At 62.5% G+C, this 53,289-nt stretch carries 58 protein-coding genes (1 of these 58 running past the window's edge); 31 read left to right on the top strand and 27 right to left on the bottom strand.

The annotated features are described in order from the left end of the window. The 3 genes from AB3X39_RS11300 to AB3X39_RS11290 form a co-directional block, all read left to right on the top strand. Positions 1-749, top strand: the 3' portion of a protein-coding gene (locus AB3X39_RS11300; protein WP_369417485.1) for an esterase/lipase family protein. It extends 241 nt beyond the left edge of the window; the window shows 749 of its 990 coding nt (coding positions 242-990); the start codon falls outside the window, past its left edge; the stop codon is at positions 747-749. Positions 750-911: 162 nt separating this feature from the next. Then, positions 912-1,364 carry an SRPBCC family protein gene (locus tag AB3X39_RS11295; protein ID WP_369417484.1) on the top strand — a complete coding sequence of 151 codons (453 nt, stop codon included), beginning with the start codon at positions 912-914 and terminating at the stop codon, positions 1,362-1,364. 73 nt (positions 1,365-1,437) lie between these two features. Continuing rightward, positions 1,438-1,647 (top strand): DUF2788 domain-containing protein, encoded by a 210-nt coding sequence (locus AB3X39_RS11290; RefSeq protein WP_369417483.1) that lies wholly within the window; start codon positions 1,438-1,440, stop codon positions 1,645-1,647. Between the two features lie 9 nt (positions 1,648-1,656). On the opposite strand, the gene AB3X39_RS11285 is transcribed toward AB3X39_RS11290, so the two are convergent. The 9 genes from AB3X39_RS11285 to AB3X39_RS11245 all read right to left on the bottom strand — a co-directional run bounded on the left by AB3X39_RS11285 (position 1,657) and on the right by AB3X39_RS11245 (position 8,530). Then, positions 1,657-1,941 carry a YbeD family protein gene (locus AB3X39_RS11285; RefSeq protein WP_369417482.1) on the bottom strand — a complete coding sequence of 95 codons (285 nt, stop codon included), beginning with the start codon at positions 1,939-1,941 and terminating at the stop codon, positions 1,657-1,659. Next, positions 1,938-2,864: an aminotransferase class IV gene (locus AB3X39_RS11280; RefSeq protein ID WP_369417481.1), complete on the bottom strand. Its 927-nt coding sequence runs from the start codon at positions 2,862-2,864 to the stop codon at positions 1,938-1,940. Before AB3X39_RS11280 ends, AB3X39_RS11285 begins: the two co-directional genes overlap by 4 nt. Before the next feature lie 35 nt (positions 2,865-2,899). After that, entirely contained in the window at positions 2,900-4,060 is a 1,161-nt protein-coding gene (locus AB3X39_RS11275; RefSeq protein ID WP_369417480.1) for a D-alanyl-D-alanine carboxypeptidase family protein, read from the bottom strand. Further along, entirely contained in the window at positions 4,057-4,740 is a 684-nt protein-coding gene (locus AB3X39_RS11270; protein ID WP_369417479.1) for an alpha/beta hydrolase, read from the bottom strand. Before AB3X39_RS11270 ends, AB3X39_RS11275 begins: the two co-directional genes overlap by 4 nt. 22 nt (positions 4,741-4,762) lie before the next feature. Next, positions 4,763-5,095: a (2Fe-2S) ferredoxin domain-containing protein gene (locus AB3X39_RS11265; RefSeq protein ID WP_369417478.1), complete on the bottom strand. Its 333-nt coding sequence runs from the start codon at positions 5,093-5,095 to the stop codon at positions 4,763-4,765. Next, positions 5,092-6,231 carry a VanZ family protein gene (locus AB3X39_RS11260; protein ID WP_369417477.1) on the bottom strand — a complete coding sequence of 380 codons (1,140 nt, stop codon included), beginning with the start codon at positions 6,229-6,231 and terminating at the stop codon, positions 5,092-5,094. Before AB3X39_RS11260 ends, AB3X39_RS11265 begins: the two co-directional genes overlap by 4 nt. A 43-nt stretch (positions 6,232-6,274) precedes the next feature. After that, positions 6,275-6,721, bottom strand: coding sequence for a CopD family protein (locus AB3X39_RS11255; protein WP_369417476.1), 447 nt, complete (start codon positions 6,719-6,721; stop codon positions 6,275-6,277). A gap of 31 nt (positions 6,722-6,752) precedes the next feature. After that, complete coding sequence (locus tag AB3X39_RS11250) at positions 6,753-7,049, bottom strand: hypothetical protein (RefSeq protein WP_369417475.1); 297 nt, start codon at positions 7,047-7,049, stop codon at positions 6,753-6,755. Positions 7,050-7,123: 74 nt separating this feature from the next. Then, the gene (locus AB3X39_RS11245; protein ID WP_369417474.1) at positions 7,124-8,530 is read right to left on the bottom strand and encodes a serine/threonine protein kinase; all 1,407 of its coding nucleotides are present in this window, start codon (positions 8,528-8,530) and stop codon (positions 7,124-7,126) included. Here AB3X39_RS11245 and argS point away from each other — a divergent pair. Genes argS through AB3X39_RS11215 form a run of 6 tightly spaced genes read left to right on the top strand, consistent with a single transcriptional unit; the run spans position 8,529 to position 14,601 of the window. Further along, positions 8,529-10,214, top strand: a complete 1,686-nt coding sequence (argS, locus tag AB3X39_RS11240; protein ID WP_369417473.1) for an arginine--tRNA ligase — start codon at positions 8,529-8,531, stop codon at positions 10,212-10,214. The two genes, AB3X39_RS11245 and argS, sit on opposite strands and share 2 nt — an antisense overlap. Positions 10,215-10,253: 39 nt before the next feature. Further along, positions 10,254-10,853, top strand: coding sequence for an SPOR domain-containing protein (locus AB3X39_RS11235; RefSeq protein ID WP_369417472.1), 600 nt, complete (start codon positions 10,254-10,256; stop codon positions 10,851-10,853). A 48-nt stretch (positions 10,854-10,901) separates the two neighbouring features. Then, a complete protein-coding gene (locus AB3X39_RS11230) occupies positions 10,902-11,576 on the top strand; it encodes a thiol:disulfide interchange protein DsbA/DsbL (RefSeq protein ID WP_369417471.1) in 675 nt (224 codons plus the stop codon). Positions 11,577-11,581: 5 nt separating this feature from the next. Further along, complete coding sequence (gene lptA / locus AB3X39_RS11225; RefSeq protein WP_369417470.1) at positions 11,582-12,214, top strand: lipopolysaccharide transport periplasmic protein LptA; 633 nt, start codon at positions 11,582-11,584, stop codon at positions 12,212-12,214. Next, the gene (gene lptB, locus AB3X39_RS11220; protein WP_369417469.1) at positions 12,211-12,984 is read left to right on the top strand and encodes an LPS export ABC transporter ATP-binding protein; all 774 of its coding nucleotides are present in this window, start codon (positions 12,211-12,213) and stop codon (positions 12,982-12,984) included. Before lptA ends, lptB begins: the two co-directional genes overlap by 4 nt. 18 nt (positions 12,985-13,002) lie before the next feature. Then, a complete protein-coding gene (locus AB3X39_RS11215) occupies positions 13,003-14,601 on the top strand; it encodes an RNA polymerase factor sigma-54 (protein WP_369417468.1) in 1,599 nt (532 codons plus the stop codon). A 459-nt stretch (positions 14,602-15,060) separates the two neighbouring features. Here AB3X39_RS11215 and AB3X39_RS11210 read toward each other — a convergent pair whose 3' ends face one another. From AB3X39_RS11210 to AB3X39_RS11200, 3 genes are all read right to left on the bottom strand, one after another. Beyond that, complete coding sequence (locus AB3X39_RS11210; protein ID WP_369417467.1) at positions 15,061-15,636, bottom strand: hypothetical protein; 576 nt, start codon at positions 15,634-15,636, stop codon at positions 15,061-15,063. 98 nt (positions 15,637-15,734) lie between these two features. Further along, on the bottom strand, positions 15,735-16,031 hold the full coding sequence (locus tag AB3X39_RS11205) for a hypothetical protein (RefSeq protein ID WP_369417466.1): 297 nt from the start codon (positions 16,029-16,031) through the stop codon (positions 15,735-15,737). 137 nt (positions 16,032-16,168) lie between these two features. Next, positions 16,169-17,080, bottom strand: a complete 912-nt coding sequence (locus AB3X39_RS11200; protein ID WP_369417465.1) for a hydroxymethylglutaryl-CoA lyase — start codon at positions 17,078-17,080, stop codon at positions 16,169-16,171. Positions 17,081-17,216: 136 nt separating this feature from the next. Between AB3X39_RS11200 and AB3X39_RS11195 the strand changes: the two genes are divergently transcribed. After that, the gene (locus AB3X39_RS11195; protein ID WP_369417464.1) at positions 17,217-17,516 is read left to right on the top strand and encodes a hypothetical protein; all 300 of its coding nucleotides are present in this window, start codon (positions 17,217-17,219) and stop codon (positions 17,514-17,516) included. Here the strand turns inward: AB3X39_RS11195 and AB3X39_RS11190 are convergent. The 3 genes from AB3X39_RS11190 to AB3X39_RS11180 are packed head-to-tail and all read right to left on the bottom strand — an operon-like array spanning position 17,471 to position 21,920. Then, entirely contained in the window at positions 17,471-19,477 is a 2,007-nt protein-coding gene (locus tag AB3X39_RS11190) for an acetyl/propionyl/methylcrotonyl-CoA carboxylase subunit alpha (RefSeq protein ID WP_369417463.1), read from the bottom strand. The two genes, AB3X39_RS11195 and AB3X39_RS11190, sit on opposite strands and share 46 nt — an antisense overlap. Next, positions 19,459-20,271 (bottom strand): enoyl-CoA hydratase/isomerase family protein, encoded by an 813-nt coding sequence (locus AB3X39_RS11185; RefSeq protein ID WP_369417462.1) that lies wholly within the window; start codon positions 20,269-20,271, stop codon positions 19,459-19,461. Before AB3X39_RS11185 ends, AB3X39_RS11190 begins: the two co-directional genes overlap by 19 nt. 26 nt (positions 20,272-20,297) lie before the next feature. Then, positions 20,298-21,920: a carboxyl transferase domain-containing protein gene (locus tag AB3X39_RS11180; protein WP_369417461.1), complete on the bottom strand. Its 1,623-nt coding sequence runs from the start codon at positions 21,918-21,920 to the stop codon at positions 20,298-20,300. A gap of 97 nt (positions 21,921-22,017) precedes the next feature. On the opposite strand from AB3X39_RS11180, the gene AB3X39_RS11175 reads away from it, so the two are divergent. Next, on the top strand, positions 22,018-22,743 hold the full coding sequence (locus tag AB3X39_RS11175) for a hypothetical protein (RefSeq protein WP_369417460.1): 726 nt from the start codon (positions 22,018-22,020) through the stop codon (positions 22,741-22,743). On the opposite strand, the gene AB3X39_RS11170 is transcribed toward AB3X39_RS11175, so the two are convergent. The 3 genes from AB3X39_RS11170 to AB3X39_RS11160 are packed head-to-tail and all read right to left on the bottom strand — an operon-like array spanning position 22,725 to position 25,035. Beyond that, a complete protein-coding gene (locus AB3X39_RS11170; protein WP_369417459.1) occupies positions 22,725-23,498 on the bottom strand; it encodes an MBL fold metallo-hydrolase in 774 nt (257 codons plus the stop codon). The genes AB3X39_RS11175 and AB3X39_RS11170 overlap by 19 nt on opposite strands. Before the next feature lie 18 nt (positions 23,499-23,516). Beyond that, a complete protein-coding gene (locus AB3X39_RS11165) occupies positions 23,517-24,203 on the bottom strand; it encodes an FHA domain-containing protein (protein ID WP_369417458.1) in 687 nt (228 codons plus the stop codon). 49 nt (positions 24,204-24,252) lie between these two features. Continuing rightward, positions 24,253-25,035, bottom strand: a complete 783-nt coding sequence (locus tag AB3X39_RS11160) for a Stp1/IreP family PP2C-type Ser/Thr phosphatase (RefSeq protein WP_369417457.1) — start codon at positions 25,033-25,035, stop codon at positions 24,253-24,255. A 288-nt stretch (positions 25,036-25,323) separates the two neighbouring features. Between AB3X39_RS11160 and AB3X39_RS11155 the strand changes: the two genes are divergently transcribed. Then, on the top strand, positions 25,324-25,743 hold the full coding sequence (locus AB3X39_RS11155; protein WP_369417522.1) for an SWIB/MDM2 domain-containing protein: 420 nt from the start codon (positions 25,324-25,326) through the stop codon (positions 25,741-25,743). Between the two features lie 68 nt (positions 25,744-25,811). Here the strand turns inward: AB3X39_RS11155 and argC are convergent, their stop codons facing one another. Continuing rightward, positions 25,812-26,759 carry an N-acetyl-gamma-glutamyl-phosphate reductase gene (gene argC, locus AB3X39_RS11150; protein WP_369417521.1) on the bottom strand — a complete coding sequence of 316 codons (948 nt, stop codon included), beginning with the start codon at positions 26,757-26,759 and terminating at the stop codon, positions 25,812-25,814. A gap of 74 nt (positions 26,760-26,833) precedes the next feature. On the opposite strand from argC, the gene AB3X39_RS11145 reads away from it, so the two are divergent. The 3 genes from AB3X39_RS11145 (at position 26,834) to AB3X39_RS11135 (ending at position 28,693) form a co-directional block, all read left to right on the top strand. Further along, on the top strand, positions 26,834-27,748 hold the full coding sequence (locus tag AB3X39_RS11145; RefSeq protein WP_369417456.1) for a ParB/RepB/Spo0J family partition protein: 915 nt from the start codon (positions 26,834-26,836) through the stop codon (positions 27,746-27,748). Next, complete coding sequence (locus tag AB3X39_RS11140; RefSeq protein ID WP_369417455.1) at positions 27,745-28,422, top strand: Crp/Fnr family transcriptional regulator; 678 nt, start codon at positions 27,745-27,747, stop codon at positions 28,420-28,422. Before AB3X39_RS11145 ends, AB3X39_RS11140 begins: the two co-directional genes overlap by 4 nt. Positions 28,423-28,504: 82 nt before the next feature. Further along, positions 28,505-28,693 carry a YgaP family membrane protein gene (locus tag AB3X39_RS11135; RefSeq protein ID WP_369417454.1) on the top strand — a complete coding sequence of 63 codons (189 nt, stop codon included), beginning with the start codon at positions 28,505-28,507 and terminating at the stop codon, positions 28,691-28,693. 23 nt (positions 28,694-28,716) lie between these two features. Here the strand turns inward: AB3X39_RS11135 and AB3X39_RS11130 are convergent, their stop codons facing one another. The 6 genes from AB3X39_RS11130 to AB3X39_RS11105 are packed head-to-tail and all read right to left on the bottom strand — an operon-like array spanning position 28,717 to position 34,723. Further along, a complete protein-coding gene (locus AB3X39_RS11130) occupies positions 28,717-29,460 on the bottom strand; it encodes a M48 family metallopeptidase (protein WP_369417453.1) in 744 nt (247 codons plus the stop codon). After that, entirely contained in the window at positions 29,438-30,217 is a 780-nt protein-coding gene (locus tag AB3X39_RS11125; protein ID WP_369417452.1) for a lysophospholipid acyltransferase family protein, read from the bottom strand. The genes AB3X39_RS11130 and AB3X39_RS11125 overlap by 23 nt, the downstream gene beginning before the upstream one ends. Positions 30,218-30,232: 15 nt before the next feature. Continuing rightward, positions 30,233-30,805: a D-glycero-beta-D-manno-heptose 1,7-bisphosphate 7-phosphatase gene (gmhB, locus tag AB3X39_RS11120; protein WP_369417451.1), complete on the bottom strand. Its 573-nt coding sequence runs from the start codon at positions 30,803-30,805 to the stop codon at positions 30,233-30,235. Positions 30,806-30,829: 24 nt separating this feature from the next. Continuing rightward, a complete protein-coding gene (gene glyS, locus AB3X39_RS11115) occupies positions 30,830-32,983 on the bottom strand; it encodes a glycine--tRNA ligase subunit beta (RefSeq protein ID WP_369417450.1) in 2,154 nt (717 codons plus the stop codon). A 3-nt stretch (positions 32,984-32,986) separates the two neighbouring features. Beyond that, the gene (gene glyQ, locus AB3X39_RS11110) at positions 32,987-33,955 is read right to left on the bottom strand and encodes a glycine--tRNA ligase subunit alpha (RefSeq protein ID WP_369417449.1); all 969 of its coding nucleotides are present in this window, start codon (positions 33,953-33,955) and stop codon (positions 32,987-32,989) included. Between the two features lie 57 nt (positions 33,956-34,012). After that, positions 34,013-34,723, bottom strand: coding sequence for a nucleotidyltransferase family protein (locus AB3X39_RS11105; protein ID WP_369417448.1), 711 nt, complete (start codon positions 34,721-34,723; stop codon positions 34,013-34,015). 124 nt (positions 34,724-34,847) lie between these two features. Here AB3X39_RS11105 and gap point away from each other — a divergent pair, with 124 nt between their 5' ends. The 7 genes from gap to AB3X39_RS11070 all read left to right on the top strand — a co-directional run bounded on the left by gap (position 34,848) and on the right by AB3X39_RS11070 (position 42,713). Continuing rightward, positions 34,848-35,849, top strand: a complete 1,002-nt coding sequence (gene gap, locus AB3X39_RS11100) for a type I glyceraldehyde-3-phosphate dehydrogenase (protein ID WP_369417447.1) — start codon at positions 34,848-34,850, stop codon at positions 35,847-35,849. A gap of 112 nt (positions 35,850-35,961) precedes the next feature. Next, positions 35,962-36,846 (top strand): diaminopimelate epimerase, encoded by an 885-nt coding sequence (dapF, locus tag AB3X39_RS11095; RefSeq protein WP_369417446.1) that lies wholly within the window; start codon positions 35,962-35,964, stop codon positions 36,844-36,846. A 3-nt stretch (positions 36,847-36,849) separates the two neighbouring features. After that, positions 36,850-37,824 (top strand): tyrosine recombinase XerC, encoded by a 975-nt coding sequence (locus AB3X39_RS11090; RefSeq protein WP_369417445.1) that lies wholly within the window; start codon positions 36,850-36,852, stop codon positions 37,822-37,824. 61 nt (positions 37,825-37,885) lie between these two features. Next, positions 37,886-39,067 (top strand): class I SAM-dependent rRNA methyltransferase, encoded by a 1,182-nt coding sequence (locus tag AB3X39_RS11085; protein WP_369417444.1) that lies wholly within the window; start codon positions 37,886-37,888, stop codon positions 39,065-39,067. Positions 39,068-39,225: 158 nt separating this feature from the next. After that, positions 39,226-41,178: a tRNA uridine-5-carboxymethylaminomethyl(34) synthesis enzyme MnmG gene (gene mnmG, locus AB3X39_RS11080; RefSeq protein ID WP_369417443.1), complete on the top strand. Its 1,953-nt coding sequence runs from the start codon at positions 39,226-39,228 to the stop codon at positions 41,176-41,178. Further along, a complete protein-coding gene (gene rsmG / locus AB3X39_RS11075) occupies positions 41,175-41,840 on the top strand; it encodes a 16S rRNA (guanine(527)-N(7))-methyltransferase RsmG (protein ID WP_369417442.1) in 666 nt (221 codons plus the stop codon). Before mnmG ends, rsmG begins: the two co-directional genes overlap by 4 nt. 15 nt (positions 41,841-41,855) lie before the next feature. Further along, positions 41,856-42,713, top strand: coding sequence for a ParA family protein (locus AB3X39_RS11070; protein WP_369417441.1), 858 nt, complete (start codon positions 41,856-41,858; stop codon positions 42,711-42,713). On the opposite strand, the gene AB3X39_RS11065 is transcribed toward AB3X39_RS11070, so the two are convergent. Next, on the bottom strand, positions 42,680-43,807 hold the full coding sequence (locus AB3X39_RS11065) for an MBL fold metallo-hydrolase (protein ID WP_369417440.1): 1,128 nt from the start codon (positions 43,805-43,807) through the stop codon (positions 42,680-42,682). The two genes, AB3X39_RS11070 and AB3X39_RS11065, sit on opposite strands and share 34 nt — an antisense overlap. Before the next feature lie 39 nt (positions 43,808-43,846). Here AB3X39_RS11065 and AB3X39_RS11060 point away from each other — a divergent pair, with 39 nt between their 5' ends. The 9 genes from AB3X39_RS11060 to AB3X39_RS11020 all read left to right on the top strand — a co-directional run bounded on the left by AB3X39_RS11060 (position 43,847) and on the right by AB3X39_RS11020 (position 52,782). Further along, on the top strand, positions 43,847-44,266 hold the full coding sequence (locus tag AB3X39_RS11060) for a MerR family transcriptional regulator (protein ID WP_369417439.1): 420 nt from the start codon (positions 43,847-43,849) through the stop codon (positions 44,264-44,266). A gap of 3 nt (positions 44,267-44,269) precedes the next feature. Continuing rightward, entirely contained in the window at positions 44,270-45,475 is a 1,206-nt protein-coding gene (locus AB3X39_RS11055; RefSeq protein WP_369417438.1) for an isovaleryl-CoA dehydrogenase, read from the top strand. Between the two features lie 89 nt (positions 45,476-45,564). Beyond that, complete coding sequence (gene can / locus AB3X39_RS11050) at positions 45,565-46,254, top strand: carbonate dehydratase (RefSeq protein ID WP_473964899.1); 690 nt, start codon at positions 45,565-45,567, stop codon at positions 46,252-46,254. Continuing rightward, positions 46,254-48,020, top strand: coding sequence for a bifunctional isocitrate dehydrogenase kinase/phosphatase (gene aceK, locus AB3X39_RS11045; protein WP_369417436.1), 1,767 nt, complete (start codon positions 46,254-46,256; stop codon positions 48,018-48,020). Before can ends, aceK begins: the two co-directional genes overlap by 1 nt. Then, complete coding sequence (locus tag AB3X39_RS11040; protein WP_369417435.1) at positions 48,013-49,212, top strand: acetyl-CoA C-acyltransferase; 1,200 nt, start codon at positions 48,013-48,015, stop codon at positions 49,210-49,212. The genes aceK and AB3X39_RS11040 overlap by 8 nt, the downstream gene beginning before the upstream one ends. Then, the gene (gene hisC / locus AB3X39_RS11035) at positions 49,209-50,312 is read left to right on the top strand and encodes a histidinol-phosphate transaminase (protein ID WP_369417434.1); all 1,104 of its coding nucleotides are present in this window, start codon (positions 49,209-49,211) and stop codon (positions 50,310-50,312) included. Before AB3X39_RS11040 ends, hisC begins: the two co-directional genes overlap by 4 nt. Then, the gene (locus tag AB3X39_RS11030; protein WP_369417433.1) at positions 50,312-51,028 is read left to right on the top strand and encodes an SDR family oxidoreductase; all 717 of its coding nucleotides are present in this window, start codon (positions 50,312-50,314) and stop codon (positions 51,026-51,028) included. The genes hisC and AB3X39_RS11030 overlap by 1 nt, the downstream gene beginning before the upstream one ends. A 39-nt stretch (positions 51,029-51,067) precedes the next feature. After that, a complete protein-coding gene (locus AB3X39_RS11025) occupies positions 51,068-52,210 on the top strand; it encodes an acyl-CoA dehydrogenase family protein (RefSeq protein WP_369417432.1) in 1,143 nt (380 codons plus the stop codon). Continuing rightward, positions 52,210-52,782: a hypothetical protein gene (locus AB3X39_RS11020; protein ID WP_369417431.1), complete on the top strand. Its 573-nt coding sequence runs from the start codon at positions 52,210-52,212 to the stop codon at positions 52,780-52,782. Before AB3X39_RS11025 ends, AB3X39_RS11020 begins: the two co-directional genes overlap by 1 nt. A 6-nt stretch (positions 52,783-52,788) precedes the next feature. Here AB3X39_RS11020 and AB3X39_RS11015 read toward each other — a convergent pair. Continuing rightward, a partial coding sequence (locus AB3X39_RS11015) for a DUF2278 family protein (protein WP_369417430.1) occupies positions 52,789-53,289 on the bottom strand: 501 nt, incomplete at its 5' end.

The following is a 53,289-nucleotide window of genomic DNA, read 5'->3' as shown; positions in this document are numbered from 1 at the left end:
TGGCATGGACGTGGTGGCATCTCTGGTGGACGGAAGTGCGTTGGGTCTTGCGCCTGTTTGGGTGGCGATTGCCTTTCCAAGAAGCGGCGCAATCGGATGCGCGCAGCTACCCCGGATTGCGTGGGGTGCTTTTTATTCACGGCTATGGCGGTAATCGAGGGTTCTGGGCCGAGTGGCAGGAAGCCTTGCACCGACGCGGGCACGCCAGCTTGAGCGTGAGCTTGGATGCCGTGAATGGCTCCATCGAGGCGTATGCCCCGCAGATTGAATTGGCTGTCGAGGCGTTGGAGGCCAGCACCGGGCTGTCGCCGTTGGTGGTCACCCATGGCATGGGCGGTGTGGCGGTGCGCGCTTGGTGGCGGTGGCAGCGCCGTCAAGGGATGTCTGCCGTCTTGGCGACCGAACGGGTCCATGCCGTGGTCACGATAGCCTGTCCCCATCAAGGGTCGGCGCTGACCGCTTGGGGATGGAAGGCCCGTCAGTTGGTCCTAGGCAGTGACTGGCTGAGGGAGCTGGCGGCTCAAGAAACCGCCGGTTGGCGCAGTCGTTTTGTCTGCATTCGCAGCGATGCCGATATCACCTTGATGCCGCCATCGTTGGCGATCTTGCCCGATGCGCGGGTGTTATCGCTGTCGGGGTGTGGCCATTGGCAACTCGCTTTTGAGCGCCCGGTGCGTCGCGAGGTTCTGCGGCTGCTCCAAGAGAATTTGCCCGTGTGTGTGTCGTCTTTCTCAACGGCACCGAAGTAGCAAGGATCACTTCAAGAGCGCTTGCAACCTCGCATGGGTGGTGAAGCGCGATCCACCCGATTCGGGTGTCCGTAGGACATGGCCTCTTGCCATGACGATCCGGCTCGTTTAGATTGTAACTAGTTACCAATTTGTTACTTTTGCGATCCTGGAGTCACGCTCATGCGTTGGTTATTCAATGTGTTGAAAGCCATGGCGGTTTGTCTTGGCCTCTTGGTGGGCGTGGCTTTTTTCTTGCCAAGCCATGGGCATGTTGAGCGAAGTCTTGACCTCTTTGTGCCGATTCAACGGGTTTGGGGGCTGATCGCTGATCCCCAGCAATGGAGCACGTGGTCGCCGTGGTCGCTCAAAGATCCCGCCATGAAATTGCGCTTTGAGGGGGCGGAGTCACGTCGCTTGCTGACCTACACCTTGACCTTGGTCGAGCTGGGTGTGCCGGCCCATGGTGCATTCACATTGGACACCACGCCTGTGGGGACCCGTGTGACGTGGAGTCTGGATGCTGACTTCGGCATGAACCCGGTGGGCCGCTGGTTGGGCCTTGGGTTGGAGCACACGGTCGGTGCGGATTTAGAGCGCGGTTTGGGGCGTCTGGCGCGGATCAGCAAGGACTGAGCGGGTTAGGCTCGATATCCTGCTGGCACACAGGGCCTTATCATCGCACCCTCCATCTTTCCGGAACCCCGCCATGTTTGGTTTCACTGAAGAGCAGATCACCAATTTCGGCATGACCTTTGGGGTCGGTGCCTTCATCATCTACATGCTCTTCATCGTGGGTCAATTGGCCTACGAATCGAAAGCCGGCAAGTTTGGAACATTCATCCTCTTTGTGGTGCTGGCCTTTGGGATGGTGGGTTTCATCGCCAAGAGCGTGATCACGTGGTGGTGGGGCCTTTAAGCCTAAGCCTTAAAGCACGTACTTCACCATCGGGTGGCTGGTCAAGGCGCGGTAGAGCGCGTCCAGTTGCTCCCGGCTGGTGGCGTGCACCGTGAGGGTCAGCCCCAGATAGGTGCCCTTGCTGCTGGGGCGTTGTGCGATGGATGCTGGGTTGAACGCTGGGTCAAACTGCTGCGCCACCGCGCCGATGCTTGCCACAAAACCGGGGTCATGGGGTCCCATCACCTTGATGGGAAAGTCGCAGGGGTATTCGATCGGCGATGGCTCGGGTGGAAGGCTGTTCGGGCTCGTCATGGTGCAAGGTTGAGAGATTGTTCGATGCGGGCTTGCTGATAGGCTTGGGCGAGGCGGGCATACACCGGCCCCGGCCGACCGCGCCCCGTGCCGTGGCCGACCGCCTCACCGTCGAGACGGGTGACCGCCAGCAACTCAAAGCTTGGCTGGCTCAGCAGGATTTCACTCGCACTGCGCAGTTCCGTGGCGGTGATGGGGCGGGCGTGGCAAGCGATACCGACGTTCTCGGCCCATTCACGCAGCAACTCGACCGGAGCATCGCCGGAGCGATGGCCTGATGTTGGACCGCCGAGGAGGGCATCTTCCAACACGATCCAGACGTCTGAGATGGCGCCACCCGTCACATCCACCCGACCGTGGCCGTGGTCACGCAACAGAATGGTTTCAAAGGCACTTTGGTCTTGGGCCAACTGATGGGCCATGAAGTGACCCAGAAGCGAGGTCGAGCCGATGTCGTCGCGTTCCCAGCGGAAATCCGGCGCCGTGATGCACCCCACGCCGTGGTGACGCATCTCCGCGCTCGGGGCTGAGATGGGCTCACTCATCAAAAAAACATGGGGGCTGAGGCCCTCTACCAAGCGGGGGTGCAGGTCATGGGCTTGGAGGGCCTGACCCCGCGTGACGTGAATGTGCAGGCGCTGTTCATGCTCAGCCACACGGTTGGCCAGTTCACGCAGCAGCGCCAGCCAGCCGGCGCGGTCCAGCGGATTGGGGATGCGAGCCACCGCCAAGGCGTGTTCCAGCCGGGCCATGTGTTCGTCAAAGCGGAACAGCCGCAGGGCATGAACCGCCAAGGCTTCATGGATGCCGTCACCAAAAAGGAAACCTCGGTCAAGCACCGACACCTGTGTTGTTCCCAAACTCTGCCAAGCGCCGTTGAGGTAGCAGGGGCGGTCGTTCAGGGCAACTGGGGGGGTAGACATGATGGTTTCCTCGTCGGGACCGGAGTGATGGGGGTTTATTTCAGGAATAACCGCAGGCTATCCCATAAACGGCCCACCACGCCAGCCACCGGCACCGCTTCAACCACGGTGATCGGCACTTCGGCGGTCGGCTGACCGGGGACGCTGATTTTCAGCACACCGACGCGCTGACCCACTTCCAGCGGCGCCATGAGCGGATCGGTGCGGGTGAGTTCGGTCTTGATCTGCTTGCCCGTGCCTCGGGGCACCAAGGCGTAGATGGGGGTGAGCGAGCCCAGCAGGGCGGTGGGTTTGGCGCCCTTCCAGACCGGGGCGGTGCTGATGGTCTGGCGCGCGTCAAACAACTTGATCATGTCGAAGTTGGCGTAGCCCCAGTTGAGCAGCTTCTGGCTTTCGGTGGCGCGGGCTTCCTTGGAAGCGGCGCCCAACACGACCGAGATCAGGCGCCGGGCGCCGCCAGTGGCTTGGTCGCGCTTGGCGCTGGCGATCAGGCAGTAGCCGGCTGCGTCGGTGTAGCCGGTTTTCAGACCGTCCACGCTCGGGTCCCGCCAGAGCAGCAGGTTGCGGTTTTCTTGGCGGATCTTGTTGTAGGTGAACTCTTTTTGCCGGTAGTAACCGACCCGTTCGGGGAAATCGGTCAGCAGCCGGGCGGCGATGATGGCCAGCTCGCGCGCGGTGCTGACATGGCCCGCTGCCGGCAAGCCTTCGGGGTTTTTGAACTGGGTGTTCTTCAGACCAAAGGCTTGGGCTTGGCGGTTCATGCGCTCGACGAAGGCTTCGACCGAGCCGCCAACCGCTTCGGCCAGCAAGACGGTGGCGTCGTTGCCACTCTGGATGATCATGCCCCGGATCAAGTCTTCGACGGCAACCCGTGTGCCCACTTGGATGAACATGCGCGAGGACTCGGTCATGCCCGTTTTCCAAGCCCGTTCCGAGACCATCAGCTCTTGTTGCAGGGTCAGTTGATGCTGTTCAAGCGCCTGAAACACCAAGTAGGCCGTCATCAGCTTGGTGAGCGAGGCCGGCTCGACGGTGGTGTCAGCGTCTCGACTGGCCAAGACCTGACCGGCCGTCACGTCGAGCAGCACGTAGGCCCGGGCAGCGATTTCGGGCGCTTGGAGCGTTTGAGCCTGAGCGAGGACGGGACCCAGAAGACTCAGCAAGAGACTCAGGCCAAGAAGCAGTAGACGATTCATCGGGAGGAGGGGGGCGAAGCAAGCGGGGGGGCTTGGAGGTGGGCTTGGGAGGGGGCGTGCGGGGCGTGCCAACTGCGCACGATCAGGTCGCGCAGGGGGGTCAATTGACCATGGAAGAAGTGACCCACGCCGGGCATCACCACCACCGGCAGCTGCTGGGGGCGCGCCCAGTTGAGCGTGGCGCTGAGCGGCACGACCTCGTCGGTTTCACCGTGGATCACCAAGGTGTTGGCCGGGACGTTGGCGGGCGTGGCGCGTTGGGTCGAGGGGCCGACGAGGATCAGGCGCTCAGCCCGGTCATCGCCGCTGAGCTTTTCAGCGGCCAAGGTGGTGACGTAGGCGCCGAAGGAAAAGCCGGCCAAGACCAGCGGCAGGTTCGGTGCGCGGTGGGCGGCGATCACGGCCAGCATGTCCTCGCATTCGCCCAAGCCGTCGGCGTGGCTGCCCTCGGTGGCGCCCACGCCCCGGAAGTTGAAGCGCACGCAGCTGTAGCCGAGTTGCAGCAGCGCCCGCGCCATGGTCTGCACCACCTTGTTGTCCATCGTGCCGCCGAACAGCGGATGCGGATGGGCGATCACGGCCAGGCCGCGCGGTGCCGTGCTGGCGACGGGGATGTCCAAGGCGCACTCGATCATCCCGACCGGACCGGTGCACAGCAGGCGCTGGGTTTGAGCGTTCATGGTGGAGGGCGGTTGCGGTCGCTCAATGTCCGACGTCATCCGGCAGACGCAGGCGCTCGACGATTTGGCCCTTTTGGAGGTGGCTGTCGATGATCTCGTCGATATCGTGGTTGTCCACAAAGGTGTACCAGACCGCCTCCGGGTAGACCACGGCCACGGGTGCGCCGGCGCAGCGGTCCAAGCAGCCAGCCTTGTTGACCCGGACTTGCCCCGGCCCGGCCAAGCCTTCGGTCTTGACGCGCATCTTGCAGTGCTCAAAGCCCGCAGCAGCACTTTGATCGGCGCAGCACGCCTGACCGTTGTCGCGCTGATTGAGGCAAAAGAAGATGTGGCGCTGGTAGTACGAAGTGTTCATGGCGGGATTGTAGAAAGGTCCTTGGGGCCGCTGGTGGGCGGCTCCTTGCCGAGCGTGAGTCGAACCAAGAGAAAGATCAGCGCCGCAAAGGGCCAACCCCAGCCCAACCATTCGGCCATGCCATGAAAACGAATGAACTTGCCTTGTTCCCAGCCTTGCAGACTGAGGGCGAAATAAGGGTCGTTTGGGATCTGGTTCACCAGATCAATCAGGGTGGTCAGCGCGATCAAGCCGATGGCGGCGATCAAGCGTCGGGGCAGCCAAGCCAGACCCGCACCGAGGAGCAAGCCCAGACCCAAACCATAAGGGACGGGCGGCGTGATCCACGCCATGGCATGGTCGGGTCCGAAGTTGAGGGCGGTCGAGAGGGTGGTGCTGATCAGCCCTGCACCGACGATGGCGGCCATCAAGACCAACCGCCGATGGGGGTTACGGCTCATCTCGAAGGCGACCCAGCAAGGGGCCAAGGTGCCCAAGGCAATGGCAAACATTTCGCTGCCTTGGCTCAGGGTATCGCTGGGGATGGTCTGTGGAACCCAGTCGGCCCAAGGGGTGTTGGCCAGCAAGTCGATGAGCGCTTCGCTCAAGTGACTCAGACCTTGGCCCATGCCCAAGGGCAGGGGCGGTGGGAAGAGCAAGGCCATCGGCCAAGACAGCAGCAAGGCGATGCCCACGGTGCCGTGTGGCAGCAGCCAGGTGTCGCGCAAGATTTGCCAGCGCAGCAGCCAGCCGCTGCGGTTGAGCAGCAAGGCGATGCCGACCCCGAGGCCCGTGCCCAAGCTGTTCATGGCCAAGTCAAGGCGCGAGGGCACCCGCATGGGCAAGAAGTTTTGGGTCCACTCCATCAGCAGCGAGAGCAGGCAGCCGGCCAGCAGTGCTTTGAAAGCCGCCCAGCGACCGCGCTCGCCAGCGCGCAAGCGCCCGACCGTCATCAACAGGCCCAGCGGAGCGTAGGCCGCGAAGTTGCTCCAGAGATCGAAGCGTGATGAATGCGGCTTGGGCAACCACAGCAGGCTGAGCCAATCGGAGGTCGAGGAACGCCAGCCGCTGAAGGGGTGCAAGCTGGCGTAGACGATCAGGCCGATCCATATCCACGCCACCGGCCAAGCTGAGGAGCGGTAGTGGGGGGTTGCCATGACCGCAGGCGCTGAGGTTGATCCGACGCTGATCAGACGTTGATCAGAACGGCTTGACAACCACCATGACCACGATCGCCGCAAACAGCAAGACCGAGCCTTCGTTGTAGACCCGGAACCAGCGGTGCGAGCGTTGATGGGTCTGGCGTTTGAAATGCCCCAGCAGGCGCTGGTTATGCACGTGATAGCCGACCACCAGGGCCACCAGTGTCAGCTTGGCGTGCAGCCAGCCGTGCGGCCCATCCCCCCCGCGCAGTGACCAGAGGTCGTAACCCAGCCAAAGCCCCAAGCCGCTCAGCAAGGCGATCACCATCAACCCGTGCGAGAAGCGTTGCAGCTTGCCCGCCATCAGCAGTAGGCGTTCGCGCTCAGCGTGGCTGTCGGGCTCCACCATCGCCAAGTTGACGAACAGCCGGGGCAGATAGAACAGACCGGCAAACCAGCTGGCGATGAAAACGATGTGCAGGGCTTTGAGCCAGAGATAGGGCATGGGTGTTGCGCGTTGGCGTTACTTGCTAGCGTTACTTGCTGGCGCTGGCGACGCACTTCTTGACGAAGCTGTTCTTGGCGGCACCCTTGAGCTTCTTTTCGCTCGCTTGCGTCTCACAACCACTCTTGGCCGCCGTAGCGCTGGCTGCGCCAGCGCTGTGCGCCGGGCCCTTGGCGTCTTTTTCACACTTTTTCAGAAAACTGGTTTTGGCAGCACCCACCAGTTTGCGGTTGGTGGCTTCAGCATCGCACGTCGGGTTGAACGCTTGAGCAGCGGTACCGATGAGGCTGAGTGAGGCGACGAAGGCGAGGGTCCAAGAACGGCGCATGAGAGCACTCCAGTAAGGGCGGTTGACCAAAGAACGTTGAGCCCGCGCAGTGTCGCACAGGCCCTTTCATGGGTTCAATGACCCAGAATTCGGCGCGGGTGATCCAGCGCTTCATGCGCGGCGTGCAAGCGGCGCACCAGCACCTTGATGAAGGCCTGATCGAACAGGGGTTTGCAGCTGGCGCTGAGTTGGGCCAGCGAATCGGGCGTGAACGACATGGTGGTGGCGGTTTCAGTGACGATCACATCGACGCTGCGCACGCGCATTTCCGGATTCGGTGCCAAGTAGGCCATTTCACCCACCGTGGTGCCAGCGCCCAGGTGGGCGACGCGCTGACCTTCGCGGTAGATCTCGACCGCACCGCTGGCAATGATGTGGAAGGTCGGATCGGTTTCGCCTTTGCGCGACAGGGCGGTACCGCTCCGAAAGCGCTGCCAGTGGGCGCGGCGCACCACTTCCCACAGCGCCACATCGTCGAAGCCGTTGAAGAACTCCAGCTTGCGCAGCAGGTGGAAACGCTCAGAGTCGAGCACGTCGCTGGCTGAGGCCGGATTGTCGCCCAAACTGCGGCCCCGCACCAGCGCCGAGAGCGCTTCGGCAAATTGATCCCAATCGGCGTAGCGATCGGCGCTTTTCTTGGCCAGCGCACGGTGGATGACGGTGTCGAACGCTTCGGTGATATCGGGGCGCACGCCCATCAGGCTCGGAACGGGGTCATGGCAGACCTGATGCATCAGGCTGGCTTGGCTGTTGCTGAGAAAAGGCGGGCGACCGGTGATCAGGTGAAAGAGCACCGCCCCCAAGCCGTACATGTCGGCGCGGCAATCCAAGTCATCACCGTCGAGTTGCTCGGGCGACATGTAGGCCAGCGAGCCGACCCGGAACACTTGCGTGGCGTCGGAGCGCAGGTTCAAGACGCTGCCGAAATCGCTGATGCGCACGTCTTCAACACGCTGACCGTGCGCCACCACCAAGATGTTGGCCGGTTTGATGTCGCGGTGGATCAGCCCTTGGCGGAAGCAGTAGTTCAGCGCCATGGCGCACTTGAAGCCGATTTCAACGATCTGATCCAGCGGCAGCCACTGATCGGGGCGGCAGTAGGTTTTAAGCGTGGTGCCGGGGACGTAATCCATCACCAGATACGGGCCCTCAGGATCGGCCACCGCGTCGTGGATGCGCACCACGTTGGGATGATGGAGTCGCCCCGCCAAAGCGGCTTCGGCGGCGAAGAAGTGCTCGAAGACGTTGTCGGCGGTGCTGCCGCCTTGCATGTGCGCTCGCATGCGTTTGATGGCCACGTCCTCGTTTTTGAACGGGTCGTGGCAGAGGAACACCTCGCTCGTGGCACCTTCGCCCAAGCGTTGCAGGACTTGATATTTGCCAATGCGCTCAGGCAAGGCCGTGGAGCTGGCTGAGGAGCGGGGGGTGGGCGAGGTCGGCATGATCAGCGCTGTTGTACCCGACCCGTAGAATCCCGGCATGATTCAAGCCAAAAAAGAACTGCTTGCCGCGCTGGGTGAGGCGCTGGTTGAACTGGTCCCCGGTTCCACGCTTGCCCCCGCTTTCGAAAACCCCAAACAAGCCGCTCATGGCGACTTGGCCTGTACCGCCGCCATGCAGCTGGCGCGGCCGCTCAAGCGCAATCCGCGCGAGCTGGCGCAGCAGCTCATCGCCGCCTTGTCGGCCAAGCCCGCTTGTGAGCGTTGGGTCGATGCGATGGAGATCGCCGGCCCCGGTTTCATCAACCTGCGTCTCAAGCCTGCCGCCCGCCAAGGCGTGGTCGCTTCGGTGCTGGGCGAGGGTGACGCCTTTGGCCGCGCCCCGGTCCAAGACAGCGGTGTGATGGTCGAATTTGTCTCGGCCAACCCGACCGGCCCGCTGCACGTGGGCCACGGCCGCCAAGCGGCGCTGGGAGATGCGCTGTGCAACGTCTTCGAGACCCAAGGTCTGCGGGTGTTGCGTGAGTTCTATTACAACGACGCCGGGGTGCAGATCCAGACCTTGGCGCTTTCGACCAAGGCGCGCATCGATGGCCTCAAGCCCGGTGATGCGGGCTGGCCGGAGTCGGCCTACAACGGCGACTACATCGCCGACATCGCGGCCGACTACCTTGCTGGCAAGACGGTCGAGGCCGATGACCGCACCTTCACCGCTTCGGGTGATCCGCAGGATCTGGACAACATCCGCGAATTTGCGGTGGCCTATCTGCGCCACGAGCAGGATCTGGACCTCAAGGCCTTCGGGGTGCGCTTCGACAACTACTACCTGGAGTCGAGCCTCTACACCAGCGGGCGTGTGGCGGCGGCGGTGCAGCGCCTGAGCGACGCTGGCAAGACCTTCGAGCACGAGGGCGCGCTGTGGCTGCGTACCACAGACTACGGTGACGACAAAGACCGCGTGATGCGCAAGTCCGACGGCGGTTTCACCTACTTCGTGCCCGATGTGGCCTATCACATCACCAAGTGGGAACGGGGCTACGCCCGCGCCATCAACATCCAAGGCACCGATCACCACGGCACCATCGCCCGGGTGCGGGCCGGTTTGCAGGCTGCGGGCTTGGGCATTCCGGCCGGTTTTCCGGATTACATCCTGCACACCATGGTGCGGGTGATGCGTGGCGGCGAGGAGGTCAAGATCTCCAAGCGCGCCGGCTCTTACGTGACCTTGCGTGACTTGATCGAGTGGACCAGCAAGGATGCGGTGCGTTTCTTCCTGATCAGCCGCAAGGCCGACACCGAATACACCTTCGATGTCGATCTGGCGCTGCAAAAGAACGACGAAAACCCGGTGTTCTACGTCCAGTACGCCCACGCGCGCATCTGCTCGGTGTTGGATCAATGGAGCCAGACCCGGGGCGGCGATCAAGCGTCTTTGGCCCAAGCGGACTTGAGCCTGCTGGTGGCCCCGAGCGAAGCCACCTTGATGAACAAGCTGGCCGATTACCCCGAGATGCTGGGACGGGCGGCGGCCGATCTGGCGCCGCACGACGTGGCTTTCTACTTGCGCGAGCTGGCCGGGTTGTTCCACGGCTATTACGCTGCCGAGCGCTTCTTGGTCGATGACGCCGCCTTGAGCCGCGCCCGCATGGCCTTGTTGGCCGCGACCGCGCAGGTGTTGCGGTCGGCCTTGGCCCTGCTTGGGGTCAGTGCACCACGCAAGATGTGAACCCACAAAGCAATGTGAACCCACACAAGGATCGACACCATGACGGAGACAGGGAAAGCGGGTCGCGGCAGTTTCATGCTCGGATTGGGCTTGGGCATCTTGCTCGGTCTGGCCGTGGCTTTGGTGCTGGCCATCACCATCAACAAGGCCCCGGTGCCTTTCATGGACAAGGTGCCGCAGCGCACGGCGGAGCAAGACGCGGCGGAAGCCGAGAAGAACCGCCATTGGGATCCGAACACGCCCCTCTATGGCAAGGGGCTGTCGGCTGCCAGCGCGGTGGCAGCGAGCGCCAGTGCCACGGCGGAGGCGGCTTCGGTGGCCACGTCGGCTGCGGCCAGCGCCGTCGGTGGCTGGGTTCTTAAGGCCGCCAGTGCGGTGTCAGCCCACGCGGGGCCCGATCCGTTTCAGTACTACATCCAAGTGGGGGCGTATGCCCGCAGCGAAGACGCTGAGCAGCAGCGCGCCAAGCTGGCCATGTCGGGGCTCACGGCCCGTGTGACCGAGCGGGAACAGACCGGTCGCACGGTCTACCGGGTGCGCGTCGGGCCTTTTGAGGCCCGTGACGACGCTGAATCGGTGCGCGGCCAAGCTGTGGATGCCGGTTATCGGGATGCCACCTTGGTGCCCGTGCCGCGTTAAGGCACGGTCCCCAGCCGTGCCATGCAAAGAGCAAAGGAATTTTTCAACATGGATCGTCGCAATTTCATCGCAAAGAGCACCCAAGGGGTGATGGGCACATGGCTGGCGTCGAAGGGTGTCGCCGCTTTCGCTCAAGGCAACTTCCAAGAAGGCAAGCATTACCAGCGTCTGTCACCGGCGCTGCCGGTGACGGTGCCCAAGGGCAAGATCGAAGTGATCGAGTTCTTCTGGTACGGCTGCCCGCATTGCCACGCTTTTGAGCCGACCTTGGCGGACTGGGTGCGCAAGTTGCCGGCGGATGTGGTTTTCCGCCGCGTTCATGTGGCCTTCCGCCCGGCGTTTGAGCCGCTGCAAAAGCTTTATTTGTCGCTCGAAGCGTTGAACAAAGTGGACGCGGTGCATCGCAAGGTCTTCCAAGCGATCCACCAAAACGGCGCGCGTTTGGAGCGCCCCGAAGCCATCATCGACTTTGTCGTCGCCCAAGGCTTGGACCGCAAGGAATTCACCGACACCTACAACTCCTTCGGTGTGCAAGCCAAGGTGCGCCAAGGCAAGCAGCTCTCCGAGGCCTACAAGATCGACGGCGTGCCCTCGATCGGTATCCACGGTCAGTACCTGACCTCGCCGTCGATGGCGGGCGCAGGCTTGCCGGAAACCGACGGCCAAGTGCGGGTGCTGACGCTGGCCGATCAGCTCATCGACAAGGTCCGCAAGGGCGGTTGATCGACATGATGATCACGATGAGCCGCTGGCTCTTGGGGCCGCGTGTCGGCCTTTGGGTGGGGATGCTGGCCTTGTGGGCGGGCTCGGCCATGGCGGCGGACAAAACCGCTGCGCTGTTGCCGCCCGCCGCGACCGCTTCTCAACCCGCGCTGATGTTTTCGGCCGATGCGCTGCGCATCGACGATAAACGCAAGGTGCGTGTCCTGAGCGGTCGGGTCGAAATCATCCGGGGCGGGATGCAGATCCACGCGGGCGAGGTCGAGTTGCGCACCACGCCTCAAGGCGAACAGGTGCTGGCGCTGGGCCAAGACGGCACGCCAGCGCGTTTTGAGCAAAAGCGCGAAGGCCGCGAAAGCCTTGAGGGCGACGAGCGCGTTGAGGGCCAAGCCCTGCGGGTGGAGTACGACGCCAAGAGTGGCACCGTCAAGCTCTCGGGCCAAGCGGTGCTGCGCCGCTGGCGCGGCACGGTGCTGGCTGACGAGATGGCCGGTCACACCATCGCCTATGACCACGAGCGCGAAGTGTGGGAAGTGCTGGGTGCTGCGCCTGCGGGCGGGGTCAAGGGCCGGGTGCGCGGGCTGGTCTCACCCGCGCCCTCAAGCGCCCCGGCTTCTGCGCCCCAAGGAGAGCGGCGTTGAGCGGCGGTGTCGATCCGGTCATCGACCGCAGCAGCCGCTTGGTGGTGGACGGCCTGCAAAAGCGCTACGGCGCGCGCCAAGTGGTGAAGAACGTCCATCTGGCGGTGGGCAGCGGTGAAGTGATTGGCTTGCTTGGCCCCAACGGCGCGGGCAAGACCACCAGCTTTTACATGATCGTCGGCTTGGTGCGCGCCGATGCCGGCCGAATTGAGCTGGACGGTCGCTCGGTCGAGCGTTTGCCGATCCATCAGCGTGCGCGGCTCGGTTTGTCGTATCTGCCGCAGGAGGCCTCGATCTTTCGCCGTCTGTCGGTGCAAGACAACATCCGCGCGGTGCTGGAGTTGCAGTACGGCCCGAGCGGCAAGCCCTTGAGCACGGCGCAGGTCAACGAGCGCTTGGATGGCTTGCTGGCCGATTTGTCGATTGAGCGTTTGCGCCACAGTCCGGCCTTGGCCCTGTCGGGCGGTGAGCGCCGGCGGGTGGAAATCGCCCGTGCCTTGGCCACGCAACCGCGTTTTATCTTGCTGGACGAGCCGTTTGCCGGTGTGGACCCGATCGCTGTGATCGAGATCCAGCGCAACATCGCTTTCCTGCGGGCGCGTGGCATCGGGGTGCTCATCACCGACCACAACGTCCGCGAAACCCTGGGTATTTGTGATCGCGCTTACATCATCAGTGAAGGCAGCGTGCTGGCTGAAGGCACGCCCGCAGAGATTGTTGAAAACACCGAAGTTCGCAAGGTCTACCTCGGTGAGCATTTCCGCATGTAAGCGCGGCAAGGTGCGGCGATGAGAGCATCCCTCCAGGTTCGCCTGTCACAACACTTGGCGCTGACACCGCAGCTTCAGCAGTCGATCCGGCTGCTGCAACTCTCGACCCTGGAGTTGCAGCAAGAGGTCGAGCAGATGCTCGAACAGAACCCGTTCCTCGATGTCGAAGAGGATCATGCGCTGCCGTCCCTAGAGGCTTCGGCCCTGCCCGAGCGGGTGGACCCGCGTGACAACGCCCAAGAGCGCGCGCGTGATGAAGGGGCCGAAGCGGACACACCGCCTCTTGATCAGCTCGACCAAGGTGTGACGGCGCGCGATGACTGGGAAAACGGCACCGAGCAAGACGATTTCGACGGCATCGCCGATTTGCCCAGCCTGCGCCAAGCCGGTTCTGGCACCGATGAAGACGCCGACGACTGGCGCGAACGCACGGCGGCGAGCGCCTCGCTGGCCGACCATTTGCGCGTGCAGGTGGCGGATCTGCGGCTTTCGGCCGAAGAGGCTTTTTTGGTCGAAGCGCTGATCGAGTCGCTCAGCGACGACGGCTATCTGGCCGACCCGCTCGACGAGATCCACGCCCGGCTTTGGGAAGGCTTGCTGCTGCAAGACGCGACGGCCGCTTTGTCGTTTGAAGACGCCCAAGCGCTGCGCGAAGACCTGATGGATCAGCTGCGCTGCGCCTTGCATTGGTTGCAGAGCTTGGAGCCCACGGGGGTTGGGGCGCGTGACTTGAGCGAATGCTTGCAGCTGCAACTGCGCCAGCACGTGCCCAGCCCTGAGCGCGACTTGGCGCTGCAAATTTGCGCCGCACATCTCGACTTGCTGGCCCGGCGCGATGTGACCCGCCTGCTGGCGCTGACCGGGGCAGACGCCGGGGCCCTGCGGCTGGCCCAGCAACTGATCAAGTCCCTGGAGCCCAAGCCCGGCCGCCCCTTTTCGACCGCCGAGGCCAACATCATCGTGCCCGATGTGATCGTGCAAAAAGCCGGTCGCGGCTGGCGCGTGATGCTCAATCCGGACGTGATGCCGCGTTTGCGCATCAACGAGATGTACGCCCAAGCCCTGCGCCAACAGCGCGGTCAGCAGCGCAGCAACGTCGCAGCGGGTGGGACGGCCGCTGGGGACGACTCCGGCAACGTGCTTGCCACGCGGCTGCAAGAGGCGCGCTGGTTCGTCAAAAACATCATCCAGCGCTTCGACACCATCGAGCGCGTCTCACGCGCCATCGTCGAGCGCCAAAAAGCGTTTTTCAGCCACGGCGAGATCGCCATGAAGCCGCTGGTGCTGCGTGAGATCGCCGACGAGCTGGGTCTGCACGAATCGACCATTTCGCGCGTGACCACCGCCAAGTACATGACCACGCCCTACGGCACCTTTGAGCTCAAGTACTTCTTCGGCTCCTCCCTCAACACCGAAACCGGCGGCAATGCCTCCAGCACCGCCGTGCGCGCGCTGATCAAACAACTCGTCTCGGCAGAGAGCCCCCACAAACCTCTCTCCGACAGCCACCTCTCCGACATGCTCGCCGAACAAGGCATCCAAGTCGCCCGCCGCACCGTCGCCAAATACCGCGAATCCCTGCGCATTCCCCCAGCCAATTTGCGCAAGGCGATGTGAGGCTATTCAACGAAAAGCTCCACCTCGATTTGAGCAACTGGCCATGCTTTCAGCTTAGATAAGACCAGCTCGCACAACACCTCAAGTTCAGATGTATCTCGAACTTGAGGCCTGAAGAGGAAACGGAGAATGCTGGACGGTTAAATGCATTCGAAATTGGCCCTGTTTCGGTCTATCTGTGAAGACATCTATCCCCCCAGCTTCACCCCCGGTTTCTCGAACCATGCAAACCAATCTCAGTATTCTTGATGAGATTGAAGACCGTCCTGTATCTCAATCGGCTTTACGAATCCGAAGGGACTTTTCTTCATCAAAGAACAGCATCAAATTCTGGGATGAATAAGCGATGGCCCATCTAAAAATAAATCGTCGATAATAAATTTTTATATGAATGTATATGTATGAATAACAGTCTTTTTATTTATACTTGTGCCATAAAACATTGGATGGACCAATAATTCACCAGTAAAGGCCAGATTTGTCGATGTCGTCGAATTCAATAGCATCAGACATGCCTGAAGACAATGTTTCATGAAATTGTTTGTCTGATTGAATAAGCAGCATAGATATACCAATAAATTCCTTGGTTTGCTCGCTGTAAATCCTAAGCTTTTCTAGATCCTTTCTGCATCCATTAAGCTTGTATTGCGCCTTCTCGCCGATTTGCATGTATTTCAATTCAATTGCAGCGCATACTGGAAGCTCCCAAAATCTATCATTTCTCCAGCCACGTTCCTCCCAAGTTTTTGCATCGTAGCCATCAATGTCGTCTCGATCTATGAAAGCGATATCGAATCGTGCGGAGCCTGGGTATTCACACTTGACCGGCGATGTCGATATTATCCCGTCTGTAGGGTAGTATTTTGTGTTGTGATAGCCTCCGTGCAAAGCTATTTGATCTGTTTTTAGATTTGAGTACGCTATTGAGAATAGAATGGCTTGCAAGTCCGCTTCGTACAAGAAATTGTATGGATTGTCTTGGAATTCAGTAATAAAGTTATTTATGCTTTTCCTGATCTTTTTAAGATACTTCATGATTTTATCTTCTGCTAAACATAAATATTGGTACATCCGCCAGATGTGGTCCGTGTTGAGCCGCAGGTTTGGTGCACATAAATACTCTGTGTCGGATCTCACTTTAGAGAGTAGTTGCCGTTTGCGTAATAGTCTGTGACTAAACCTAATTTGTCCGCCGTTACTATGCTTTGATAATCTGAGTTCTGCCACACATAGATTTTTCCATTCGCACTTGGGAGTTGCTCGACTCTTGTTGGTTTGCCCCACATTGAATATAAATTGTCAATGTTTTTGCCCAGAACAATTGCTCTGACCTTAGTGTTTATTTCAGTGTTGCTCATCGGAATGGCTGTGCAGCCAGAAACGACAAGTATCAACGAGACTATTTTCCAGATGTAGAGCTTTTGTTTCATCTTGACCCTTTTCTCGCCTGTGCGGTCTATCGCGCTGGTGATGCTCCCTTGGGAGGCATCGTAAGTTTTTCAAAGTGCTTTGAAAAGATCCCGACTCCAACTTTTGGGGGATGGGTGTGGCATCCCCCTTTTGGGGGTTATGACTTGGTTTGTTGGGCGGCCATCGCTCGGGCCACGCGGGAGCCGGTGGGGCGGTGGAGGAGGGTGGAGATGAAGGTGCCGGCGTCGATGAGGGCGGGGAGGTCGATGCCGGTGGAGATGCCGAGGCCGTGGAGGAGGTAGACCACGTCTTCGGTGGCGACGTTGCCGGTGGCGCCTTGGGCGTAGGGGCAGCCGCCGAGGCCGGCGACGCTGGTGTCGAAGATGTGGATGCCGAGCTGGAGGCTGGCGTAGACGTTGGCCAGCGCTTGGCCGTAGGTGTCGTGGAAATGGCCGCTGACCTCATCGAGGGGGAAGTGGCGCAAGGCGCGCTCCAAAGCGTGTTGCACCTTGAGCGGTGTGCCCACGCCGATGGTGTCGGCTACGCCCAAGTGATCGACGCCCAGATCCTTCATGGCGTGCGCCACGCGTTCCACCGCATCGGGCGAGACCTCGCCCTCATAGGGGCAGCCCAGCGCGCATGAAATCACCCCCCGTACCCGCAGGCCGGCGGCATGCGCGGCTTGGGTCACGGGGCGGAAGCGTTCGATGCTTTCGGCCACCGAGCAGTTGATGTTTTTGCGGCTGAAGCTCTCGCTGGCGGCGGCAAACACCACCACCTCATCCACCTTGGCCGCCAAGGCGGCTTCAAAGCCTTGCCTATTGGGGGTGAGGGCGCTGTAGCGCACGCCGGCTCGCCGTTGCAGCCCGGCCATCACGGCGGCGTTGTCGCTCATCTGCGGCACCCAGCGCGGGCTGACAAAACTGGTGACTTCGATGGCGTCGAGCCCGGCGTTTTGCAGCCGATGCACCAGCTCAATCTTGTGCTCGGCCGCGACCATCTGGGCCTCGTTTTGCAGACCGTCGCGCGGTCCGACATCGACCAGTGTGACCTTGGAAGGCAGGGACATCGGGTATTCCTTAGGGGTAAATGTGACGACGAACACGCCTGTCACACATGGCTTGCGAATTGCGTGATTTTGGGACTGGCGCTATGGCGTATCTCAGACAACCATAGCGACCGCTACCGTTCATGAGTGCGCTGCTATGCCTGAATCCATCCGCCTGAGTCTTGCTTGCCGTATCCGCGACCTGCTGTTGCAGGAAGTGGGGGAAGCCATCGACGTGCCCCTGATGCTGGGCCCGCATGAGTACGCGCTGGCGGTGCTCAGCCTGTGCCGCAGCGCGCGCAACCCGGAGCTGCGGCGTCTGGGCGATCAATTTCGCCAAGCCTCGGCCGACCACATCAAGGCACAGCGGGTGACGATCAGCAGCCCGCGTGTCCACGGCTCGCGCTCCTTTCAAAGCCTGTTCAGCTCGATCAACGCCTCGCCCTCGGCGACCTGATCGCCCACGCTGTAGCGCAGGGCTTGCACCGTGCCGGCCTTGGGGGCTGTCAGGGTGTGCTCGATCTTCATGGCTTCCATCACCGCCACGGCTTGACCCGCAGCGACGACATCGCCCACCTTGACCAGCAGTGCAATCACCTTGCCCGGCATCGGCGCTTGCAAGCCGCCGCCATGGGCCTGAGTTGGGCTTTGGGTGGCGTTTTTTATCGCGTCTTGCAAGGGATCAATCCAGCGCACCAGCGCTTGGCCAGCGTCGGTGTGGATCGAGAGCAGCGTGCCCGTGCGGTCTTCAAAACGATAGACCGCGCCTTTGAAGCGTGACGCATCAACGCTCAGCAGCTGAGCGCCCAGCGCCAACTGCATCGGCCGACCCGCTTGCTGGAGCAGGCTGAAACGCTGGCGCTCGCCGGCGTGTTCGATCTCAAACAAGCGCTGCGCTGCGCCGTGCATGCGCCAGCCGTCGCGGGCCGACCAAGGGTCGCTTGATCCTTGGTGATGGATCTGACTTTGCGCGGCTTCCTCGGCCAAGCTGTGCGCCACCACCGCTTGGGCCACCGTGGCCAGCGCCAAGGGCGGGGCGTCAAACAGGGCGGCGCGTTCGTGCTCGATCAAGCCGGTGTCGAGTTCAGCGGAGGCAAAGCGCTTGCAGTTCACCACCCGGCGCAGAAAAGCCGCGTTGCTCGGCAGGCCCACCACATGGGTTTGGGCCAAGGCCGCGTCGAGCCGCACCAAGGCTTGGTCGCGGTCCTCGCCCCAGACGATGATCTTGGCGATCATCGAATCGAAGTGCGGCGAGATCGCGTCACCTTCTTTCACGCCGGTATCGACCCGCACCGCGCCGCGCTCAAAGGCGACGTGCTCGGGCCAGCGCAGCACCGCCAAGGTGCCGATGGCGGGCAAAAAGCCGGTGTCGGGGTTCTCGGCGCAAAGCCGGGCTTCGATGGCGTGGCCGTGGCAACGCAGCGCTTCTTGCGCCAGCGGCAGGGCTTCACCGCTGGCGATGCGCAACTGCCACTCGACCAGATCCAGCCCGGTGATGGCTTCGGTCACGGGATGCTCGACTTGCAGCCGGGTGTTCATCTCCATGAAGTAAAAGCGCGGCGGCGCAGCGCCTTGGCCGGGCTCGACGATGAACTCGACCGTGCCGGCCCCCACATAGCTCACAGCGCGGGCGGCTTGGATGGCGGCTTGCGCCATGGCTTGGCGCACGGTCTCGGGCAGGCCGGGGGCCGGGGCTTCTTCCAGCACCTTTTGGTGGCGGCGCTGCACCGAGCAATCGCGCTCAAACAGATGCACAAACTGGCCGTGGCGGTCGCCAAAGATCTGGATCTCGACGTGGCGCGGGCGCTGCACGTAGCGCTCGATCAGCACGGCGGCATCGCCAAAGCTGGCTTGGGCCTCGCGCTGGCACGAAGCGAGGGCGGCCTCAAAGGCTGCGGCCTCGGTGACGATGCGCATGCCCTTGCCGCCGCCGCCCGCGCTGGCCTTGATCAGCACCGGGTAGCCGATGCGCTCGGCCTCCAGCGCCAGCCGTGCCGGGTCTTGGTCCTCGCCGTGATAGCCCGGCACCAGCGGCACACCGGCGTCTTGCATCAAGCGTTTGGCGGCCGATTTGAGCCCCATGGCGCGGATGGCGCTGGCGGGCGGGCCGATGAAGACCAGGCCGGCGTCTTGGCACGCTTGGGCGAACTCGGGGTTCTCGCTCAAAAAGCCGTAGCCGGGGTGGATGGCCTCGGCCCCGCTGGCTTGGGCGGCGGCGAGGATCAGCTCGGGGCGCAGGTAGCTGTCGCGCGCACTTTGGCCGCCGAGGGCGATGGCTTCGTCGCAGGCCGCCACGTGTTGACTGTGCGCATCGCTGTCGGCGTACACCGCCACGCTGCGCACGCCCAAACGGCGCGCGGTGGCGGCGATGCGGCAGGCGATTTCGCCACGATTGGCGATCAGGATTTTCTTGAACATGGGTCCGTGGTCCAGGCAGGGGGGCGTTTGTCCAGAAAGGCGCGCAGACCTTCGCGGCCTTCGGCGCTGGCGCGGATGTCGGCGATGCGCCGGGCGGTGTCGGCGCGCAGCTCGGGGCTGAGCGGTGCTTGGGCGACGTCACGCACCAGTTGCTTGCAAGCCCGCACCGCCGCCGGGCCGTTGGCTCGCAGGCCCTCGATCAGCGCCTGCACGTGGGTGTCGAGTTGCTCGGGCGCCACCACCTCGTGCATCAGCCCGCAGCGGGCCGCTTGGGCGGCGCTGAAGCGCTCGGCGGTGATCATGTAGCGCTGCGCGGCGCTCTGGCCCATGGCGCGCACCACGTAGGGCGCGATGGTGGCCGGCAGCAGGCCGAGCCGCGCTTCGGAGAGGCAAAACTGCGCGCCTTCCGCCGCCACGCGCACATCACACACGGCGGCCAGCCCCAAGCCGCCGGCAAAGCAGTCGCCGTGGATGCGACCAATGATCGGCACGGGGCAGGACCAGATCGTCCAGAGCATCGCGGCCAGTGCTTGGGCGTCGCGGTGGTTTGCGTCCCAGCCTTGGGTGGCCATGTCGCGCATCCAGCCCAGATCGGCCCCGGCGCAAAAGACCTTGCCGCGTCCGCCCAGCACGATCACGCGCAGCTCGGGCTCGGTGGCCAATTGGGCAAAGCAGCGATCAAGCGCATGGATCAGCTCGGCGTTGAAGGCGTTGCGCGTGTCGGGACGGTTCAGCCAGACGCGGGCCACGGGCCCCTCGCGTTCCAGCGCCAGCATCGGGGGGAGGGTGTTCATGTGCTTTTTGACGGCGGGTTGAAGAGTCACATGCGAAAGATGCCGAAGCGGGTCGGTGGGATCGGGGCGTTCAAGCTGACGGATAGGCCCAAGCCCAGCACGCGGCGGGTGTCGGCTGGGTCGATGACGCCGTCGTCCCAGAGCCGGGCGCTGGCGTAATAGGGGTGCCCTTGGCGCTCGTATTGCTCAAGGATCGGTGCTTTGAAGGCGGCTTCTTCCTCGCTGCTCCAAGGGCTGCCCTTGGCTTCCAGCCCATCGCGCTTGACGGTGGCCAGCACGCTGGCGGCTTGCTCGCCACCCATCACCGAGATGCGCGCGTTGGGCCACATCCAGATGAAGCGTGGCGAGAAGGCCCGACCGCACATGCCGTAGTTGCCAGCGCCAAAACTGCCGCCGATGATGACGGTGAACTTGGGCACCTCAGCGCAAGCCACGGCGGTGACCATCTTGGCCCCGGCGCGGGCGATGCCTTCGTTTTCGACCTTGCGCCCGACCATGAAGCCGGTGATGTTCTGCAAAAAGACCAGCGGAATGCGGCGCTGGCAGCACAGCTCGATGAAGTGCGCGCCTTTGTCGGCACTTTCGGCGAACAAGATGCCGTTGTTGGCCACGATCCCCACGGGCAGGCCTTCGATGTGGGCAAAGCCGGTCACGAGGGTGGTGCCGTAGCGCGCCTTGAATTCGTCAAAGGCGCTGTCATCGACGATGCGGGCGATGACTTCGCGCACATCAAAGGGCTTGCGTGTCATCACGCCGTGGGCGTCGAGCGGGATGATGCCGTGCAGCTCAAGCGGATCAAAACGCGGCGGGCGGGCGGGCTGGCAAGCCAGCTCATGCGTTTTGCGCCGGTTCAGGTGGCGGATGGCTTGGCGGGCCAAGGCCAAGGCGTGGGCGTCGTTGTCGGCCAGATGGTCGGCCACGCCCGACAGGCGCGTGTGTACATCGCCGCCGCCCAGGTCTTCGGCGCTGACTTCCTCGCCGGTGGCGGCTTTCACCAGCGGCGGGCCGCCGAGGAAAATGGTGCCTTGCTCGCGCACGATGATGGTCTCGTCGCTCATCGCCGGCACATAGGCTCCGCCAGCGGTACATGAACCCATCACCACCGCGATCTGCGCGATGCCCTCGGCCGACATGCGCGCTTGGTTGTAAAAAATCCGGCCAAAGTGATCGCGGTCGGGGAAGACCTCGTCTTGGTTGGGCAGGTTGGCCCCGCCCGAATCGACCAGATAAATGCAGGGCAGGTGGTTTTGCTGCGCCACTTCTTGGGCCCGCAGATGCTTTTTGACCGTCAGCGGGTAATAGGTGCCGCCCTTGACAGTGGCGTCGTTGCAGATGATCAGGCACTCGACACCGGCCACCCGGCCGATGCCGGTGATCAGTCCGGCGCAAGGCGCTTCGTCCTTGTACAGCCCCAAAGCAGCCAGGGGGCTCAACTCCAGAAAGGGGCTGCCGGGGTCGAGCAAGGCTTCGATGCGTTGTCGGGGCAGCCACTTGCCGCGCCCGAGGTGTTTGGCCCGGGCCACCTCGCCACCGCCTTGATGGATGCGCTCAAGGTGCGTTTGCAAGTCAGCCACAAGGGTGCGCATCACGGCGGCGTTGGCTTGGACGTCGGCGGCGCGCGGGTTGAGTTGGGAGGCGAGGATCGACATAAGATCATTATGTCTTGACGTTTACGTCAACGTCACTCGTAGAAACCTCATCCCCCGATGGACGACCCTCAGGCCAGTGTTACACCTTGATGGCACCATGCCGACCATGCTTTTTCATGATCTCTTGACTGTGGCGCTGAGCGGTCACGGACTGGCCGCGATGGCCGTGACCGGTGTGGCGCTGGCCTTTCGTCCGTGGGCGACTTTGCGTCAAACCGAGGCCCTGCAACACCCGTGGTTGGCGGTGCTGGTGGTGCTGCCGTGGTTTTGGGCGACCCAAAAAATCGTGCCCTTTTTTGGCCCACAGATGCAGCTCTCTGGCGCTTGCTTGATGGTGCTGATGTTCGGCTGGCCGCTGGCGATGCTGACTTTGTGGCCGGTGGCCTTTTTGGGCGGCTGGCTGGCGGGGGTGAGCATGGATCGGACCACCGAGTTGCTGCTCTGGAACGGCATGATGCCGGGCACGTTGGCCCTGCTGATCGGTTTGGCGACCCGGCGCTTTTTGCCGCATCACCTGTTTGTCTACATCTTGGGCCGGGGGTTTCTCACCACCGCTTTGGCCTTGGGGATCTCAGGGTCGGTCTGGCTGTGGATGGGACCGGCCACAGCCGCTCAAGCCAGCGTGGCGCCGTCCAATCTCTCAGAGCTGCTGATCGGCCGCTGGTTGATTTCGTGGGCCGAAGCCTTTGCCACCGGAGGCATGACAGCGATTTTTGTCGCCTTCCATCCGGAGTGGATGGTGACGTACTCCGATCAACGCTACTTGCCCAAGCAGGAACGGGCGAAGGCTCCATCCAGTCGTTCTCAGAACGAGAAGCGCTGACCGGTTTGCAGAGCTTGGATGGTGTGAGGCACCTGCAACTGCTCAATCTGACCCATCACGGCGGCCCGCTCACCCGGCTTCATGTGGGTGATGGCAATCGCGGTCGGCTGGTCGAGTTGGATGATTTCGTCGCGCAGGCGGCAAGGTGAAAGATGCTGGCTGATCTTGGCCAGCGCGAGCTCTTCGTCGCTGAAGGCGGTCTCGATCACCAACTGCGCCAGCTTGCGGCCCTTCAGGGTGGCCCACAGGTCGGGGTTGGGGCCGGTATCGCCGGTGTAGACCCACCAGCCGCTGGGCGTCGCCACCGCGTAGCCCACCGCAGGCACGGTATGCCGCGCTGGCAGCACTTCGATGCGCTGTCCACCGATGTCCAAGGCCTGACCGACATCCACCTCCACCAATTCGATGATCGGTTGATGGCTGGGCAGGCGGGTGAAGTCGGGCCACAACACGCCGTTGAAAAGGTGCTTGCGCAAAGCGTCCAAGGTGGCCACGAGGCCATACACCCGGATCGGCTGGTAAGGGCGGCGTTCGAGGCGTTCGCGCATCACGCTATCGGCCAAGAGCGGGATGCCGAGCACGTGGTCGAGGTGCGAGTGCGACAACAGGATGTGGTCGATTTGCGCCAGATCTTCCAGCGGCAAATCACCGACACCGGTGCCGGCGTCGATCAAGACATTCTTTTCGATCAGAAAAGCTGTTGTTCGGCTGCCGGCGGCAATCGATCCCGAGCAGCCGAGAACATGCAGATTCATCAGATTTGCAACATGAAATCAGGGTTGCACGAACTGCATCTGTGATCCTGCCAGCTCGATCACATCACCATCTTTCAGGTGCACAGGGTCCGACATCACGGGCATGCCGTTCACTGTGGGGCGATGTGCGCCCTCCACATGCGAAAACACATAGCCGCCGGGTCGTTTGGTGATCGAAGCCACTTGCATGCCGGGTCGTCCCACGGTCGTCACCACCTTGGTCAGCACGACTTCCCGGCCAGCCGCAGCGCCGGACAGCACCTTGATCACGGCTTGGAGGGGGGGGCCGGCGTTGGCATTGGTCGGATAACTGGGCGGTACACCTGTTGCCATGGGGGGCGTCTGCCGTACGATCGGCCCCGGTCCTAGCGGGACTTGACCCTGTTTCAGGATCATGGTCTGTTCGTAATCGGTGCTGTCTTCGACCACGTACTTGATCTTGTACTTGCCGATCTCGACCGTATCGTTGTGCTGCAGCAATTGTTTTTTGATGGCACGACCGTTGATGTACGTGCCATTGGTGCTGTTTTGGTCCTCGATATAGACACCGGGGCCGTCCATCTGGAGCACGGCGTGCTCACCGCTGACGGCCAAGTTGTCGATCACGATGTCGTTGTACGGACGTCGTCCGAGGGTCGTCCGGTCCTTCATGAGCTGGACTTCCTTGATGACGACCCCGTCCAGCGAAACGACGAGTTTTGGCATGCGTGGCCTCTGAATCAATGCGTGAAAACAGTACGAGTCGGCGGAGCGGTCAGTGACGGAAGGGCCACCAAGAACGGGTACCAGCCCCACCCCCCCGCACCGTGACGAGGATCACAGCAATATTATCCCGTCCACCGGCTGAATTGGCTGCGGATACCAAGGCATCACCTGTTTCTGCAATCGTGTGATGAGCATGAAGCACTTGGGAGATCTCGTCATCGCTCAGCATATCCGACAGACCGTCCGAGCACAGTAGATAGATGTCACCTGGCATGACGCCATGTGTGTGAGTTTCCAGCAGAACGACGTCTTCAACACCCACCGCGCGTGTCACCAAGTTCTTGTGCGTGCTCTTGGCCGCTTGTTCGGGTGTCAGCAAGCCGGCGTCAATTTGTTCTTGCAGCAAAGAGTGATCACGGGTGATTTGCGTCAAACGCCCCCCCCGCCAGCGATAGGTGCGCGAGTCCCCGACATGACCGACCAGCAAACGGCTGCCTCGGAACACCGCGACCACCAAGGTGGTGCCCATCCCCGCATATTGGGGGTTGGCGTTGGCGGCATTGAAGATCGAACGGTTGGCGTTATCGACGCAGATATCCATCGCACGACGAACATCGTTCTCGCTCACCATCGCTGGCGCTTCGCCCAGCCAGCGTCCAAGTTCAGAACGGATGAAGGTGGTGGCCATGTTGCTGGCCACTTCACCCGCGTTGTAGCCGCCCATGCCATCGGCAAGGACGGCCAAGGCCACGGACTCGTCAACGACGACAGAGTCTTCGTTGTTCGAGCGGGCGAGACCGCGATCGGTCACGGCATAAAACTCGAAACTCATGGAGTGCAAGGGTAAGGTGGTGGCAAGCCAAGGACGGGGCCGATTTTGCCCTTAAGTCGGGAGAGTGCCAATGAATCAGCGCAAGAAGGTGGGTTCTGGGCGCGTAATCCTGCACCCTTGAGGTGCTTGTTTCATCTTTGTGGGGATCGGTTCAAGGAGCGCATGCTTTTCATCCCTTGGTGCAAGCAGTAACATTCGTGCGCACGGTGTTTCCGAAGCGTCGCGGGCGGGTCTGCTCAGTGGCCAACGGTGCCGTTTCAATGAATGCTTTTGATGGAGATAAATGACATGGCAACTGCAAAGAAGGCCGCCGCAACGAAGGCACCGGCGAAAAGCGCTGCAACCCCGGAGGTCGCGGTCAAGAAGTCGGTGACCAAGGTCGCAGCGGCACCGGCTGCAACCGAGGTTGCCGCTGTCAAAAAGGTCGCGACCAAGGCGGCCAAGGCCGCAGCACCGGTGACCAAGCCGGCCGCAGGCTTTATGAAGCCATTGACACCATCCAAGGCTCTCGCAGCCGTGGTGGGCGCCAAGCCGTTGCCCCGCACCGAAGTGACCAAGAAGGTTTGGGTCTACATCAAGAAGCACAAGCTTCAGGATGAAGCCAACAAGCGCATGATCAACGCCGACGCCAAGTTGAAGGAAATCTTCAAGGTTGATCAGGTGTCGATGTTCGAAATGACCAAGCTGATCAGCGCGCACCTGAGCTGATACAGCGGCATCGCGCAGGTTGTGTGATGCCCTGCGCTTTGAACAAACGGGCCCACTGGGCCCGTTTTTCATGCCTGAAGGGCCAAGGTCTCGTCGAGACCCAAGTGGATGTTCATCGCTTGGATAGCGGCGCCGCTGGCGCCCTTGCCCAAGTTGTCGATGCGAGCCATCAGCACGGCCTGGGTCGCGTTGGCAAAAACACACACATCTGCGCGGTTGGTTTCGTTGCAGGCTTGGATGTCAAAAAAGCCGTTGTCCAGCGCCTCCATGCCATTGAGCGGCAGTACGCGCACAAAGCGTTCGCCTTGGTAGCGTGCGGCCAGAGCTGCATGCAGATGCTCGGCGGTCACGCCTGCGCCCAAGCTGCTCAGATGCAGCGGCACGCTCACCGCCAGCCCTTGGTAGAAGTTGCCGACCACCGGCATGAACACTGGGGCGATGTTCAGGCCCGTATGGGCCCCCATCTCCGGGATGTGTTTGTGGCTCAGACCCAACGCATAGGGACGCGGTGAGGCCAGCTTGGCATCTGCGCCGCTGCGGTATTGCTCGATCATCGATTTGCCGCCGCCTGAATAGCCGGTGATCGATGTGGCGGTGATCGCTGCATCGGCAGGGATCAAGCCGGCGTCGATCAAGGGACGCAGCAGCACGATGAAGGCTGTGGCATGACACCCTGGATTGGCGATGCGTTTGCCCGCCCGGATCGCATCGCGCTGCGTGGGGGCGAGTTCCGGCAAGCCGTAGACCCAGCCCGGTTGAGTCCGGTGGGCGGTGCTGGCGTCGATGATGCAGGTGGCCGGATTGGTGACCAAGCTGACCGCTTCCTTGGCCGCAGCATCGGGCAGGCAGAGGAAGGCGACATCGGCCGCGTTCAGCAGTCGCGCACGCTCGGTGCTGTCTTTGCGTTTCTCGGGATCAATGCGCAGCAGCTCCAAGTCCGTGCGAGCCGACAACAGCTCGTGAATACGCAGGCCGGTGGTGCCTTCTTGACCATCGACGTAAACCACACGTTTCATGTCCATCCTTTTCATCCTCGGCCGACAGCCGGCCCCAGGGCGATCAAGCATAAGCGATCGGTGACAATGCGGCCATGGTGACAAAGATGCCCAAAGGACTTGGTCGCGGCCTAGAAGCGTTGCTCGGGCCGCAGGTGGCGGATGCGGTGGTGAGTCGCGGCCGCGACGACACGCCCACGACGCTGAACGTGGCTCAGCTGCAACCGGGACGCTATCAACCGCGTACCCGCATGGATGAAGGCGCGCTGTTCGAATTGGCCGAGAGCATCCGCACCCAAGGTGTGATGCAGCCAATTCTGGTGCGGCCCATCGAGGCGCCGGCCGGGGGGGCGCCCGGCTACGAGGTGATTGCGGGCGAGCGGCGCTTGCGGGCGTCGCGCTTGGCGGGGCTGGAAAGCGTGCCGGTGTTGGTGCGCAAGGTGCCCGATCAGGTCGCCGCTGTGATGGCGCTGATCGAGAACATCCAGCGCGAAGACCTGAACCCGCTCGAAGAGGCGCAGGGCGTGCAGCGCCTGATCGAGGAATTCCGTCTGACGCACGAAGACGCTGCGCAGGCCATTGGCCGCTCGCGCAGTGCCACGACCAATTTGCTGCGTCTGCTGAACTTGGTGCCAGCGGTGCGACAGATGCTGGCCGCGGGCGATCTGGACATGGGTCATGCGCGGGCGCTGTTGCCGCTCGAAGGCGCGGCTCAGATTGCTTGCGCGCATGAAATCCTCGCAAGGCAACTCTCGGTGCGCGAAGCCGAGCGCTTGGTGGCGCGCACGCTCGAAGGCAAAGCCGGGCCGGTGGCCAAGGCGGCCCCGCCCACCAAATCGCGCGATTTGCTACGCATCGAAGAACAACTCGCCGACCGCTTCACCGCGTCGGTGGATATCCGCGTGAAAAAGGCCACCCGACGCGGCCAGCCGGGCGAGATCGCCATCGCTTTTGGCTCGATGGATGAGCTCAACAGCTTGCTGGACAAACTCGGTTTGAGCGAGTCGTGACTCCCACTTTCATCGATCCTGCCGCCTTGGCTGCGCTCTATCCAATCTTGGTGGACGCGCCGCCACCGGGTTGGTTGGACGATGTGCAGCGCGCGATCATCGACGTGCCCGCAGGGACGGTGCTCTTTGACGAAGGCCGGGCTTGTGCCGGTTTTCCGATGGTGCTGAGCGGTGCGGTGCGGGTGGCGCGGGGGGCGCCGCAGGGGCGGGCGATTGAGCTTTACCGGGTCTCACCGGGTGAAATTTGCATCGTCTCGGCCTCGTGCCTTTATGGCGATGCACCGCTGTCAGCCCACGGTGTGGCGGTGGAGGCGACGCGCTTGCTGCTGCTGCCGGGGCCGGTGTTCATGCGCTGGTGCGCGCACGAGCCTTTTCGGCACTATGTTTTTGCTGTCTTTGCCAGTCGCATGGCCGATCTGATCGCCTTGGCTGAAGCCGTGGCTTTTCAGCGCCTCGATCAACGACTTGCCGCCGCTTTGCTTGGGCGCGGCGGCACGCTCAGCTTGACGCATCAGCAGCTGGCCGATGAGTTGGGCACGGTGCGCGAGATGGTGACGCGCTTGCTCAAGCGCTTCGAGCAGTCGGGCTGGGTGGCCTTGGGGCGTGAGCGCATTGAGCTGCTTGATCCCATCGCCTTGCGCCATCTTGCCGCTGGTGCTCCACCGGCTATGTGATCCCAGTCACAGAGTGTTGATGCCAAGACGCGCACACTGCGCTCCTGCCGGCGCGGGGCCGGATTTTTGGAGAACTGCTGTGATGACAAAAATCAATGTAGGCACGATCGACCGTGTCGTGCGCATTTTGGTGGGCTTGGCCCTGATCGGTTTGGCCACAACCGGCCATATCGGCGTTTGGGGTTGGATCGGTGTGGTGCCGTTGGTGACGGCCTTCTTGAAGATCTGCCCGCTGTACTCGGTGCTTGGCATCAAGACGTGTTCTAACTGAGTCCACCGAGGGGGCTGTACGGGCTATGCGCCCCACTCGGGGACGGTGTGGCGTTTGAGCTCAGCACGGCGGCGGCTGGTGTCCGGTAACACCGCTTCAACATGTCGCCAAAAAGCCGGGCTGTGGTTCATCTCGTGCAGATGGGCCAGTTCGTGCACCACCACGTAGTCGATCAAGTGGATGGGTAGGTGCAACAAGCGCCAGTTCAGACGCACCGTCTGGAGCGCACCGCGTTTGCTCGCGCTGCCCCAGCGGGTGCGCGCTGAGGTGAGGTGCAGTTGCGGCAGTGCGTGCAGCGCCAGTCGTGGCGCATAAAGGGCGATGCGCTCAGCAAAGAGGCGCAGCGCGGCCTGCTTCCACCAGCGGTGAACGGCAGCCCGTAGGTGATCGGCGTCCTGCGCCTTGAGTCGCAAATGCAAGCTCGGTGAGGCCTGTGAGGTCTCCGGCAGGACGTCGATCAGTTCGGGCCGAGGGCCTTTCCCCGTCACATCCAGCTGCAAACTGTCGCCCAAATAAGGCAGCACGGTGCCGTGTTGCCACGTGATGGGGGCTGGGTGGGGTGCTTGGTTGCGATGCTCTTGCTCAGCCAAGCGTTGCAAGATCCAGTCAGCTTTCTGGCGCAGCGCGGCTTCGATGTCGCTCAGCGCCACCCAAGCCGGGGCGCGCACGGCAAGGCCCTCTTTGCGAATCACCAGCCCGATGCTGCGCCGCTGGACGCGGTGCAGCTGGTAGCTCAGGGTGTGCTCACCGAGCCGGATTTGCGGCATCGGTTTCCGGGGGGACGCTGGGGTAAGCCTCGGGATCAAGCCGACGCATTTCGCCCTCGATCCAGCTTTCCACCTCTTGCATCAGGGCATCCGGCCGACGGCCGGTCGGATCGATGGGCGCGCCGATCGAGATATCGACCACCCCGGGGCGCAGCAAAAAGCTTCGGCGGGGCCAGCAACGGGCCGAGGTGACGGCGATGGGCACGATGGGGGTACCCGCCGAGATCGCCAAGCGCGCTGCGCCGCTGTGATAGTCGCCCTTGCCGCCGCGCTCAGCGCGGGTGCCTTCGGGGAACATGATCATCCAGTTGCCTTGGGCCATGAACTGCTTGCCCTGCTCGGAGACTTTGCGCCACGCCTCGGTGCGGCGGCCCCGGTCGATGTGCACCATGTCAAGCCGCGCCATCGACCAGCCGAAGAAGGGGATGTAGATCAGCTCGCGCTTGAACACATAGGACAGCGGGTGCGGCATCAGCGCCGGGAAGGCAAAGGTTTCCCACGTCGATTGATGCTTGGGGGCCAGGACCACCGCTTTTTGGGCGTCGGCGGCGGTGGGTAAATGCGCCATGCCTTGAATGCGCCAGCGCACGCCGCAGATCCAGCGCGCACCTTGGGTGGCGAGCCACAACCAGCCAGCGCACATCCAGTACAGCCGGGTGCCGCGCAGAAAGATCGAGGCGATCAGCACCGCCGTGGCGTAGGGCACCACGGTGATGACCAGCCAGAGCACGAAGAAAAAAGAGCGCAGATAAATCATCAAAAAGCTTTCAGCTCAGGGGCTGCTGTTGAGGATGACGTGGGCGAAAGCTGCCAGATCGGCGTGGATCTTGACGCCCTTGATCTGCTCGCGCAGCGCTTGTTGCTTGTCGGCACTCATGCGCGCTGCTTTGCCGGTGAGCACCAAGTGCGGCAGGCAACCGGCAGCGGTGGCTGCTTGCAGATCGCGCAGCGAGTCACCCACCGCATGGACGGTGCCGGCCAGACTGATGCCGTAGCGTTCGGCGATCTGCTCGAACAGCCCCGGCAGGGGCTTGCGGCAGCGGCAGTTGTCCTCGGGGGCATGGGGGCAAAAGAAGATCGCATCCACACGCCCGCCGTGTCGCACCAGCAACTCGTTCATGCGCTGATGCATGGCGTTGAGTGCGTCCATGTCGAACAACCCCCGGCCCAAGCCGGACTGGTTGGTGGCAATCACCACGTGCCAGCCGTACTGGTTGAGCCGCGCGATGGCTTCCAGCGCGCCGGGAATGGGCACCCATTCATCGACGCTTTTGACGTAGTCATCCCGGTCCTCGTTGATGGTGCCGTCGCGGTCGAGGATGATGAGCTTGATGGGTTGGCCCATGGGGGTCTCCGGGGGTGAACAGGCTTAACTGGCCAAGCGCGCCAGATCGGCGACTCGGTTCATCGCGCCATGCAAGGTCTTGAGCAGGCCCAAACGGTTGGCGCGCAAGGCGGCGTCTTCCGCGTTGACCATCACGCCGTCGAAGAAGGCATCCACCGGGGCCTTGAGCGCCGCCAGCGCTTGCAAGCTGGCGGCGTACTCACCTTGCTCGAACCAGCGATCGGCATCGGGCTGCACCGCGCTCAAGGCTGCAAAGAGCTGCTGCTCGGCGGGTTCGGCCAAGAGCGCGCTGTCCACCTGGGCCTGCACCGCGCCTTCGGCTTTTTTGAGGATGTTGCTGATGCGCTTGTTGGCCGCTGCCAGCGAGGCCGCTTCCGGCAGGATTGAGAAGCTGCGCACCGCTGCCAAGCGGCGCGGCACGTCGCCCAAGCGGGTCGGGTTGAGGGCCAGCACCGCATCGACTTCTTGGGCGCTGTAGCCTTGATCGCGCAAAGAGACCGCGAGCCGGTCGGCGAAGAACGCCAACAGTTTGGCCGTCGGGTCCTCGATCAGTTCGCCAAAGGCCGGCACCGCCGCCTTGATCAGCTCGGACAGATCAAGGGGCAGGTTCTTTTCGACCAAGATGCGGATCACGCCTAAAGCGTGGCGACGCAGCGCGAAGGGGTCCTTGTCGCCGGTGGGCAGCTGGCCGATGCCAAAAAGGCCCACCAGCGTTTCGAGCTTGTCGGCCAAGGCAACGACGGTGCCGCTGTGGTTACGCGGCAGGGCGTCACCCGCGAAGCGCGGCTTGTAGTGGTCTTCGATGGCGATGGCGACACCGTCGCGCAGGCCTTCATGACGGGCGTAGTAGCCGCCCATGATCCCTTGCAGCTCGGGAAACTCACCGACCATGTCGGTCAGCAAATCGGTCTTGGCCAGCAGCGCCGCTTGTTGCACCTTGCTGTCGAGCACCTTGAACTGATCCTCGGCTTCCAGCGTGTACGGCACGGTGGCCATGCGCAGCTGGTTGACGATGGCGTGGCCGAGGGCCTTGACGCGTTCGGCGCGCTCACCTTGGGTGCCCAGCTTGCCGTGGTAGACCACCTTGGCCAAACCGGCGACACGGCTTTCCAGCGTCTTTTTGCGGTCTTGGTCGAAGAAGAACTTGGCGTCGGCCAGACGCGGGCGCACGACGCGCTCGTTGCCCTGGATCACCGCGCTTGGGTCTGCCGGGCTGATGTTGCTGACGAGCAAGAACTTGTGGGTGAGTTTGCCCTCATGGCCGGGTCGAGCATCCAGCAGCGGGAAGTACTTCTGGTTGGCCTTCATCGTCAGGATCAGGCATTCCTGCGGCACAGCGAGGAACTCCTGCTCGAACTGGCAAGTCAGCACGTTCGGGCGCTCGACCAGCGCGGTCACTTCGTCGAGCAGCGCCTCGTCCTCGATGGGCTTCAGGCCTTCCTTGGCCGCTGCGGCGTCGAGCTGGCGCACGATCTCGGCCCGCCGGGCGTCGAAGCTGGCGATCACCGCCCCGTCCGTGGCGAGCTGCTCGGCGTAGCTGTCGGCATCCCGCAGCGTCACGGTCGGATGGGTGGCCTCGAAGCGGTGGCCGCTGGTGGTGCGGCCTGAGGTCAGACCAAGGGTTTGCAGCGCCACCACCTCCGCGCCGTGCAGCGCCACCAAGCCGTGCGCGGGGCGCACAAAGTTGACGCTCGACCAGCCGTCGGCCAGCTGATAGGTCATGACCTTGGGGATCGGTAGCTTGGCGAGCGCTTCGTCGAGCGCCTTTTGCAGGCCCTCAGCGAGGGTGGCCCCGGGAACGATCGAGTCGAGGAACAGCGCTTCGGCCTTGCCATCGGGCAGGCGCTTGAGTTGCGGCACGACCGAGGCGTCAGCGCCGACGGCGGCCAATTTTTTCAGCAGCGCCGGCGTGGCTTGGCCGTCGGCGTTGAGCGCCACCGCCACCGGCATGAGCTTTTGCTGCACCGATTTGTCGGCGGCTTTAGACCCAACGCCGGTGACATGGACGGCCAAGCGGCGCGGCGAGGCGAACGGCGTGACTGTGGCCTCGGCACCGGCCAAGCCACTGGCTTTCAGGCTGGCGGCCAGCGTGGCGGCAAAGGCTTCGCCGAGCTTTTTCAGTGCCTTGGGCGGCAGCTCTTCAACGAACAATTCAACGAGAAGATTCTTCGTGCTCATGATTCAGGCGGCCTTCTTCGATTCGTTCTTGGCGTTCTTTTCGGCCTCGGCATCGATTTTGGCGATCACCTCATCGGCCCACGCCTTGGGTGCCATCGGGAAGCCCAAGCGCTTGCGGCTGTCGAGGTAGGCGGCAGCCACGGCGCGCGCCAAGTTGCGGATGCGGCCGATGTAGGCGGCGCGCTCGGTCACGCTGATCGCGCCCCGGGCGTCGAGCAGGTTGAAGGTGTGCGCGGCTTTCAAGACTTGCTCGTAGGCTGGCAGCGCCAGCTTTTGCGCCATCAGGTGCTGGGCGTTGCCTTCGTGGGCCCCGAAGGCGTGCAGCAAGAATTCAACGTTGCTGTGCTCGAAGTTGTAGGTTGATTGTTCGACTTCGTTTTGGTGGAACACATCGCCGTACTTCAAGTCAGGTGCGCCGTCCACGCCCTTGGCGTAAACCAAGTCGTAGACGTTTTCCACACCTTGCAAGTACATCGCCAAGCGCTCCAGCCCGTAGGTGATCTCGCCCGTGATCGGTTTGCAGTCGATGCCGCCCACTTGCTGGAAGTAGGTGAACTGCGTCACTTCCATGCCGTTCAACCAGACTTCCCAGCCCAAGCCCCAAGCGCCAAGGGTCGGGTTCTCCCAGTCGTCTTCAACGAAGCGGATGTCGTTCTTCTTCAGATCAAAGCCCAGCGCTTCGAGCGAGCCCAAGTACAGCTCCAAGATGTTGGCCGGTGCGGGCTTCAAGACCACTTGGTACTGGTAGTAGTGCTGCAAGCGGTTCGGGTTCTCGCCGTAGCGGCCGTCCTTGGGGCGGCGGCTCGGCTGCACGTAGGCGGCTTTCCAAGGCTCGGGGCCGAGAGCGCGCAAGAAGGTGGCGGTGTGGCTGGTGCCGGCACCGACTTCCATGTCGTAGGGTTGCAGCAGTGCACAGCCTTGGGCATCCCAATACGCTTGCAGTCGAAGAATGATTTGCTGGAAGGTCAGCATGTCGGGCGCGCAAGCCCGGCTCGGCTTGCGATCGTTGGAGTCATGAGGAGGCCGATTCTAGGCGGCTGGGGTTTGCAATGCGGCCCATTGCGCGGGGGTGCCGATGTTTTCCCAGCGTCCTGTGTAACGTTCGAGCCCAATCTGGGCCTTTCGCAGGCCTTGATGCAGCAAGGGCCCGAGAGCCGACCGTTGACCGGCCGCCACGCTGTCGAGCAGGGCAGGCCGCATCAAGGCCAGATTGGCGTAGGTCAGGCGTTCAAGGGTGCCATCAGGGGTGGCGATGTCGAAGTCACCCGTGGGGTGATAAACCGGGTTGGGCACCAGCCAAAGATGGGCGTGTTGGCCGCTTTGGCTGAACCGCTCAGCGGCCTTGGGATCAAAGCGGAAATCGGGGGCCCAGATGTCGCCCGAGACGACCCAGAACGCTTCGCGATCCCCTTCGGTCAGCCACGGCAGCACTGTTTTGATGCCCCCGGCGGTTTCCAGCGCTCCGCCAAAATCGCGGCCCTCGTGGGCGTAGTGGATGCTTAAACCAAAACGACTGCCGTCGCCCAGCATCGCTGGAAATTGGTCCTCCAACCACGCGGTGTTGATCAGCACCTCGCGCACGCCGTCGCGCGCCAAGGCCAACAGGTGCCACTCGATCATCGGTCGACCCAGAATGGGCAAAAGCGGCTTGGGTGTGTGGTCGGTCAGAGGGCGCATGCGCTCACCGCGTCCGGCCGCAAGGACGATCGCACGCAGCGGGGCAGAGCAGTTGAGCGTCATGGCATGGATTGTCGAAAGTTCTGGTAAAAGCAAAGATTTTGCGTCAAAATCGTCAGCTTTGCGAAAGAATGGGGCGCATCTGTTACGAGCGACCCCAGCGTTTTACCATCCAGGAGTTTCATTCATGGCTATCAAGATTGGCATCAACGGTTTCGGTCGTATTGGCCGCATGGTTTTCCGCGCCGCGATCGCGAACCACCAAGACATCGAAGTTGTCGGTATCAACGACTTGCTGGAGCCGGACTATCTGGCCTATATGCTGACCTATGACTCGGTGCATGGTCGCTTCAAGGGCAGCGTGGCTGTCGATGGCAACACCCTGATCGTCAACGGCAAGCCGATCCGCCTGACCGCTGTGCGTAACCCCACGGAACTGAAGTGGGATGAAGTCGGCGCCGACATCGTGGTCGAATCGACCGGCCTGTTCCTGACCAAGGACACCTGCCAAGCGCACATCACCGCTGGCGCCAAGAAGGTGATCCAGTCGGCGCCCTCCAAGGACGACACCCCGATGTTCGTCTACGGTGTGAACCACAGCAGCTACGCTGGCGAGGCGATCATCTCGAACGCTTCGTGCACCACCAACTGCTTGGCCCCGATCGCCAAGGTGCTGAACGACAACTTCGGCATCAAGCGCGGTCTGATGACCACGGTGCACGCTGCCACCGCCACGCAAAAGACCGTGGACGGCCCGTCGAACAAAGACTGGCGCGGTGGTCGCGGCATTCTGGAAAACATCATCCCGTCCTCGACCGGCGCTGCCAAGGCTGTCGGCGTGGTCTTGCCTGAACTGAAGGGCAAGTTGACCGGTATGGCGTTCCGCGTGCCGACCTCGGACGTGTCGGTGGTTGACCTGACCGTTGAGCTGAACAACGCTGCTTCTTATGAAACCATCTGCGCCGCCATGAAGTCGGCGTCAGAAGGTGCCATGAAGGGCGTGCTGGGCTACACCACCGACAAGGTGGTTTCGACCGACTTCCGTGGCGAAAGCTGCACCTCGGTGTTCGACTCTGAAGCCGGCATCGCTTTGGACGGCACCTTCGTCAAGGTCGTGTCGTGGTACGACAACGAATGGGGCTACTCCAACAAGGTGTTGGAAATGGTCCGCGTGATGGCTTCGAAGTAAATCCTTCGTCCATCCGGCGCATCACGGCTCATAAGGCCTCATAAGGCCTCATAAGGGCGTGCTCTCGCAAGAGGGCACGCCCTTTGTCATGGGGCGCACGATAATCGCCGGCATGAAACTCCGATTCACCAAGATGCAAGGCGCGGGCAACGATTTCGTGGTGCTTGACGCCACCCGTGTGCCGCTTGAACTCTCACCTGCGCAGTTCCGCTTCATCGCTGATCGCCGTTTTGGCATCGGTGCGGACCAGATCCTGATCGTTGGGCCTTCGCCGGCTGAAGGCATCGACTTCCGCTATCGCATCGTCAACGCTGATGGCAGCGAAGTCGAGCAGTGCGGCAACGGTGCGCGCTGTTTTGCCCGCTTTGTCAAAGAGGCGGGTCTGACCGACAAGCAGCGCATTCGGGTCCAAACCCTGTCGGGCGTGATCGAGCCTGAGCTGCACAGCGATGGCCGGGTCACCGTCGATATGGGCCCGCCGGTGCTCGACTTGGCCCGTGTGCCCTTCCACCCCGACGGCCTGTCCGCGCCGCGTCAGGTCGGGTCCGCCGAGCTGTGGTCGCTGCCTGTGGCTGATCGCCTCATCGAAGCGGCTGTGGTGTCGATGGGCAACCCGCACGCGGTGCTGCCGATCACACAGTTCGGCGTCGAGGATGTCGATCAAGCGCCGGTGGCGCAGTTTGGCCCGTTGATCGAGCATCACCCCGCCTTCCCGCGTCGGGTCAATGTGGGCTTTCTCCAAATTGTTTCACGTGGAACAGTGCGGCTGCGGGTGTTCGAGCGTGGCACTGGCGAGACGCTGGCCTGTGGCACCGGCGCTTGCGGGGCGGTGGTCGCCGGTATCCGTCTGGGCTGGCTGGATGAGCGGGTGGATGTCGAAACCCGGGGCGGTCAGCTGACGATCGAGTGGCGCGGTCCCGGGCATTCGGTTTTCCTCACCGGCCCTGCCGTCACCGTGTTCGAGGGCGAGATCGATATTCCCGCCCAAGGGGCCTGAGCCATGCCCCCAAGCCGGCCTCCTCTGCATGCCTCTCCTTTGGCGCAGGTGCGTGATCTGCCGGCTGACATGGCGGCTTTCCTGACGCACTTGCGTGTTGAGCGCCGCTTGGCCGAGCGCACCTTGAGCATGTATCACGACGCCTTGGTGCGGCTGATGCGCGCTGCGGCCGAGTTGTCGCTTGATCTGCGCCAAGTGCAGCCCAGCCACGTGCGGCGCTGGGCGGCGCGGCTCAACAGCCAAGGGTTGTCGGCGCGCAGCATTGCGATCCATCTGGCGGCCTGGCGCGGGCTCTATCGCTACTTGGGCCGTGCGGGGCTGGTGGGGCTCAATCCGGTGGAAGGCATCCGCCCGCCCAAAGCGGGACGGCCCTTGCCCAAGGCGCTGAGCGTCGAACAGGCCGTGGCGTTGGCCGAGCATCAAGCTGGAGCGCCGGCGGCTGATGAACCTCTGGAGCTGCGCGACCGGGCCATCGTTGAACTGCTTTACGGCTGTGGCTTGCGCATCTCTGAATTGCTCGGTTTGGATGTCCGCCCCGGCGGCGCCACGGCCGGCTGGGTCGATGTGGCGGAAGCGGAAGCCCAAGTCTTCGGCAAGGGCCAGCGGCGGCGCAGTTTGCCGGTCGGGCCGGTGGCGGTGCATGCCCTGAAGGCTTGGCTGGCGGTGCGTGCCACCTTGGCCAAGCCGGAGGAGGGCGCGCTCTTTGTCAGCACGCGCGGCACGCGGCTCACCGATGGCCAACTGCGGCGCCGTCTTGCGCAGCGAGCCTTGGATGCCGGTTTGGGCGTGCACGTGCAGCCGCACATGCTGCGTCACAGCTATGCCTCGCATCTGCTGCAATCGAGCGGCGATCTGCGCGCTGTGCAAGAACTGCTGGGCCACGCTCAGGTCACCACCACGCAGGCCTACACGCGGCTCGACTTCCAGCATTTGGCCCGGGTCTATGACGCCGCCCATCCTCGGGCACGCAAGGGTTAAGTCGGTTTGAGGCGGTCCGAATCAGCGTTGTTTCACGTGGAACAACGGCGACAATGCCGACATGAAAGTCATTCAAATTCGTGAAGGTAAGGAGCGTTCGCTGCTGCGACGCCATCCTTGGGTGTTCCAAGGCAGCATCGCCTCCGGCAAGGCCGATTTGGGCGAAACGGTGCGGGTGCAGTCCCACGACGGCCAGTTTCTCGCTTGGGCCGCCTACAGCCCGAATTCACAGATTCGTGTGCGTGCTTGGAGCTTCGACGAGGGCGAGCGCATCGACCGCGCTTTCTTCCGTCGCCGCATTGAGCAGGCAGTGGCGGTGCGGGCCCGCATGGCCGTGCCCAGCAACGGCGTGCGCTTGCTGCACGGCGAAGCCGACGGCTTGCCGGGCTTGGTGGTGGACCGCTACGACGACACGCTCTCGGTGCAGTTCCTCAGCTCGGGGGTGGAGCGCTGGAAAGACGTGATCGCCGACGAGTTGCTTGCGGTCACCGGCTGCACGCGCATCTTCGAGCGTTCGGACGCTTCGGTGCGCCAGCTCGAAGGCTTGCCTTCGGTGACCGGTTGGTTGCGCGGCGATGGCTCGACCGTGATCACCTTGCAAGAGCACCGCTGGCATTTGCGGGTCGATGTGGCTGAGGGCCACAAGACCGGCTACTACCTTGATCAGCGCGACAACCGGGCGCTCTTTGCTGACATGGTGCGGCAGTACGGCTGCAAGCAGGTGCTGAACTGCTTCAGCTACACGGGCGGCTTTTCAGTGGCAGCGTTGGCGGGTGGCGCGCAGGAGGTCTGGAGTGTCGATTCTTCGGCACCGGCCTTGGCCCGGGCGGTGGAGCACGTGGCGCTCAACGGCTTCGAGGCCGAGCGCCATCACGCGGTCGATGCCGATGTGAACGCCTTGCTGCGTCAGCACCTGAAAGAAGGTCGGCGCTTTGACGCCATCGTGCTCGATCCACCCAAATTGGCACCGACGGCTGCGCACGCTGAGCGGGCGGCGCGGGCCTACAAGGACATCAACCGCCTTGGGCTGATGTTGCTCAACGAGGGCGGGCTGCTGCTGAGCTTCAGCTGCTCAGGCGGTATCAGCGCCGATCTGTTTCACAAGATCGTGGCCGGTGCCGGCATGGATGCCAAGGTCGATGCTTACTTGTTGCGCCGACTCGAAGCTGGCAGCGATCACCCCACCACCTTGACCTTCCCCGAGGGCGAATATCTGAAGGGTTTGGCGCTGCTGCGGCGCTAAAGCGTGTTGTGAAGCTTGGCTGTGGATAACTTGCTCATCCTGCGGGGCTTGGGTCCCTTTTTCTCCTTAAGAGATGGCCGGAACAAGGTTGTGGATAACTTTGTGGATGAGCATCAAAAACTAAAATCTTGCCCTGACTGAATTCGAGGACTTTTTCCATGTTGTATCCCCAGAAATTCGACGTGATTGTGGTGGGCGGTGGCCACGCTGGCACCGAGGCCGCGCTGGCTGCTGCGCGTATGGGCTGTGACACCCTGCTGTTGAGCCACAACATCGAGACCTTGGGGCAAATGAGCTGCAACCCCTCGATCGGTGGTATCGGCAAGGGCCATTTGGTCAAGGAAGTGGACGCGCTGGGTGGGGCGATGGCGGCGGCCACCGACGAGAGCGGTATCCAGTTCCGCATCCTCAACGCCTCCAAAGGCCCGGCTGTGCGTGCCACCCGGGCGCAGGCGGACCGGATTCTCTACAAGGCCGCGATTCGGCGTCGGCTGGAGAACCAGCCGCACCTGTGGCTCTTTCAGCAAGCGGTCGATGATCTGATGCTCGAAGGCGATCGCGTCACCGGGGTGATCACCCAAGTGGGGATTCGCTTCGAGGCGCGCACGGTGGTGTTGACCGCCGGTACCTTCCTTGACGGCAAGGTCCACGTTGGCTTGAACAATTACCCGGCAGGCCGTGCGGGCGATCCGGCGGCGGTGACTTTGTCGGCGCGGCTCAAAGAATTGCCGATGCCCCAAGGACGACTCAAGACCGGCACGCCGCCGCGCATTGACGGCCGCTCGATCGACTTCAGCAAGCTTGTCGAGCAGCCCGGTGATCTGGATCCGGTGCCGGTGTTCAGCTTTCTTGGCACGCCTGAGCAGCATCCGCGCCAGTTGCCGTGCTGGATCACCCACACCAACACCCGCACCCACGACATCCTGCGCTCAGGGTTTGATCGCAGCCCGATGTTCACCGGTGTGATCGCTGGGGTGGGGCCGCGCTATTGCCCGAGCATCGAAGACAAGATCAATCGCTTTGCCGACAAGGACAGCCATCAGATCTTTTTAGAGCCCGAAGGTCTGACCACCAATGAGTTCTATCCCAACGGCGTATCGACCTCGTTGCCCTTTGATATTCAACTCGCAGCGCTGCGTTCCATGCCGGGGCTGGAGAACGCCTACGTGCTGCGGCCGGGCTATGCCATCGAGTACGACTACTTTGATCCGCGTGAACTCAAAGCCACCTTTGAGTCGAAGGTGCTGCAAGGCTTGTTCTTGGCGGGGCAGATCAACGGCACCACCGGCTACGAAGAAGCGGCCGCCCAGGGCCTGTTTGCCGGGGCCAACGCGGCTCTGCAAGCCAAGGAGCGCGACCCGTGGACCTTGGGTCGCCATGAAGCCTATTTGGGCGTGCTGGTCGATGATCTGATCACCAAGGGCGTGTCGGAGCCGTACCGCATGTTCACCAGCCGGGCGGAGTTCCGCCTGCACTTGCGCGAGGACAACGCCGACGAGCGCCTGACCGAGATCGGTCGCAAGCTGGGCTTGGTCGATGAGCATCGGTGGACGGTGTTCAACCGCAAGCGCGATCTTGTTTCACGTGAAACATCGCGCCTGCAATCGACGTGGGTGCATCCGCGCATCGTCGCCGCCGAGGTGGCCGAGCGCCATCTGGGCAAGGCGTTGGAGCACGAATATCGTCTGCTTGATCTGTTGCGTCGCCCTGGCGTGAACTTCGATGCCGTTTCGTCTTTGAGCGAAACCATCGATGTTTCACGTGAAACATTGCGCCAAGAAGTGGGTGAGCGGCTGGCCGATGAGGTGATCGAGCAGATCGAAATCACCACCAAGTACGCCGGCTACATCGACAAGCAAAAGGAAGAAGTCGAGCGCACAGCGGGCTACGAACAACTGCCTTTGCCCGCCGATCTGGATTACGCCGCCGTGACGGCGCTGTCGATTGAGGTGCGCCAAAAGCTGGCCCGCCAGCGCCCCGAAACCTTGGGGCAAGCGGCGCGGATTTCAGGCGTGACGCCGGCAGCGATTTCGCTGCTCTTGGTCCATTTGAAAAAGAAGCGCCTTAAAGGTGCACCGAACAACACGGTCAAAGACGGGGAGCCCACATGACGACTGCTGATGTACACGCTTTTTTACCCACCTTGCGCCAAGGTGCGGCGGAGTTGGGGGTCTCGCTGGATAGCGCTGCGGCTGAGCGCCTGCTGGCCTATGTGGCGTTGATCGCGCGCTGGAACAAGGTCTACAACCTGACCGCTTTGCGCGCGCTCGATCAAATGATCACTCACCATGTCATCGACAGCTTGGCGCTGATTCCACCGTTGCGCGTTGTGTTGGGGCACAAGGCCGAGGAGCAGCTCAGTGTGCTGGATGTTGGCAGCGGTGGCGGCATGCCGGGGGTGATGGTGGCGACGGTCTGTCCGGGTTGGCAAGTGACGTGCGTGGACGCCGTGGCCAAGAAGTCCACCTTCATTCGCCAAGTCTCGGCTGAATTGGGGTTGAAGAACCTCAGCGCAGTTCATAGCCGGGTCGAGCAGATGCCGGGCAGCTTTGACATCATCACTTCGCGCGCCTTTGCGTCGCTGGCCGATTTTGTGAGCCTGACCCGTCATCTGCTGCGCCCTGATGGTCTCTGGGTCGCCATGAAGGGCGTGGAGCCCTTCGATGAAATTGCCGCTTTGCCGCCGGACATTGAAATGTTTCACGTGGAACATTTGCAGGTTCCGGGGGTGGATGCCCGTCGTTGTCTGGTGTGGATGCGCAAGGTGAAGTGACAAGGTGAATTGATCATGACCAAGATTTTTTGTGTGGCCAATCAGAAAGGTGGGGTCGGTAAAACCACCACCACCGTCAATCTGGCTGCGGCCTTGGCGGCTGTGGGGCAGCGCGTGCTGCTGATTGATCTGGACCCGCAAGGCAACGCCACGATGGGCTCGGGGCTGGACAAGCGCAGCTTGCCGCTCTCGGTCTACGACGTTTTGCTGGGTTCTTCGAGCGTGCAAGAGGCGCGGCAGCACGTCGTGGCCGTGGGTTACGACGTGCTCGGGGCCAACCGTGAGCTGGCGGGGGCGGACATCGAGTTGGTGTCGATGGAACACCGCGACCGGCGTCTCAAGATGGCGTTGGTGGACGTCGAGACCGAGTACGACTTTGTGCTGATCGACTGCCCACCGTCCTTGAGCCTGCTGACGCTCAACGGCCTGACCAGCGCCCACGGCGTGATCGTGCCGATGCAGTGCGAATACTTTGCGCTCGAAGGCTTGTCCGATCTGGTCAACACCATCCGGCAAATCCAAGCCAACCTGAATCCGCAGCTGGCCATCATCGGCCTGCTGCGCGTCATGTTTGATCAGCGCACCACCTTGCAAAGCCAAGTCAGCCAAGATTTGTTGGCGCACTTTGGCGATCAGGTCTTTGACACCATCATCCCGCGCAATGTGCGCTTGGCCGAGGCCCCAAGCCATGGTCTGCCGGGCGTGGTGTTTGATCCATCCTCACGCGGGGCCAAAGCCTTCTTGCAGTTCGCCCGCGAGATGGTCGATCGCGTCAACCCGCCGCCTGAGCAGGTGGATTTACCGGGTATGGAGGCCGACGAGCCGCCGAAGCAAAAGCGTCAGCGCAAGGCCCGGTCTTCCACAGCGGTTTGAGCCCTTGAAAAGCGCCACGTCCCGGCGGCGTCTTGCTGGCGGTGCAGCTCACCGCTGTGCCAAAGCGCGTGCAAATGCGCGATGGCTTCGCCCATGGCGAACAAGGTTTGATGGGCGTCGAGCGGGCGTTGAAAGAGCACCGGCAGCAAGTCTGCGGCGCTGAGGCCCTCAGCGGTGGGTGCGGCCACCAAGCTTTGGCGCAGGTCCGCAAAGCGATCCGCGTGGTGTTGCAGCAGTTGCGTGATGCGCCCTTGCAGGCCCCGGAACGGTCGGCCGTGGGATGGCAGCACCCAGGTTTGATCGGGCAGATGCCGCATGGCGTGCAACGAGTCGAGATAGAGCTGCAAAGGATTGCCCTCGGGCTCAGCGTCGGTGACGCTGACGTTGGTCGAGATGCGCGGCAGCACCATGTCGCCCGAAATCATCAGCCCGGCGTCGGCGCAGTAAAGCGCCATGTGTTCGGGGGCGTGGCCGTGGCCGGCGATCAGGTGCCACGTGTGCGCTCCGATGCGCAGCGTGTGCCCGGCCATCAAGCGTCGGTAGGTGGGGGGGACCCGCGCAACAAGTTCGCTGTAGTAGCCCGCTTTGGCGCGGATCCACGCTTGCTTCTCGGCATCGACCAGCCCGTGGCTGCCCAGAAAGTCGGCCGCCGCTTGGCCCCAATGGCCTGAGCTTTGCTGCGAAGCGGCGCGCGCTGCCAGCCAGTCGGTGGCGCTGATCCACAGCCGCACCGGGCGGGTGGGAAGGCTCCAGCGCTCGATCAACCAGTCGGCCAAGCCGATGTGATCCGGGTGCATGTGGGTGACGACGACGCGCAGGATCGGCAGCCCATCCAAGGCGTTGGCAAACAGCGTCTCCCAAGCTTGGCGGGTCGTGGGCGTATCGAGGCCGGTGTCCACCACCGTCCAGCCATGCACACCGTCCAAACAGTCACGCAGCAACCAGAGGTTGATGTGATCCAAGGCAAAGGGCAGCGGCATGCGTAGCCAGTACACCCCGGGCACGATCAACACCCGCTCGGCCAAGGCGGGAACGCTTTCACCCTGGGGATAGGTGAGGACTTCAGGGATAGCGGGGTGTTGGGGCAGGCTCATCGTGGGTAGACTAACGTTTACGTTAACGTCAGTGTAGCCATGACCACCAGCCCGTCTTCCGCGCGTCTTTTCACCATCTCCGAGTTGGCGCAGGAGTTCGATCTCACGCCCCGGGCGATTCGTTTTTACGAAGATGTCGGCTTGCTCACGCCCAGCCGCGACGGGCGGCACCGGGTCTACACCCACCGCGACCGCACGCGCCTGAAACTGACCTTGCGGGGCAAGCGCTTGGGCTTGTCCTTGCAGGAAATCAAGCAGCTGGTGGACATGTACGACGCGTCCTCAGACACCAAACCGCAGCTCGAAGCGTTTTTGCAGGTGTTGCACACCCATCGGCTGCAACTGGAGCAGCAGCTCGAAGACATCCGCATCACTTTGGATGAAATCAGCCAGCACGAAGAACGCTGCCGCAGCACGCTGGCTCAACAACAAACCCCACCCATGCCTCTCGGAGACTGACCCATGACCTTGACGACCCTGCCTGGCCTCGACTTCATGTTGGGCGACGACATCGACGCGCTGCGCGATGCGGTACGCAGTTTTGCGCAGCACGAGATCGCGCCGCTGGCGGCGGAAATCGATCGCAGCGATCAGTTCCCCATGCCCTTGTGGCGCAAGATGGGCGAGCTGGGTTTGCTGGGCATCACCGTGCCGCAAGAGCTGGGCGGCGCGGGCATGGGGTATCTGGCGCACATGATCGCCATGGAGGAGCTGAGCCGGGCCTCGGCCTCCGTGGCCCTGTCTTATGGCGCGCACAGCAACCTGTGCGTCAACCAGATCCGGCGCAACGGCAGCGCCGCCCAACAGGCCAAGTACTTGCCCAAGCTGATCTCGGGCGAGCATGTGGGCGCCTTGGCCATGAGCGAGCCGGGCGCGGGCTCGGACGTGCTCAGCATGCAACTGCGTGCTGAGTGGCAGGGTGGACGGGGGTGCTATGTGCTCAACGGCAGCAAGATGTGGATCACCAACGGCCCCGACGCCGACACCTTGGTGGTTTACGCCAAGACCGCGCCTGAGCTGGGCGCGCGTGGGGTCACGGCCTTTTTGATCGAGAAGGACATGCCGGGTTTTCGGGTGGCGCAAAAGCTCGACAAGCTCGGCATGCGTGGCTCGCACACCGGCGAGCTGGTGTTTGACAACGTCGAGGTGCCGGCTGAGAACGTGCTGGGCGAGGTCGGCGGCGGCACCAAGGTACTGATGTCCGGTTTGGACTACGAGCGCGCCGTGCTGGCTGCGGGACCGCTGGGCATCATGCAGGCGGTGATGGACAACGTGGTGCCCTACATCCACGACCGCAAGCAATTTGGTCAGAGCATCGGCGAGTTCCAGCTCATCCAAGCCAAGGTGGCCGATATGTACACCGTGCTGCAAGCGGCGCGCGCTTTCACCTACACCGTGGGTAAAAACCTCGACAAGCTCGCGGCCCAACCGGGCAGCGGGCATGTGCGCCAGGTGCGCAAGGACTGCGCCAGCGTCATCCTGTGGTGCGCCGAAAAAGCCACTTGGATGGCGGGTGAGGGCATCCAGATCTTTGGCGGCAACGGCTACATCAACGACTACCCGTTGGGGCGACTGTGGCGCGACGCCAAGCTCTACGAGATCGGTGCGGGCACCAGCGAGATTCGCCGCATGCTGATCGGTCGGGAGCTGTTCGCCGAGACCGCCTGAGGGCCTTTGAGCCCGATCTTGTGCGTAAACTTGGGCGCTTGTTTTTTGTGCGGCACGACTTCGCCGTCTGCCTCTGACCTATGCCCACCATGCCGAACGAATTGCAGGATCTTTTCGAGAAAAACCGCGACTGGGCCCAAGAGAGCGAAGCCCGTGAGCCGGGGTTTTTCTCGCGGCTGCTCAAGCAGCAGTCCCCGCAGTACCTCTGGATCGGTTGCGCCGACAGTCGGGTGCCGGCCAATGAATTGGTGGGTTTGCTGCCGGGCGAGCTGTTTGTGCATCGCAACGTCGCCAACGTGGTGGCGCATTCCGATCTGAATGCTTTGTCGGTGATTCAGTTCGCCGTGGACATGTTGCGCGTCAAACATGTGATCGTCGTCGGGCACTCGAACTGCGGCGGGGTCAAGGCTGCGCTGAACAATTTGCGCGTTGGGCTGGCTGATAACTGGCTGCGTCACGTGCAAGACGTGCGTAGCCTGCATCAAAGCTTCTTGGACTCTTTGCCGCCCGCCCGGCGGGTAGATGCGCTTTGCGAACTCAATGTGTTGGAGCAAGCGCGCAATGTGTGTCGCACCACCATCGTTGAAGATGCGTGGCAGCGCGGCCAAGAGGTGGTGATTCACGGCTGGGTCTACGGCCTGCACAACGGTTTGCTGGAAGACTTGTGCATGACCGTGGCCTGCGCCGACGATATTGCGCCGATGTATGTCAAGGCTTTGGACGCTGTGACGCGGCGCTATGGGCCGAAAGATGTTGATTCCGTTGTCGAGGATGTTTGATGTTTCCACAGCAGTTGAATGACAGCCGGGCGTTTGAGATCGCCACGGCTTTGATCGAAGGTTTCAATCGCCACTACCGGCCCTTTCGCGCTACCAGCGCCGAGGCCAAAAAGCGCTTTGAACAACAAGATTGGCACGGTCAGCAGCGTGCGCAGCGTGAGCGCATCGAGTTCTACGACAAGCGCGTGGCCGAGGCGGCGGAGCGTTTGCAACATGAATTCGAAGCCGTTTCGCTGCCGCGTGATACCTGGCACCAAGTCAAACTGCATTACATCGGTTTGCTGACCAATCATCATCAGCCGGAATTGGCTGAAACTTTCTTCAATTCGGTTACGACCAAAATCCTGCACCACAGTTATTTTCATAACGATTTCCTGTTTGTGCGACCGGCGGTCAGTACAGAATATATTGAAAATGATGAGCTTGAGGCCAAGCCGACGTATCACGCGTATTACCCGAATGATAAGAATCTGCGTGAAACCCTGAATAAAGTCATCGATAACTTTGGGCTGAATGTGCCCTTTGAAAACATCGATGCCGATTTGGACGATGTTTACGCGGCCTTGCTCAAGGAAATGGACGATACCCGACTGCGGGCTAATTTCCAGATCCAAGTGTTGTCGAGCCTGTTTTTCCGCAACAAAGGTGCTTATCTGGTCGGCAAGATCATCAACGGCTACCGCGATATCCCGTTCTCACTGCCGATCCTGCACAACGATCACGGTCAACTGATCATCGATACCGCCTTGTTTGGTGAAGATGACATCTTGGCGCTGTTTAGCTTTGCACGTGCTTACTTCATGGTGGACATGGAGATCCCGAGTGCCTACGTGCAGTTCTTGCGTTCGATGATGCCGCGCAAGCCGCGCAGCGAGCTTTACAGCGCGCTGGGCCTGCAAAAGCACGGCAAGAACCTGTTCTATCGCGACTTCCTGTTCCATTTGCGCCATTCGACCGACCGTTTTCGCATCGCACCCGGCATCAAGGGCATGGTGATGATGGTGTTTGACTTGCCGAGCTTTCCTTTCGTCTTCAAGGTGATCAAGGATTTCTATCCTTCGCAGAAGGAAACCACCCGCGAGATCATTCAGAGCAAGTACTTACTTGTGAAGCAGCACGACCGGGTTGGGCGCATGGCCGACACGCTCGAATTCAGCAACGTCGCTTTTCCGCGTGAGCGTTTTGAGGACGAGTTGATCAAGGAGCTGAAGCATTTCTGCCCCAGCTTGATCGAAGACAACGGCGAGACCATCGTGATTCGCCACGTGTATATCGAGCGGCGCATGATTCCGCTCAATATTTTCTTGCACGATGCGACGTCGGCTCAGCTAGAGCATGCGGTGATCGAATATGGCAATGCGATCAAAGATCTGGTTTCAGCCAATATTTTCCCGGGCGATATGCTCTGGAAAAACTTTGGGGTCATGCGCCAAGGCAAAGTGGTTTTCTACGACTACGACGAAATCGAATACATCACCGATTGCAACTTCCGCCGCGTGCCTGAGCCGCGCAACGAGGAAGAGGAAATGTCGGGCGAGATTTGGTATTCGGTCGGCCCGAAAGATGTGTTCCCAGAAACCTTTGGCCCGTTCTTGCTGGGTAATCGCGAAGTGCGGGCGGTGTTTATGAAGCATCACGCCGATTTGCTGGACGCTGCTTTCTGGCAAGGCCACAAGGAGCGCATTGCCGCCGGGCATGTGCATGACGTCTTCCCCTACGATCCGAGCCGCCGTTTCCGGGCTACCCGAGGAGTGCTCCATGCTTGATTCCGTGGTCATTGTTTCTGCCGCACGCACGCCCATCGGCGGCTTGTTGGGTGATTTCGCGGGCCTGGCCGCGTGGGAGTTGGGCGCGGTGGCGATCCGCGCGGCCGTTGAGCGTGCTGGGGGCGAGGCCACCGCAACGGCTGTGAATGAGGTCTTGATGGGCTGCGTGCTCATGGCGGGCCAAGGCCAAGCCCCGGCGCGCCAAGCGGTGCTCAAGGCGGGTCTGCCGCTCTCAGCCGGCGCCGTGACGCTCAACAAGATGTGTGGCTCGGGCATGCGCGCCGTGATGCTGGCGCACGACATGCTCCAAGCGGGCTCGGCCGAGGTGCTGGTCGCCGGCGGCATGGAGAGCATGAGCAACGCGCCGCACCTGATGTTTGCGCGCAAGGGCGTGAAGTACGGTGCCACGCCCATGTTCGACCACATGGCCATGGACGGGCTGGAAGACGCTTATGAGCGTTTGCCCAACGGGGGTGGCAAAGCGATGGGGGTGTTTGGCGAGCAGTGCGTCGAAAAATACGGCTTCACCCGTGAGGCCCAAGATGCGTTCGCGATTCAATCGACCTTGCGCGCCCAGCAAGCCCACCAAGACGGCTCTTTCGAGTGGGAAATGGCGCCGGTGACGCTCAAGGGCCGCGCCGGCGACGTCGTGATCCGCCAAGACGAGCAACCCGCCAAGGCCAAGCTCGACAAGATCGCCAGCTTGAAGCCCGCTTTCAAGAAGGACGGCACCATCACCGCCGCCAATGCCTCAAGCATCAGCGACGGCGCGGCGGCCTTGGTGCTGATGCGCGCCTCGACGGCGGCGGCGCGCGGTCTGCAACCCATCGCGCGCATCGCGGCCCACGCGGTGCATGCCCAGGAACCAGCGTGGTTCGCGACCGCCCCGGCGGGCTCGATCCGCAAGGTGCTCGACAAAGCCGGCTGGTCGGTGGCCGATGTCGATCTGTGGGAAGTGAACGAAGCCTTTGCGGCGGTCACGATGGCAGCGATGGTGGATTTTGAGTTGCCGCACGCCCGCGTCAACGTCCACGGTGGGGCCTGCGCGCTGGGGCATCCGATTGGCGCTTCGGGTGCGCGGATCTTGGTGACCTTGCTCGGCGCACTGCGTCAGCGGGGTTTGAAGCGCGGCGTCGCGTCTTTGTGTATCGGCGGCGGTGAAGCCACCGCCTTGGCTTTGGAGATGTTATGAGTCGCTATTGGAGTGCGGTGGTCCACCAGCTCAAGCCCTATGTGCCGGGCGAACAGCCCAAGCTGGCCAACTTGATCAAGCTCAACACCAACGAAAACCCCTATCCGCCCAGCCCGCAGGTGTTGGCGGCCATCCAGGCTGAGTTGGGCGACGACGCCAGCCGCTTGCGGCTTTATCCCGACCCGGGGGCCACGGGCTTGCGGGCCGCCCTGGCGCGCCAACACGGTTTGCAGCCCGCGCAGGTGTTTGTCGGCAACGGCTCGGATGAAGTGCTGGCGCACATCTTTTTGGCGCTGCTCAAGCACGAAGACGCGGCGGGTCAGCCCCGGCCGCTGCTCTTTCCTGACGTCACCTACAGCTTCTACCCGACCTACTGCCTGCTCTACGGCGTGACGGCACGCACCTTGGCGCTGGACGAGCAGCTCGGGCTGCACCTGGACGACTACATCGCGCAGGCCGACGCTGGCGCGGTGATCTTCCCCAATCCCAACGCCCCGACCGGGCGCGGCGTGCCGCTGGCGGATGTCGAGCGCTTGTTGCTTGCCCGGCCCGACATGGTGGTGGTGGTCGATGAAGCCTATGTGGATTTCGGCGCCGAGTCGGCCGCCACGCTGGTGGATCGCTTCCCCAACCTTGTGGTGGTGCACACCTTCTCCAAGTCGCGCTCACTGGCCGGCATGCGGGTGGGCTACGCCTTGGCACAAGTCCCGCTGATCGAAGCGCTGGAGCGCGTCAAAGACAGCTTCAACTCCTATCCGCTCGACCGGTTGGCCTTGGCGGCGGCGCAGGCGGCGGTCGAGGACGAGGCCTACTTTGAGCAGACCCGTCAGGCGGTGATGCGCAGCCGCGACTGGCTCCGTACCGAACTGACGAAACTGGGCTTCGAGGTGCTGCCCTCGCAGGCCAATTTCGTCTTCGCCCGCCATCCCCAACACAGTGGCGCGGCCTTGCAGCAGGTGCTGCGTGAGCACGCCATCATCGTGCGGCACTTCCGCCAGCCCGAGCGCATCGCACCCTACCTGCGCATCACCATCGGCACCGACGCCGAATGCCAAGCCCTGGTCCAAGCTCTTGTGGCCGCCTTGAAAGGATCCCTCTGATGACCATGCCTACTGCTGCTACTGTTGCTGCTGCTGCCTCTTCGTCAAAGCTTTCTGTGTTGGTGATCGGGGCCTCGCGCGGCCTGGGTCTGGAAATGGTGCGTCAGTACCGCGCAGCCGGTGCCCACGTGGTGGCCACGGCGCGCGATGACGCCGGCGTGGAAGCGCTGCACCCACTGGGCGCGCGTCCGCTCAAGCTCGACGTGACCCGGCCGGTGAGCGTTTCTTCGCTGGCTTGGCAGATCGACGGCGAAGCGTTTGACATCGTGGTGGTCAACGCCGGGGTCTACGGTCCGCGCTTGCGCACCCTCGACAGCCCCACGGGCGACGATTTCGACCAAGTGATGCACACCAATGTGCTCGGGCCGATGCAGGTGATTCCGCAGCTCATCGACGCGCTGGCCCAAGGCGGACGGCTGGTGGTGCTGTCTTCGGTGATGGCCTCCATCGGTGGGCGCGACAAGACCTTGGGCTGGCTCTACAGCGCCTCCAAGGCGGCGCTCAACTCTGTCTTGAAGGACGTCTCGCTCGCGCTGGCCGGTCGCGCCACCTGCGTCGCCGTCCATCCGGGCTGGGTGCGCACCGCCATGGGTGGCCCCCAAGGTCAGTTGAGCGTGGAAGAAAGTGTTGCCGACTTGCGCGCCCTGTTCGCCAGCCTTGGCCCGGCTGATAACGGCACGTTCCGCAATCACGACGGCAGCGTTTTGCCTTGGTAACCCGACGCTAGAACCGTCTCTCGGTTGGAGGATCTCCCCATGTTGCTGAGTGCTGACCACCGTGCTGTGCAAGACGCCGTGCGCGCCTATGTGCAAGACCAGATTGCGCCGCATGCGGCGCGTTGGGACAAAGAGCATCACTTTCCGGCCGAGCCGCTCAAGGGCTTGGCCGAGCTGGGTTGCTACGGCGTGGCGGTGCCGCCTGAGTACGACGGCGCGGGGCTGGATTACTTGGCGCTGGCCATCATCCTTGAAGAGATCGCCGCCGGCGATGGCGGCACCTCGACGGTGATCAGCGTCAACAACTGTCCGGTTTGCTCGATCCTGATGGCCTTTGCCAACGAGGCGCAGAAAGCCCAGTTCCTCAAACCGCTGGCGCGCGGCGAGATGCTCGGGGCTTTTTGTCTGACCGAGCCGCATGTGGGCTCCGAGGCCGGGGGTCTGAAAACCACCGCCGTGCGTGTCAATGATGGCGAGGGTGATGAGTACGTGCTGAACGGTGTCAAGCAGTTCATCACCAGCGGCAAAAACGGCGACGTGGCGATCGTCATGGCGGTGACGGACAAAGCCGCCGGCAAGCGCGGGATCAGCGCCTTCCTCGTGCCGACCCAGACGCCCGGCTACATCGTGGCGCGCATTGAAGACAAGATGGGGCAGCACAGTTCGGACACGGCGCAGATCCTGTTCGAGAACTGCCGCATTCCGGCCGCTTACCGCTTGGGCGAGGAAGGCCAAGGCCTGAAGATCGCCTTGTCCGGTTTGGAAGGCGGCCGTATCGGCATCGCCAGCCAAGCGCTCGGCATGGCCCGCGCCGCTTTTGAGGCCGCGCTGCGCTACAGCAAGGAACGCATCGCCTTTGGCGTGCCGATCTTTGAACACCAAGCCGTGCAATTCCGCCTCGCCGACGCCGCCACCCAACTCGAAGCCGCCCGCCAACTTATCTGGCACGCCGCCAGCCTCAAAGACGCCGGTCAGCCCTGCCTCAAAGAAGCTGCCATGGCCAAACTCTTCGCCACCGAAATGGCCGAAAAAGTCTGCTCCACCGCCATCCAGACCTTCGGCGGCTACGGCTACGTCAGCGATTTCCCCGTGGAACGCATCTACCGCGACGTGCGCGTCTGCCAGATCTACGAAGGCACGAGCGATGTGCAGCGGATTTTGATTGGGCGGGGGTTGGGGTGATGATGTGGGCACGGGTGCTGCGGCTGGTGCTGCTCGTGCTGCTGGCCGTGCCGGCTCTGGCTTGGTTCGTCGTCAAGCCGGTGAGGGTGGTGGCGCCTGAGGTCGTCGGCATGATCTGCCCACAGACGTTCCTGTGCGTGGAGACGGCAGCCTCCGAGCCCCAGGCCTTTGGGCTTTATGACGAGGCCCGCGCCTTTGTCGATGGCCGGGTTGGTCCGCTGGAAGGTCAGCCGCGCGTGGTGTTCTGCAGCAGCGAGGACTGCGCGAACCGTTTCGGACTGGGTGACCGCTCGGCGGTCACATTCGGCACGCTCGGCACTGTGATCGGTCCCCGGGCTTGGAAGCCGTACTACGTGCGGCACGAGCTGATCCACCATCTCCAAGGTCAACGCTTCGGCGTGCTGCGCCGCCTGTTCATGCCTTCGTGGCTGATCGAAGGCATGGCCTACACCCTGAGCCAAGACCCTCGACCCACGTTGGCCGAACCCTGGCAGGCCCACCGCACCCATTTCACCGACTGGCTCGCCCGCATCGGCCCTGAGCGGATGTGGCAAGAGGCGGCGGGGTTGTGAGGCGGGTCACACCGGATTTCCTGTCGCATCCGTTTTGAAACTTTGCGACTGGAAGGCGAAGAAGAAGGCGGACCACTTGTTGCCGGGGTATTCGAGGATCAGTGCGCCGTCTTGCCATGGGCCGTTGTCGGAGGCGAAGCTGCCGCTGTTGCCTTGGTTCATGTGGATGTCGTGGATGCCGTTGCCCGGGGTGAAGTGGAAGTAGGTGTCGGGCTTGCCTTTTTCGGGGCCCCACTTGGAGCCGAAGGCGTAGACCATCGCGCCGGGTTGGGCCATGGCTTTGAGGGTGGCTGTTTCGAGTTGGTCTTTGAGGTCGTTGTTGGCACCGGGGACATCGGGGGCGAGCGGGCGCATCAACTTGGGGCTGACGAAATCGCTGCGCAGGTAATCGATGGCCAAGCCGCCAGCCTTGTGCGGCAACTTCTTGGCGCCCGCTGGCAAGGCCTGCAACGCGGTGGTGAAGCTGGCAGGCAAGACGGTGGTGCAGCGAAACAGCACGGTCGAGGG

Source organism: Leptothrix ochracea (genome assembly GCF_041083635.1).
GTDB classification, from domain to species: Bacteria; Pseudomonadota; Gammaproteobacteria; order Burkholderiales; family Burkholderiaceae_C; genus Sphaerotilus; species Sphaerotilus ochraceus.
Note: the sequence above shows the minus strand (reverse complement) of the source record. Positions and strands in the feature narration are given on the sequence as shown.

What these genes read in the sequence shown, in the direction of transcription:
- AB3X39_RS11280 (WP_369417481.1), bottom strand. Translation starts at nt 2,864, where the DNA reads ATGTCTACCCCCCCAGTTGCCCTGAACGACCGCCCCTGCTACCTCAAC.
- AB3X39_RS11190 (WP_369417463.1), bottom strand. Translation starts at nt 19,477, where the DNA reads ATGTTCAAGAAAATCCTGATCGCCAATCGTGGCGAAATCGCCTGCCGC.
- AB3X39_RS11040 (WP_369417435.1), top strand. Translation starts at nt 48,013, where the DNA reads ATGCTTGATTCCGTGGTCATTGTTTCTGCCGCACGCACGCCCATCGGC.
- AB3X39_RS11255 (WP_369417476.1), bottom strand. Translation starts at nt 6,721, where the DNA reads ATGCCCTATCTCTGGCTCAAAGCCCTGCACATCGTTTTCATCGCCAGC.
- AB3X39_RS11250 (WP_369417475.1), bottom strand. Translation starts at nt 7,049, where the DNA reads ATGCGCCGTTCTTGGACCCTCGCCTTCGTCGCCTCACTCAGCCTCATC.
- AB3X39_RS11155 (WP_369417522.1), top strand. Translation starts at nt 25,324, where the DNA reads ATGGCAACTGCAAAGAAGGCCGCCGCAACGAAGGCACCGGCGAAAAGC.
- rsmG (WP_369417442.1), top strand. Translation starts at nt 41,175, where the DNA reads ATGACGACTGCTGATGTACACGCTTTTTTACCCACCTTGCGCCAAGGT.
- AB3X39_RS11085 (WP_369417444.1), top strand. Translation starts at nt 37,886, where the DNA reads ATGAAAGTCATTCAAATTCGTGAAGGTAAGGAGCGTTCGCTGCTGCGA.
- AB3X39_RS11090 (WP_369417445.1), top strand. Translation starts at nt 36,850, where the DNA reads ATGCCCCCAAGCCGGCCTCCTCTGCATGCCTCTCCTTTGGCGCAGGTG.
- AB3X39_RS11125 (WP_369417452.1), bottom strand. Translation starts at nt 30,217, where the DNA reads ATGATTTATCTGCGCTCTTTTTTCTTCGTGCTCTGGCTGGTCATCACC.
- AB3X39_RS11245 (WP_369417474.1), bottom strand. Translation starts at nt 8,530, where the DNA reads ATGCCGGGATTCTACGGGTCGGGTACAACAGCGCTGATCATGCCGACC.
- AB3X39_RS11165 (WP_369417458.1), bottom strand. Translation starts at nt 24,203, where the DNA reads ATGCCAAAACTCGTCGTTTCGCTGGACGGGGTCGTCATCAAGGAAGTC.
- dapF (WP_369417446.1), top strand. Translation starts at nt 35,962, where the DNA reads ATGAAACTCCGATTCACCAAGATGCAAGGCGCGGGCAACGATTTCGTG.
- aceK (WP_369417436.1), top strand. Translation starts at nt 46,254, where the DNA reads ATGTTTCCACAGCAGTTGAATGACAGCCGGGCGTTTGAGATCGCCACG.
- AB3X39_RS11235 (WP_369417472.1), top strand. Translation starts at nt 10,254, where the DNA reads ATGACGGAGACAGGGAAAGCGGGTCGCGGCAGTTTCATGCTCGGATTG.
- AB3X39_RS11285 (WP_369417482.1), bottom strand. Translation starts at nt 1,941, where the DNA reads ATGACGAGCCCGAACAGCCTTCCACCCGAGCCATCGCCGATCGAATAC.
- AB3X39_RS11030 (WP_369417433.1), top strand. Translation starts at nt 50,312, where the DNA reads ATGACCATGCCTACTGCTGCTACTGTTGCTGCTGCTGCCTCTTCGTCA.
- AB3X39_RS11020 (WP_369417431.1), top strand. Translation starts at nt 52,210, where the DNA reads ATGATGTGGGCACGGGTGCTGCGGCTGGTGCTGCTCGTGCTGCTGGCC.
- AB3X39_RS11260 (WP_369417477.1), bottom strand. Translation starts at nt 6,231, where the DNA reads ATGGCAACCCCCCACTACCGCTCCTCAGCTTGGCCGGTGGCGTGGATA.
- AB3X39_RS11025 (WP_369417432.1), top strand. Translation starts at nt 51,068, where the DNA reads ATGTTGCTGAGTGCTGACCACCGTGCTGTGCAAGACGCCGTGCGCGCC.
- AB3X39_RS11275 (WP_369417480.1), bottom strand. Translation starts at nt 4,060, where the DNA reads ATGAATCGTCTACTGCTTCTTGGCCTGAGTCTCTTGCTGAGTCTTCTG.
- AB3X39_RS11060 (WP_369417439.1), top strand. Translation starts at nt 43,847, where the DNA reads ATGACCACCAGCCCGTCTTCCGCGCGTCTTTTCACCATCTCCGAGTTG.
- hisC (WP_369417434.1), top strand. Translation starts at nt 49,209, where the DNA reads ATGAGTCGCTATTGGAGTGCGGTGGTCCACCAGCTCAAGCCCTATGTG.
- AB3X39_RS11130 (WP_369417453.1), bottom strand. Translation starts at nt 29,460, where the DNA reads ATGCCGCAAATCCGGCTCGGTGAGCACACCCTGAGCTACCAGCTGCAC.
- AB3X39_RS11055 (WP_369417438.1), top strand. Translation starts at nt 44,270, where the DNA reads ATGACCTTGACGACCCTGCCTGGCCTCGACTTCATGTTGGGCGACGAC.
- AB3X39_RS11295 (WP_369417484.1), top strand. Translation starts at nt 912, where the DNA reads ATGCGTTGGTTATTCAATGTGTTGAAAGCCATGGCGGTTTGTCTTGGC.
- can (WP_473964899.1), top strand. Translation starts at nt 45,565, where the DNA reads ATGCCGAACGAATTGCAGGATCTTTTCGAGAAAAACCGCGACTGGGCC.
- AB3X39_RS11230 (WP_369417471.1), top strand. Translation starts at nt 10,902, where the DNA reads ATGGATCGTCGCAATTTCATCGCAAAGAGCACCCAAGGGGTGATGGGC.
- AB3X39_RS11135 (WP_369417454.1), top strand. Translation starts at nt 28,505, where the DNA reads ATGACAAAAATCAATGTAGGCACGATCGACCGTGTCGTGCGCATTTTG.
- AB3X39_RS11105 (WP_369417448.1), bottom strand. Translation starts at nt 34,723, where the DNA reads ATGACGCTCAACTGCTCTGCCCCGCTGCGTGCGATCGTCCTTGCGGCC.
- argC (WP_369417521.1), bottom strand. Translation starts at nt 26,759, where the DNA reads ATGAAACGTGTGGTTTACGTCGATGGTCAAGAAGGCACCACCGGCCTG.
- AB3X39_RS11210 (WP_369417467.1), bottom strand. Translation starts at nt 15,636, where the DNA reads ATGAAGTATCTTAAAAAGATCAGGAAAAGCATAAATAACTTTATTACT.
- lptA (WP_369417470.1), top strand. Translation starts at nt 11,582, where the DNA reads ATGATGATCACGATGAGCCGCTGGCTCTTGGGGCCGCGTGTCGGCCTT.
- AB3X39_RS11215 (WP_369417468.1), top strand. Translation starts at nt 13,003, where the DNA reads ATGAGAGCATCCCTCCAGGTTCGCCTGTCACAACACTTGGCGCTGACA.
- AB3X39_RS11265 (WP_369417478.1), bottom strand. Translation starts at nt 5,095, where the DNA reads ATGAACACTTCGTACTACCAGCGCCACATCTTCTTTTGCCTCAATCAG.
- AB3X39_RS11180 (WP_369417461.1), bottom strand. Translation starts at nt 21,920, where the DNA reads ATGTCGATCCTCGCCTCCCAACTCAACCCGCGCGCCGCCGACGTCCAA.
- glyQ (WP_369417449.1), bottom strand. Translation starts at nt 33,955, where the DNA reads ATGCTGACCTTCCAGCAAATCATTCTTCGACTGCAAGCGTATTGGGAT.
- AB3X39_RS11145 (WP_369417456.1), top strand. Translation starts at nt 26,834, where the DNA reads ATGGTGACAAAGATGCCCAAAGGACTTGGTCGCGGCCTAGAAGCGTTG.
- AB3X39_RS11160 (WP_369417457.1), bottom strand. Translation starts at nt 25,035, where the DNA reads ATGAGTTTCGAGTTTTATGCCGTGACCGATCGCGGTCTCGCCCGCTCG.
- AB3X39_RS11205 (WP_369417466.1), bottom strand. Translation starts at nt 16,031, where the DNA reads ATGAAACAAAAGCTCTACATCTGGAAAATAGTCTCGTTGATACTTGTC.
- AB3X39_RS11175 (WP_369417460.1), top strand. Translation starts at nt 22,018, where the DNA reads ATGCCGACCATGCTTTTTCATGATCTCTTGACTGTGGCGCTGAGCGGT.
- AB3X39_RS11170 (WP_369417459.1), bottom strand. Translation starts at nt 23,498, where the DNA reads ATGAATCTGCATGTTCTCGGCTGCTCGGGATCGATTGCCGCCGGCAGC.
- AB3X39_RS11195 (WP_369417464.1), top strand. Translation starts at nt 17,217, where the DNA reads ATGCCTGAATCCATCCGCCTGAGTCTTGCTTGCCGTATCCGCGACCTG.
- AB3X39_RS11070 (WP_369417441.1), top strand. Translation starts at nt 41,856, where the DNA reads ATGACCAAGATTTTTTGTGTGGCCAATCAGAAAGGTGGGGTCGGTAAA.
- AB3X39_RS11270 (WP_369417479.1), bottom strand. Translation starts at nt 4,740, where the DNA reads ATGAACGCTCAAACCCAGCGCCTGCTGTGCACCGGTCCGGTCGGGATG.
- AB3X39_RS11200 (WP_369417465.1), bottom strand. Translation starts at nt 17,080, where the DNA reads ATGTCCCTGCCTTCCAAGGTCACACTGGTCGATGTCGGACCGCGCGAC.
- AB3X39_RS11185 (WP_369417462.1), bottom strand. Translation starts at nt 20,271, where the DNA reads ATGAACACCCTCCCCCCGATGCTGGCGCTGGAACGCGAGGGGCCCGTG.
- AB3X39_RS11290 (WP_369417483.1), top strand. Translation starts at nt 1,438, where the DNA reads ATGTTTGGTTTCACTGAAGAGCAGATCACCAATTTCGGCATGACCTTT.
- argS (WP_369417473.1), top strand. Translation starts at nt 8,529, where the DNA reads ATGATTCAAGCCAAAAAAGAACTGCTTGCCGCGCTGGGTGAGGCGCTG.
- gmhB (WP_369417451.1), bottom strand. Translation starts at nt 30,805, where the DNA reads ATGGGCCAACCCATCAAGCTCATCATCCTCGACCGCGACGGCACCATC.
- AB3X39_RS11065 (WP_369417440.1), bottom strand. Translation starts at nt 43,807, where the DNA reads ATGAGCCTGCCCCAACACCCCGCTATCCCTGAAGTCCTCACCTATCCC.
- gap (WP_369417447.1), top strand. Translation starts at nt 34,848, where the DNA reads ATGGCTATCAAGATTGGCATCAACGGTTTCGGTCGTATTGGCCGCATG.
- mnmG (WP_369417443.1), top strand. Translation starts at nt 39,226, where the DNA reads ATGTTGTATCCCCAGAAATTCGACGTGATTGTGGTGGGCGGTGGCCAC.
- glyS (WP_369417450.1), bottom strand. Translation starts at nt 32,983, where the DNA reads ATGAGCACGAAGAATCTTCTCGTTGAATTGTTCGTTGAAGAGCTGCCG.